This window comes from Pseudomonas sp. RGM2987, from assembly GCF_022952855.1.
Classification (GTDB): domain Bacteria; phylum Pseudomonadota; class Gammaproteobacteria; order Pseudomonadales; family Pseudomonadaceae; genus Aquipseudomonas.
This window is the reverse complement of sequence record NZ_JALJDX010000176.1, coordinates 1-42,145: the sequence shown is the minus strand read 5'-3', so window position 1 is coordinate 42,145 and position 42,145 is coordinate 1. Positions and strand designations below refer to the sequence as shown.

The window sequence follows — 42,145 nt, the reverse complement described above, 5'->3', positions numbered from 1 at the left end:
CGGTGTGTCAGGCAACATTGTCTGCGACTGTCACACCGCATTCGCGAGCAAGCCCGCTCCCACAGGGGTTCTGCGTGACTTTCTCAAACACGGCAATAAAAAACGCCCCGCGATCACAAGACCCGGGGCGTTTTTTGTCAGGCGCGAAGGTTACTTCGCTTTGACACCTTCAAAGGTCACGTACAGCTCGACCGCGTCGGAGGTCGGGCCCAGGTCCATCTGCTTGCCGAAATCGGAACGCTTGATGGTGGTGGTGCCTTCGAAGCCGGCACGGTAGCCGCCCCATGGATCCTTGCCTTCGCCCAGGAAGGTGGCCTTGACCACGACCGGCTTGGTCACGCCCAGCAGGGTCAGGTCGCCGGTCACATCGGCGGTGTCCTTGCCGTCGGCGTTCTTGCCGGTGGGCTTGACGCTGGTGGACACGAACTTGGCTTCGGCAAACTTGCCTACGTCCAGGAAGTCCTTGCTGGCGATGTGTTTGTCACGCTCTGCGTGGTTGGTGAAGACGCTGGCGGTCCGGACGTTGAACTCGATCTTGCTGTCTTGCGGCTTGGCGGCGTCGAAGTTGAACTTGCCGTCGATGTCCTTGAAGGTACCGGTGATGTAGCTGTAGCCCAGGTGACTGATCTTGAAATCAACGAAGGCGTGCTGGCCGGTCTTGTCGACGACGTAGTCGGCAGCCATGGCCTGGCCGGCCGACAACAGGGCGGAACCGATTGCCAGGGCGGCGAGAGTCTTTTTCAACATGCTTTCTATTCCTTTGGAGTCGAGGTTGAACATCAGGCTTGGCGTCCCAGCATTCGCTTGAGGGTCGCGTCACGGTCAATAAAGTGGTGTTTCAATGCTGCCAACGCATGGAGGCCGGAGAAAATTACCAGCGCCCAGGCCAGGTACAGATGAATCTCACCGGCGACGTCTGCCTGGTCAGGCAGTCCGGACACCAGCGCGGGTACTTCAAACAGGCCAAACACCGGGATCCCGACACCGTCTGCGGTGGAAATCAGGTAACCGGCAATCATCACGGCGAACAACCCGAGATACAGGGCACCATGGCCGAGCTTGGCGCTCACGCGGGTCAGGCGGCCATAGGTTTGCAGGGTCGGTGGCGGCGGGCTGACGAAGCGCCAGAGCACCCGCAGCAACATGACCGCCAGCAACACCAGGCCAATGCTCTTGTGCAGGTCCGGCGCGTCTTTGCGCCAGCTGCTGTAGTAGTCCAGGCCGACCATCCACAGGCCCAGCGCGAACAGCCCGTATACCACCAGCGCCACGCCCCAGTGCAGGACGAGGCTGACCCAGCCATAGCGAGAAGAAGAGTTGCGTAGCTGCATTGCTCATATCCTGTAAAGACTGCGACCAAGACTAGCGGCTTATCTATCGATTTAAAGCGGAAAATTTCGCTTTGAAATATCGAGAAATACGATCATCAGTTTGGTTGGGGTCGGTTAAGGAAAGATTAACGGGAATACGAGGCGTTATATCCGAGGTTGCCAGACCCAATTGAGCTGGCAAACACGGCCTCTTCGCGAGCAAGCCCACTCCCACAGGGGAACGCGGTCGACTGTGGGAGCGGGCTTGCTCGCGAAGGCGATACTTCAGGCAATAAAAAACGCGGCAGACTCGCCGCGTTTTTTCTATTTCCCCAGCCTTACTGAGCCTTGGTCTCAGTAGCCGCCGGTGTCGTTGCAGCCGGCTTGGCCGCTGGTTTTTTCGCCGGTTCAGGCTTTTTCACCGGCGCCTTGGCCGGGGCTTTTTTCGCCTCGGTCTTGGCAGCAGGTTTTTTAGCCGTAGGCTTAGCCGCTGCCTTCTTGGCCGGTTCAGCTTTCACCGGTACCGCAGGTTTCGGCGGCTCTACCGGCGCAGGAGCTGGGGCAGGAGCAGGTGCCGGTGCGGGTGCCGGCGTTGGAGCTACCGGTTCCGGGGCCTTGACCGGCTCCGGCTTCTTCTCGTCATCGGAGCCACCGAACAGGTTGGTGAAGAAGTTGCCCTTCTTCGCCGCCACTGCACCGGCAGCAGCTGCCGCGACCGGTGCCACCTTGGCCGGTTCGAACGACTTGCCTGCCGCCAGGTCTTCAACCTGGCTGGCTGCCCGTTGACCGCTGCGCAATGCGCCTTCCAGGGTGCCCGGATACAGGCTGTCGGTGTGTTCACCGGCAAAGGCTACGCGCTGCAAAGGCTTTTCCCACAGGCGCCAGTACTTGCTGATCTGGCCGGGGCCAAAGGCCAGGTACGAGCCACCCGTGGACGGATCGGTGCTGTAGCGACGGATCTCGTAGCCGGTGAACGCGCCACGGGCCTGTGGATAAAAGGCGTGCAGGCGGATGAGCACCTGGTCGACCATCTGCTTGTCGCCAAACGCCTGCATCACCCGGGCGTTGTCACCGGACAGGTTGATGACCACGTTGGCGCCGCCCTTCAGAGCCGGCTCGATCCACATCATGCCCAGCCCGGTGTTGCTGTAGATCTCGCCGGACATGCGCGCCTTGCTGTCCCAGACCGGAGTCTTGAACTTGAGCATGATCTGGTCGCGCCAACCGTAGTTGGTGCCCTTGATCGCACCTTGATGCTGGGCATCCAGGGCCGGGGTCAACTGGATCTTGTTCAGGGCGCGCAACGGCACCGCCAGCACCACGTAGTCCGCCTGGTAGCCGACGCTGCCGACCTTGACGGTCACGCCGTCCTTGTCCTGGGAAATCGCCGATACCGGTGAGTTGGTCTTGATGGTTTTCAGTTGCTTGACGAACGCCTGGGCCAGCACCGGGCTGCCGCCGAGCAGGCGCGAGGCCCGCAGGTCACGGTCGGACACGCCACGATAGACCCGACTCTGCTGGGCGAAATACAACAGCGACAGACGCGACGGCTCGTCGTAACGGGTACGAATCTCCTGGTTCACCAACTGCCGCGCCGTGGCCGGCAACTGCAAACGGTCGAGCCAGTTGGACACGGTGATCTGGTCCAGCGAATGCAAGGTGCTGGTGGCGGCCGGGTTCAGCGGATCGTCAATGGAGCGCGCCAGGTCGTCCAGGGTGGTTTCGTAGCGCTTGAGGGCTTCGGCCGTGGCAGGCTGTTTGGTCGTCAGGTCGGCGGCGGTGAAGTAGGTGCCGTCAATCAGGTAGCTGGGGGTGCGCACGAATTCCGGCGCCGGCGTGGTGCTCAGCTTGAAGGTCGAGACGTACTTGTTCAGCACCGGCTGGGTCTTTTCATTGCCGATCCACTCGCTGGTGGCCATGCCCGAGCGACCGCCCAGGTCGGGCTTGGCTTCCAGCAACGTCACTGCCCAGCCTTTGTTCTGCAACTCATAGGCCGCCGTGAGGCCCGCCAGGCCGCCACCGATGACAATCGCCGTCGGTTGTTTGTCCTTGGCCAGCGCCGAAACGCTGAACAGCCCTATCATCACCAGCGCACAGGCGCGCAGCCAACCAGCAGACATTCAGGGAACTCCGGTTTAGAACGTAGGAAATTTCAGTTTCGAGCCAGGCGGCCCGCGGTTTTTCGAGCCAGTCGGCCCAGGGAACGGCGAAGAATACGTCAGCCATCAAAACGCCGCCAGCGACGTCTATCGCCTGGCCCAAAGTAGCGTGATCGACACAATAGGTTGTCCCCCGGGCCGCCATTGCATAGGCTTGCGCGATTGTTTTGCCCGCGCCCGCCGCGAGCCGCCTCGAGGAGACTGTACATGGGCCTGAATAACCAGTGGATGCAACGTGACCTCGCGGTGCTGTGGCACCCCTGCACCCAGATGAAAGACCACGAACAACTGCCGCTGATCCCGATCAAGCGCGGCGAAGGCGTGTGGCTGGAAGACTTCGAAGGCAAGCGCTACCTCGACGCCGTCAGCTCCTGGTGGGTCAACGTGTTCGGCCACGCCAACCCGCGCATCAACCAGCGGATCAAGGACCAGGTCGATCAACTGGAGCACGTGATCCTCGCCGGGTTCAGCCACCAGCCGGTGATCGAACTGTCCGAACGCCTGGTACAGATGACGCCCGACGGCCTGACCCGGTGCTTCTACGCCGATAACGGCTCATCGTGCATCGAAGTGGCGATGAAGATGAGCTTCCATTACTGGGTCAATCGCGGGCGACCAGACAAGAAGCGCTTCGTCACCCTGAGCAACAGCTATCACGGTGAAACCATCGCGGCGATGTCGGTGGGCGATGTGCCGCTGTTTACCGAGACCTACAAGGCGCTGCTGCTGGACACCCTCAAGGTGCCAAGCCCCGACTGCTACCACCGTCCCGAGGGCATGGGCTGGGAAGAACACTCGCGCAATATGTTCGCGGCCATGGAGCAGACCCTCGCCGAGCACCACGACAGCGTCGCGGCGGTGATCGTCGAGCCGCTGATCCAGGGCGCCGGCGGCATGCGCATGTATCACCCGGTCTACTTGAAACTGCTGCGCGAGGCTTGCGATCGTTACGGGGTGCACTTGATCCATGACGAGATCGCGGTCGGCTTCGGTCGTACCGGGACGATGTTTGCCTGCGAGCAGGCCGGGATCACTCCGGACTTCCTGTGCCTGTCCAAGGCCCTGACCGGCGGCTACCTACCGTTGGCGGCGTGCCTGACCACCGACGAGGTCTACAGCGCGTTCTACGACGACTATCCGACCCTGCGCGCGTTCCTGCACTCTCACAGCTACACCGGCAACCCGCTGGCCTGCGCGGCAGCCCTGGCGACGCTGGATATCTTCGAAGAAGACAACGTCATCCTGAACAACCAGGCCCTGGCCCAGCGCATGGCGAGCGCCACCGCGCACCTGGCCGACCATCCGAACGTGGCTGAAGTGCGCCAGACCGGCATGGTGCTGGCGATCGAGATGGTCAAGGACAAGGCCAGCAAGACCGCTTATCCCTGGCAGGAACGACGCGGCCTGACGGTGTTCCAGCATGCGCTGGAGCGCGGTGCGCTGCTGCGGCCGCTGGGCAGCGTGGTGTATTTCCTGCCGCCGTATGTCATCACCCCGGAGCAGATCGATTTCCTGGCCGAAGTCGCCAGCGAAGGTATCGACATCGCGACGCGGGACAAGGTCAGCGTGGCGGTGCCGAAGGACTTTCATCCGGGTTATCGCGATCCGGGCTGAAGACAGATTCCCTGTGGCGAGGGAGCTTGCTCCCGCTGGGCTGCGACGCGGCCCTCTTTTTTGCGATTGCTGCGCAATCGAGCGGGAGCAAGCTCCCTCGCCACAACGCGTTCGATCAAAACAACAATGCCATCCCCGATTCAACAGAGAACCAACATGAGACTGTCCCGCTTCTTCATCGACACCCCCCTGAGCCTCGGCGAGCACGAGTTGCCCGAAGCCCAGGCCCACTACATCAGCCGGGTGCTGCGCATGGCCGAGGGTGACGCGGTGCAGGTGTTCGACGGTTCGGGCCAGGAGTTCCGGGGTGTGCTGGCCGAAGTCGGCAAGAAACACGTGCGGGTCCAACTGAACGAGCAGTTCGACGGACAGCCGCAATCGCCGCTGCACATTCACCTTGGCCAGGGCCTGTCCCGGGGCGAGCGGATGGACTGGGCGATCCAGAAGGCCACGGAGCTGGGGGTCAACGAGATCACACCGATCTTCAGCGAACGCTGCGAAGTGCGCCTCAAGGATGAACGGGCCGACAAGCGTCTGCTGCACTGGCGCCAAGTGGCGATCAGCGCTTGCGAGCAATGCGGGCGCTCGACCGTGCCGGTGATCCACCCGCCGCTGCTGCTGGCCGACTGGCTGAAGCACACCGAGGCCGGGCTGAAGCTGGTGCTGCACCCGGTGGCCGAGCCGCTGGTCAGCCATCCCCGGCCGCAGACATTAGCCTTCCTGATCGGCCCCGAGGGCGGTTTGTCGGATGCCGAAGTCGAACAGGCCAGGTCCGCCGGCTACCACGCCGCCCGCCTCGGCCCCCGCGTGCTGCGCACCGAAACCGCGCCAGTAGTGGCCCTGGCGGTGGCGCAGCAGTTGTGGGGGGATTTCTAGCTCACCACAGATACGGTGATCAATTGCAGGCCCATTGTGGGAGCGGGCTTGCTCGCGAAGGCGGCCGGTCAGCCAACATCAATGTCGCTGGTAGATTGCATTCGCGAGCAAGCCCGCTCCCACAGGGGTTCCAGGGTGCTTTCCAGTCAGAGTACATAAAGCGAAATCGCCACAAAGTGCAGCAGGCTGCCGGCGATCACGAACAGATGCCAGATGCCATGGGCATGGCGCAAGCGGTTGTCGAGGGCGAAGAAAATGATGCCCACGGTGTACAACACGCCACCCGAGGCCAGCCAGGCAAACCCGGCGCTGCCCAGGGCCGCCAGCAACGGCTTGACCGCCACCAGCACGATCCAGCCCATCACGGCGTAGATCACGATCGACAGGATCCGTGCTTCGGATCGCGGCTTGATCTCCTGCAGGATCCCGATCAGCGCCAGCCCCCAGACAATCCCGAACAGACTCCAGCCCCACGGCCCGCGCAAGGTCACCAGGCAGAACGGCGTGTAGCTACCGGCGATCAATAGGTAGATCGAAAAGTGATCGACCTTCTGCATGATCGCTTTGCGGCGCCCGCGCACGCTGTGGTAGACCGTCGAAGCGCTGTAAAGCACCAGCAAGGTGAACCCGTAGATCGCCACGCTGACGATCTTCCAGGGATCGCCGGTCAGCCCGGCAATCACCACCAGCCACACCCCACCGATAAACGCTGCGATTGCCCCGACCAGATGGGTCCAGGCGTTGAGTCGCTCCCCGTGATACATCGAATCCTTACCCCCTGTTTCCAGAAATGCGCCAAGGCTCGGGCTTGGCGCGACAAAGTGCAATGGTTTGCTTAAGTCCTCGAAGATACAAAACCTGTGGCGAGGGAGCTTGCTCCCGCTCGACCGGGCTGGCGCACCAGTGCGCAGCAATCGCAAAAAAAGGGGCCGCTTCGCAGCCAACGGGAGCAAGCTCCCTCGCCACAGATAAAACCTCTCAAACAAGTCGATTGGGGCACAATCAAGCGATACGAATAAGAGCCCGCCCCATGCTGATCGACGAAGAATTGACCCTGAAGAAACTCGAGGTGTTCCTGGCCTTCATGCGCACCGGAAACCTGGCGCGGGCGGCGGCCGAGTTGCAGACCAGCAACGTCAGCGTGCATCGGGCGATTCACTCGCTGGAGAGTGCCCTGCGTTGCCCGTTGTTCAAGCACGAAGGCCGCAACCTGACGCCGCTGGAAAGCGCTTATGTGCTCGAAGAACGGGCGCAGAAGCTGATCCAGGACGTGATCGAAAGCGTGCGCCTGACCCGCGAGGCCGCCGGGTTTTCCGCAGAGCGCTTCAAGCTTGGCTCGCTGTACTCGCTGACGGTCAAGACCGTGCCGCAGCTGATCATGGGCCTGAAGATCCGGCGCAGCGAACTCAATATCGACCTGATCATGGGCTCGAACATCGACCTGCTGTACAAGCTCAAGAACATGGAAGTCGACGCGATCCTGGTGTCCCTGGACGACAGCGTCAACGACCCGGACTGCGAGCACATCGCGCTGTTTTCCGATGACATCTTCCTCGCCACGCCGGCTGACTCACCCTTTGCCCAACGCAGCGAAGTCGACCTGGCCGAGGTCCGCGACGAAACGTTCATCACCTTGACCCAGGGCTTCGCCACGCATCAGGACGGGATCCGGGTGTTCAAGCAGGCGGGGTTCGAGCCGAAGGTGGCGATGCAGGTCAACGACATCTTCACCCTGCTGAGCATGGTCAGCTCCGGGGTGGGTTATGCGCTGCTGCCGGGCAGGATTGCGGCGGTTTATGAGAACCGGGTGAAACTGATCCCGTTGCAGGAAAAATACCGGTTGCAGCAGCACATCGGCGCGGTGTTCCTCAAGGCCAAGGAGCGCGATCCGAACCTGCTGGCGCTGCTGGCCGAGTGCCGGATGTATGCCAATCGCCAAGGCTGAAACCTTGTGGCGAGGGAGCTTGCTCCCGCTGGGCCGCGTAGCGGCCCCAAAAGAGCGGCTGCTGCGCACCCGAGCGGGAGCAAGCTCCCTCGCCACAAAAGCAGCGCTGCTTAGCCGACAATCCCCCGAACAATGAAGTACAGCAACGAAGGCCCAAGCAGACAGCCAAGCCCGGTATGGAACGTCGCGGTCAACGCGCCATAGGGCACCAGTCGCCGATCCGTCGCCGCCAGGCCGGCCGTCACACCGCTCACCGTGCCGGCCAACCCGCCGAACACCATGGCCGAGCGTGGGTTATCCAGGCCCATCCAGCGTGCCGCCATGGGCGTGCCGACCATTACGATGATCGCCTTGATGAGCCCGGTGGCAATCGACAGCGCCATCACATCGGACGTCGCGCCAATCGCCGCGCCGGTCACCGGCCCGACGATGTAGGTCACCGCGCCTGCGCCGATGGTGGTCATGCTCACCGCATCGCGATAGCCGAACAGCCAGGCAATGCTCGCCCCGACAATGAACGGCAGGATCGTACCCAGCAGCAGCGCGATCACGCCGATCATCCCGGCCTTCTTCGCTTCGGTGGCCTGCACTTCGAACGCGGTGGCAACGATGGCGAAGTCCCGCAGCATGGCGCCGCCCATCAGGCCGATGCCGGAAAACAGCGACAGATCCGCCAGGCCCTTCTGCCCACCGGTCATGGTGCCGCCGACCCAGGCGAGCACCAGGCCGATGACGATGGCAATCGCCGAGCCGTGGACCCGGCCGAACGTCAGGCGCCTGGACAGGATCACCGACACCCACATGATCACGCCCACAAAGGCGAACGCCGTGATCAAACCGTTATGTTCCAGGCCTTTCTCAATGAGATCCCACATGTCAGCGACCTCCTACCGGTGTGCCAAGGGGCGTGACTTCAGCCGGCTCGTCGGGCAAGGGTTCGCCTTTGTGGGTCCGGCTGATCAGCGCGATGGTGCAGCCGCAGAGCACCACCGAACCGATGGCCGCCAACACTGCCACCGGGCCGCCGTGCAAAGCCGTGACCACGTTTTGTTGCGCGGCCATCGCCACCACCACCGGAATGTACATGGCGCCCCAGAAGGCGACGCCCATCTCGCAGTCCTTGGTCATGCCGCCGCGTTTTTGCATCCATAACCGTGCGCAGATCAGCAGGATCATCGCAATGCCGACCCCGCCCACGTTGGATTTGACGCCCAGCAACACGCCGAGCAGGTCGCCCATGATCACCCCTGCCAGCGTACAGATCGCCAACAGCGCCACACCGTAAATAATCATTGTTGTAATCCTCAAAATGCATCGTCGAAATTGTTGTTCTTGTAGGTTCGCAGCCTGAGTCGGTGGTCTAGGGTTGGCGGCTTCCCTCCTCAGCAAGCAGCGCTTGCAGGGTATCGAGCCGGGCCCCGTCGAAGGCAATGACGGTGCCCTGCTCGAACACCCGGCGCGCCAGCCCGGTCAACACCGCACCGGGCGGCAGTTCGATCTGTAGCCGCACGCCTCGCTCAAAGGCGCTTTGCACCGTGCCGCGCCAATCGACGACGCGGCACATGTTGAAGGCCAGGTCGTCGCGCAGGGCCTCGGCCTTGATCACAGGCCTTGCCCGACTGCCGCTGAGATAGCCCACGACCGGGGTTTTCAATGGCACCTCGGCAAACGCTGCCGCCAGCGTCCGTGCCGGGGTTTCCAGCAACGGGCAATGGGACGGCACGCTCACGGCAAGGCGACAGGCCTTGGCGGCGCCCTGGCTTCTGGCCTTGGCGGCGACCAGACCCATGGCCTCGTCGCTGCCGGCGATGACCACCTGGTTATCGGCGTTGATATTGGCCAGGTAGACCGGTGTCGTGTCGCTGTGTACCTGAGCCAGCAGCGCTTCGACGGTCGCGAGGTCGAGGCCAATGAGAGCGGTCATGCCATAGCCTTGCGGATAGGCCCGCTGCATCAGCTCGCCCCGCAGGCTGACCAGCCGCAACGCGTCTTCGAATGCCAAGGCACCGGCCACGACCGCCGCCGGATACGCACCGATGGACAGCCCCGCCACGTAGTCCGGCGCAGGCGCCTGTTCCAGCAAGCGACGCGACGCCGCCACGCCGGCAACCAACAGGCACAACTGCACGGCACGAGTCGATTGCAGCGCTGTGGCGTTGTCCAGTTGCAGGACGTCTTCGCCGAGCACATCGCTCGCCTCGCCCAGAATCCTCGGCGACAGGCCATGGAGCATGCCGGGCCGTTGCGCCCCCTGGCCGGGGAACACCAAGAGGCTGCTCATGCGACGCACTCCAGCGACGGCTGCCACGGATCCGTCACCAGCCGGGCCTGGAGGTCATCCTTGAGCAAGACCCGCTGCGACACACCCGCCCACTCGCGCAGGGCCACGGCGCCGAATGGCGTCTGCAACTGCATGTCCACGGCGCATGCCGAATCGTCCAGCTGCGCCAGCAGCACCTTGGCCTGAGCGCGGTCCAAGGGCTGCGGCGTGCGCAGGATCAGGTCCAGGTCGCTGCGCTCATGCAACGCCTTGATGCCACTGGCGAGTTCGAAGCCGGCGCTGCCGCTGACGCCCCAGACCCAACCGCTGGCGTCGAGCAGCGGACGCAGGCGGGACAGCGCTTGCAGGGCCGGCAAGTCGCGACGGGGGGCGACGTGCCGCAGGTCTTCCGGGCGCACCCGCAGCTTGACGGCCGCCAGCGGCATCGACGTGGCGTAGCGTTGTTCCCGGGATTGCCCGCGCACGCCCACCGCCACCTGCCCTGGCTCCGCCAGCGCCCGCCGCACGACCACCGGTTGCCCGAGGCCAAGGGATTCTCTCACCCAGTGCGGCGCATCCGCCGGCAACCGCTGCGGGGTCATCCCCCAGAGCAGGTCATGGGCCAGGAAATGATTCACCACTGCGCTCTCAGCAATTGGCGAACGGTGCTGGAGGCGGCCCGGTGAGTCGCGCCCAGGCGACTGCTCAAGTCCCGCGGCGCTGCGGCGACCTCGTTGATCGCCTGTTGCAGGCAATCGATCACCCGCGCCAGGTCACTCGCCAACGGTTGCTCGATCTGCTCGACCGACAGGGTTTCCCACAACAAACCCAGACTGGCAAAACTGTCGATGTCATACGCCATCGGCGGCACGCTGGCGGCCAACGCCTCCAGCTCTTCGACGCTACGCAAGGTCACCCGCGCCGCCGACGCCTTGCCCATGGCGTGGACCATCACCCCTGGATCGCGCAGGGCAATCAACCGGTTGGCCTGATAGCCGTGGGCGAGAAAGGCGCCGGACATCGCCTTGCCTACCAGCAGGCCGATCACCGGATGTCCGGCCAATCGGGCGCGGGCGTAACTGTCCGCCGCGCCGGCCAGCGCCTGATGGATGCCCAGGGCTTCCTCGCGTCGGCCATACGCCTGGCTCGGTACATCGACAATGGCAATCAACGGCCGTTTGCTCGGCGCATCGCGGTCGGCGGCGATGACATCATCCACCGCTTTTGCCAGACCCCAGCCTTCCAGCAAGCCGACTTCGCCACTACGAGCCCGTGGAAAACGGTTGTCGGGATCAGCCACCACCGCCAGCAGCCGCACCTGTTGCTCGCCCAATCGGACGTCGGCGACCTTCAACGAAGCGGGCAATCCTTGGACCGGCAGGGCGTTGCCGCTCAGGGCTTCGAACCAGCGCAAGCCGCGCAATGAATAAGCACTCATGGGCGTTCTCCCTGATACAACTGGCGAACCGCTGCCGGTTCGATTTGCGCCTCGGTGTCCAATCGAGCCAGGCGTTGCAGGAACCACTCGGCCTGACCACTGCGGTGTGCGGATGGCACGCCCTGGTGCAGCAGTTGGCTCACTTCCTGGCGGATCCGCGCCACGTCATCGGCCACATAACGGTCCACCAGTGCGGTGGCGAAACGCTGCTCGCCGCCGGTCAGGCTCCAGATGAAGGGCCGGTCGCGGGAGTCGTACTCGTCGAGGCCGGCTTCCTGTTCGATCACTTGCGGGCCGTTCAGGCCCAGCCGTGCTTCCTGGGTCACCAGCAAGTAGCTGCACAGCCCGGCGGCGATGGACATGCCGCCGAAGCAGCCGACACTCCCGGCCACCACGCCGACCACCGGTTGATACTGGCGCAGGTCGACAATCGCTGAATGGATTTCGGCAATCGCTGCCAGCCCCAGGTTGGCTTCCTGCAAGCGCACGCCACCGGTTTCCAGCAGCAACACGGCCCGGGTCGGGATGCCGTTGCGGTTGTCTTCGGCGGCCAGCTCCAGGGCGCCGGCAATCTTCGCCCCACCGACCTCGCCAAGGCTGCCACCCTGGAACGCGCCTTCGATGGCGGCGATCACCACCGGCAAGCCGTCGAGGCGGCCCTTGGCGATCACCACGCCGTCATCGCTCTGCGGCACCACGCCTTGGCGCAACAGCCAGGGCGACATGATCCGCTGGAACGGGTCGAGCAATTCGCGGTAGGTACCGTCATCCAGCAAGGCCCTGGCCCGTTGGCGGGCGCCCAGCTCGACGAAGCTGTGCTTGTTCAAAAGCGTGGCGCTGTCAGTCATGGCCGATCTCCTCGAAGCCTTGCTCCAGGCGCAGGCGTACCACGCCAGGCGTGGCGCCGAAATCATGGATGTCGATGGACAGCGCCGGCGGCACCTGACCATCGAACATGCGCGAAAAGAGATGCTGCCAGCGCTGTTCGCTGCCATTGACCGAGGTCTGCACCTGAATGGTCAATTTGCCGGCCAGGCCTGGCTCGATCAGCACTTCCAGGTCGCCCGAACCGACACAGCCCACCAGCGCCCGGCCCCGTGGCGGCTGCCCGGCGGGAAATTCAAAGGATAAGGTTTGCATCAGCACACTCCTGGGCAGAGGCCATCGCCGCGCTCGATCCGGTCGAGCAGCAGGCAGGCGGCGAGCAGGTCGGCCGCACCGCCGGGCGAGGCGTTCAAGGCAATCAATTGTTGGTCCAGCGCGTGCAGTTGGCGACGACCGCCCAGGCTGGCACTGCCACCGGCGTCGAGCACGGCTCTGGCACCTTGTTGCATGGCTTGCAAACCCGCTTCGCCGGCGCGATACAGCACGCAGGTGTCGGCCAGGGTGGTCATGATCGCCAGCAACGCATCGAGCCGGGCGTTCTGCTCCCCTGCCCCCGCCGCACGGCTGCGCTTGAGTTGCGGCAGGCCCAGGCCCGTAACGGCCGGGAATGCCAGTTGGGCTTCTTCACGGGCGCCGCGCACGCCGTAGCGCTGGGCAACCTGGGCGCCGTGGCTCAAGGGTTTTGGCGCGTAGCGGTCATCGAGCAAGGCCAGGCGGGCGGCTCTGAGGGCAACGGCGCCGGGCGCATTGGACTCAGGCTCCAGCGCCGCGGCGGCGACCAGCAGGCCCAAGGCCCAGATCGCGCCACGGTGGGTGTTCACCCCACCGGTGGTGGCGAGCATCGCAGCTTCACCTTCACGGCCGATCCGTCCCAGGGCTTCGCGCAGCGGCAGGCCGATTTCAGCGTAATCGATGGCGGCCTCGGCCATTTCCTTGAACGCCGGCCACAGCGACAGCGCCGAGGCGTGCATCAGGCCCAGGTGCAGATCGGTATGGGCGCCGCTGCCGCGACGGTCCACCAGGGCCGGTTTGGGCGACAGGTCGGCTTCGTCGATCAGCGCATCTACGGCCAGATCCGCCAAGCGCTCGGACAGCGATAACGCTTTGGGTTGCCAGTTGAGTGCGTGCATTTACCAGCTCCTGAACTTGGCGGGCGGGTTGTAGAGGCCACCGGACCACTCCACCAGATCGGCCACGCTCTTGGCCGCGAGCAACTCGCGGGTGGCCTCGGTGCGACGGATGCCGAGGTCTTCGGGCAAGGCGATCAAGCCTTCGCGGCGCATCCGCGCGGTGTCCTTGGGGTTGTGCCGCAGGCCGATGGCAGTGACCCCGGCCACGGCCGCGATCATGGCCTGGCGCTCTTCCAGCGAGCGGGCCTTGTACAGGTAGGCGATGCCCTCTTCGGTGAGCAGGTGGGTGACGTCGTCGCCGTAGATCATGATCGGCGCCAGAGGCATGCCGGCTTTCTTCGCCACATCTACCGCGTCGAGAGTCTCGACGAAGGTTGGCTTGCCGCCCTCCTGGAAGGTCTCGACCATCTGCACCACCAGTTTCTTGCCACGCTCCAGCAAGGGCGCCTCGCCATCGCCGTGGCGCATGTCGAGCCAGGCCGGCGTGCCGTGGCGGCGACCGCGTGGATCATGGCCCATGTTCGGCGCGCCACCGAAGCCTGCCAACCGACCACGGGTCACCGTCGAGGAATGGCCGTCACCGTCTACCTGCAACGTGGCGCCGATGAACAGGTCCACTGCGTACTGCCCGGCCAATTGGCAGACCATCCGGTTGGAGCGTAACGAGCCGTCATGCCCGGTGAAGAACACGTCGGGGCGGGCGGCGATGTAGTTTTCCATGCCCAGTTCGGTGCCGAAGCAATGCACACTTTCGACCCAGCCGCTTTCAATGGCCGGGATCAACGTTGGGTGAGGATTGAGGGTCCAGTTGCGGCAGATCTTGCCCTTCAGGCCGAGGGATTCGCCATAGGTCGGCAGGATCAATTCGATGGCGGCGGTGTTGAAACCGATGCCGTGGTTGAGGGACTGAACGTTGTGTTTTTCGTAGATCCCGCGAATCGCCATCATCGCCATCAGCACGTGTACCGGCTTGATATGCCGTGGGTCGCGGGTGAACAGCGGCTCGATGTAGAACGGCTTGTCGGCCACCACCACGAAATCCACCCAGGAGGCCGGGATGTCCACTCGCGGCAGGTCGCTGACGTCGTCCACCAACTGGTTGACCTGAACGATGACGATGCCATCGCTGAAGGCCGCCGGCTCGATCAGCGCCGGGGTGTCTTCGGTGCTCGGGCCGGTGTAGATATTGCCGGCGCGGTCGGCCATGAACCCGGCCGAAAGCACCACGTTGGGGATCAGGTCCACCACCAGCCGTGCATAGAGTTCGATGTAAGTGTGGATCGCCCCGACTTCCAGCAGGCCATCTTCCAGCAACTGGCTGATGCGCAGGCTCTGGGTGCCGGCGAAGGAAAAATCCAGCTTGCGGGCAATGCCGCGTTCGAACAGGTCCAGGTGCTCGGAGCGGCCGACACTGGGCATGATCATGTGCAAGTCGTGCAGCTTCGACGGATCGGCTTTCACCAGGGAGCGCGAGAGAAAATCCGCCTGCTTCTGGTTATTGCCTTCCAACACCACGCGGTCACCCGGCAGGATCAACGCCTCCAGCGCCGCGACGATCTTGTCGGTGGGCAACACCACACCGTCGGCAAGCCCCTTCACCAGTTCGAGCCGCCGCTGCTTCTCGCTGCGCCGCCGCGTCCAGCGCGAGTCGGGGGATATTGTTGTTGTCATGACCACTCCACGGGTTCGCTGTCGTGGGGTCACCTTAGGAGTGTTGGGGCGAGGGCATCAATCAAGCTCGGCGCTGGATCGTTACGCTTGGAGTAATGGTCAAGCGCGGCTTTTGTGGGATCGGTTCGATTCCTTAAATAGAAATTCACGAACTGGCAACTGACTTGCGGGTATTTTTAGTCGGCGGGCCAGCTCAGTCGACCTGTTAGTTCTGACAGTAGCCCTCGCTGAATCCGATGTGCTTAATATTTTGGCGACGCTGTCCTTGCCCGACAAGGTGGAAAGGTCGATGCGGCTGTAATTCCATCAAGATTTTGGAGGACACCATGCGTTATGTGGATCACACGACTTTCGACGCTCAAGACCGTAACGGATGGGTCGACGGTAATGGCGCAATCGGCGCAAGGCTGGTAGCCGATGAACAAGGCCGGAACATTTTCTGGGCTGGCGAGATGATCGCCAGCGATAAAAACAGGTTCCTTCCAGGTCTTTACAAGCAGTTCAATTTCAAAGACCCCGAGCTGGCGCATGAGCATTTTCATCTGACTTTCCGTTATCGCATCAAAGAGCAGCCGGGGAAGCTCGGCTTCGCCTTCCTGATCACCGAGAGCACTCACAGCGGCTGGGTGAGCATGCGGGTAAACCCGCAAACTTGCGTCGGTGAGTGGGTAGAGGTGGACGGCCCGGTATCCAACTGGTTTGCTCGTTCCAATGAACTTCAGATAGGCGTTTGTGCCGCAGAGATGGGCAAGACCTTTGGACTGGAGTTCGCCGACATCCGGCTCGAGATGATTCCGGCGTAAGTGTCCCCCAAGAAAACCCTGTGGGCTGGGAAACGGCTCAGGGTCTTCGATGCTCAGCCAACCCGGCGGCCATCACCAGCTCCTCCAACGCCAGCAGGTCCGGCACTTTCGCCACATGCTCCCCCACCTGCACCGCCGCCTGTTCCAGCCCGCACAGCGGCACGTCGACGTAGCTCAGCTGGGGGTCGAGCTTGCAGGAGCGTGGGATGCCTTGCACCAGCAGGGCGATGAAGCGTAGCTCCGGGCGGCCGCCGAGGGCGTTGAGCACGACGATGCGGGCGCGCTCGCCGATCATGGTTTTCTGGCCGCAGGCCGACTCGAAGCTCAGCAGCGGGATCTGCCGTTCGCGCCAGCTCACCCAGCCCAGAAACCACGGCGGGGTGTCCAGGTCGAAGGCGCTGCTCTGGTAGTCGATCAGCTCGGCCACCGCCACGTTGGGCAGGATCAGGTGGCGGTCAGCCAGGGGCAGCAGCAACCCGGTGAGGTGGCTGGTGCGCGGATGAAGGTCATGCATGGGTCTTGCTCCAGTGAGCGATGCTGTCGAGCAGCACCGATTCCTGGTACGGCTTGCCCAGGTAGTCGTTGACGCCGATGGCCATGGCGCGGTCGCGGTGCTTCTGGCCGGTGCGCGAGGTGATCATGATGATCGGCAGGTGTGCAAGGCGTGGGTCGTTGCGTACCTGCGTCGCCACTTCGAAGCCGTCCATGCGCGGCATCTCGATGTCCAGCAGCATCAGGTCCGGGGAATGTTCGGCCAGCAGCGCCATGGCGTCCACGCCGTCCTTGGCGGTGAGTACGTGCATGCCATGGCGTTCCAGCAGGCGGCTGGTGACTTTGCGCACCGTCACCGAGTCGTCCACCACCAGTACCAGCAACGGCCGCTGATGCTCGCCCTCGCTTTGCGCCGAGACCGGGCGGCGCGGGACCTGGTGCGGCAAGGCGCGGATCGGCGCCAGCAGGTCGAGGATAAGCACCACCCGACCGTCGCCGAGGATGGTCGCTCCGGACAGGCCCTGTACCGCCGAAAACTGCGGGCCGAGGCTCTTGACCACGATCTCGCGGGTGCCGGCGGTGGCATCCACCTGCACCGCGATATGCCGCTCGTTGCACTGCATCAGCAACACCGGCAACGGCTGGCTCTGGCCGAGCAATTTTGGGCGAGCACCGGTTTTCAGCAGCTCGCCCAGATAACACAGTTCATAACGCTGCCCGGCGTAGGTATAGGTCGGCGGATCGAGCTGGTAATAGCCGTCCAGTTCGGCGGGCAGCACCCGGACGATGCTTTCAATGGTGTTGAGCGGGATCGCGTATTGGTCTTCATGACACTGCACCATCAACGCCCGGTTGACCGCTACGGTGAACGGCAGGCGAATGCGGAAATGCACGCCCTGCCCCGGCGTGGAATCGATGACCATGCTGCCGCCCAGTTGCCGCACTTCTTCGTGGACCACGTCCATGCCGACGCCACGCCCGGAAATCTGGGTAATTTTCTCGGCGGTGGAAAACCCCGGTTGCAGGATGAATTGCAGCACGTCGCGATCACTGATGTCGCTGTCCGGCGCCAGCAGGCCGCGCTTGATCGCCTTGCGCCGCACCGCCTCCAGCGGCACGCCGGCGCCGTCGTCGCGGATGTCGAAAATGATGTCGCCGCCTTCCCGGGACAAATCCAGGCTGATGCGCCCGCGCGCCGGCTTGCCTGCGGCGATGCGCACGTCGGCCGGCTCCAGGCCATGGTCCACGGCATTTCGCAGCATGTGCTCCAGAGGCGCGGCCATGCGCTCCAGTACGTTGCGATCCATCTCGCCTTCGGCATTGCCGACCACGAACTCGACGTCCTTGCCCAGTTCCTGCGCCACCTGTCGGACGATGCGCTTGAGGCGCGGCAGCATGCGCTCGAACGGCACCATGCGCGTGCGCATCAGGCCTTCCTGCAGTTCGGTGTTGATGCGCCCTTGCTGCTGCAACAGGCTTTCAGCGTCGTGATTGCTGCGGTCGAGGGTTTCCTTGAGATCGAGCAAATCCGAGGCGGATTCGAACAGCGCCCGGGACAACTGCTGCAACTGGGAATGACGGTCCATCTCCAGCGGGTCGAACTCTTCATAGCCCAGGCGTTCGGCCTCCACTTGCTGGCGGCTGAGAATCCGCCCCTGGGTCTCGGTATCCAGCCGACGCAATTGATCGCGCATGCGCTCGATGGTGGTTTCCATCTCGTGCAGGGCCACGCGGGCGTCGTTGACCTGCTGTTCGATACGACCCCGGAAGATCGAGGTTTCCCCGGCCAGGTTCACCAGGTCATCGAGCAGCTCAGCGGAGACCTTGACCATATCCGCGCCATCGCTCGACGGGCCCGGCTCCGGCTTGGCTGGCACAGGGATCGGAATCGGTTCCGGCGCGGGGACGGGGGCAGTGACCGCGTTGTCCTGCGGATGGTTGACCGCCTGGATCTGCGCGATCAGGCGGTCTGCCGGCGGACACGATAGCCCGGCCCGTACCGCATCGAGCATCTGCGCCAGGCGGTCATGGCTGCTTTGCACCAGGGTAAACAGCGCCGCCGTTGGTTGAAGCAGCCCCGCCGACAGGCCTTCGTAAAGGTTTTCCAGTTCATGGGCCAGGTCGCCGATGGGCGCGATTTCCACCATCCGCGCACCGCCCTTGAGCGTGTGCAGATCGCGCAACAGGGTTTCCACCGCCTGGCGGTTCGAAGGTTCGGCCTGCCAGCGCTGCAAGGCTGCGGCAGAACTGTCGAGAATATCGAAGCCTTCTTCGAGGAAGATCTCCAGCAGTTCGGGGTCATGGCCGGCCGCATCGCCCGGCTGGGCACCGGTGGTTTCGATGGCGTTCGGCTTGTCCTGGCGAAACCTGCGCAGGGCGTCGATCAGCGCAACCGGGTCACCCAGCGGCTGGCCCTGTTGCAACTGCCCGAGCAACAGGTCGAGGCGCTCGTGGCTGCCATTGAGCAGTTGTTCCAGCGCTTCGCTGTGGCTGTAGCGACGGTCCACCAAGCCTTCGTAGAGAGTTTCCAGCTCCTGGGCCAGATCGCTGATCGAGCGGATGTCCGCCATCCGCGCCCCGCCCTTGAGAGTATGCAGGTCACGTTGCAACGACGACAGCGGCGCGGCGTTTTCCGGGTCGGCCAGCCAGCGTTGCAGGGCCTGGGCGGCACTCTCGAGAATGTCCTGGGCTTCCTCGATGAAGATCGAGACGATGTCGTCGTCCACGGCGGCGTCAGCACGGGTGTTACGTTCCAGCTCAGCCGTCGCGCTACTGAGTTCGCGAATGCTCAGGGTGCGGCTGCCGTCGCTGCGGATCAGGCCGGTGGCCGAGGGGTCGAGGCCGGCCTCCAACAATCTGCGCAGGGCCTGCACCCGTTCCGGCTGAGAATGCACATGCTGCCCGGCCGCCAGTTCATCGAGCATGTCGATCAGTGCTTCATGGGCGCGCTGTGCCTCCTGGAAAAACGCATCGCTGACCGTCAGGCTGCTTTCTTCCACGGCGCCGTAGAGGTCGAGCAAGGCTTCGCAGAGCTCGTCCACCGGGTGCAGGTCGGCCAGGTGCGCGCCTTCACCGAGGGTGGTCAGTTCATCCAGCAACGCACTGAGCTCCTGACCCTCGCCCGGGTGCTGCTGCCAGCGCTGCAGCAGGCTCTCGGCGTCCAGCAGGATGTCCATGCCCTGGGCGAGGAAGTTGTTGATCAGTTGCGGATCACGCTTGGTTCGCGCGCCGTTGTCCGGCGCACCGGGGTTCGCTTGCAGGCGCTCGGCCAACAGCGCCTGGGTACGCCGGACCAGATCGGCGGCGCCGGCAATCGGCGCCAGCGGCTCGCCATGCAGCTGGCGCAGGCCCAGTCGCAGCAGGCCTTCAGCCTCCAGCAGCAGTTCGACCTCATCCAGGTCCAGGGCGATCAGGTGCGCGCGGTATTCCCGGGCCAGTTCGTCCATGGCGCCGGCCAGCTCGGCAATCGGCAGCACGCCGGCCATGGAGGCGCTGCCCTTGAGGGTGTGCAAGGCGCGCTGCAATTCGTCGCTGGCCTGCAACGGCAGCTGCTCGGCAGCCTGCTCGAGAAAGCGATTGAGGCTAGCGAGGTGGCCCTGGGCTTCGGTGTCGAAAATCTTCAGCAGCAGCGGATCGAGAGCGGCCACGTCCCGCTGGTCTTCCTCCTGCTCATCGTTGCCCTTGGCCAGGGCATGGGCGCGGGCGGCCAGGCGGTCGACGTCCTCACGCTGTCGCTGGCGATTGTCAGCGAACTCCGCCACCAGCGCCGGCAACAACTGCACCGTGTCCTCGATCAACTGAAGCACCTTGGGCCCTGGCTCGACGCTGTGCTCCAGCACCCGGTTGAGCAGGTTTTCCACGGCCCAGGCCAGCTCACCCAGCACCAGCGCCCGGACCATCCGGCCGCTGCCCTTGAGCGTGTGGAAAGCCCGGCGCACTTCACCCAGGGCAGCATGGTCATCGGGATGCCCACGCCAGCGCGGCAGGTACTCGTGCAGGACACTGAGCACCTCGTCGGTTTCCTCGAGGAAGACCTCGCGCAGCTCATCGTCCACCGGGTGCTCGTCCGTTGGCGGCGGCAGCAGGCTGCCCGGGGTGCTCCTGGCCGGGGGGTTGACCGCCGAGACCGGGTTGCCCAGCACTTGGGCCAGAGACTGCACGGTCTGCGGGTCATCCAGTTCCTGCAAGTCCTGCATGACCTGGGCCTCGTTGGGGCTCAACACCTCATCAAGCAACGGCACCCGCGCTTCGTCGGGAAAGTAACCAAGAGCCGCCAGGCTGCGCTCGACCACATCCAGCAAGGGTTCGCCGGGTGTCTGCGGGTCTTCGCTCAAACGCTCCAGGTAATATTCCAGGCCCGTGATCACGTCGGCCAGGTGGTCGAGTTCTTCCCAGCCGGGCTGGGCATGTTCAAGCAGCAGGTGCTCGCGAATGAAGCCATTGCAGGCCTCCACCAGGCCGGCGGCGCGGCTCAGGGGGATCATCGCCAGCGCGCCGCGCACCTGGGTCAGCAAGGCCGGCAGAGGTTGCAACTGCTCGCTGTTCCAGTCGGCGTCGATGTAGTCGACGATCATGTCCTTGGCCTGTTGCAGACAGGTGTGGGCCTCCTTGATGACGATCTGGTGGATCTGGGTCAGGTCCGTGGTGGGCAACCGGGCGTCTTCGCGGCTTTCCGGCTCGACGGTGCCGACCATGCCGGCCAGGGTCGCCTCGACATAGAGCAAGGCGCCGGCGACGTCCATGAGGGTCGCGTCATCGGGCTCGCGCTGGCCCTGGGCGAGGCTCAGCACCACCGCCAGTTGATCGATGATGACCTTGCGCGGCTGGCCGAACCCGAGCACCGCCAAGGTGTCGGCGATCTGTCGCAAAGGCGCTAGCAGGCTGTCCAGCTCTGAGGCGTGCTGGCGGTCGCTGCGCACGAACAGGTCCAGGCGTTCCTTGACCCGCACCAGCTCTTCGCAGAGCGCGGCGAGCACCGAGCGCATGGCATCGCGGTCGGGCCCGGCCAGGCGTGCGCGTTCTTCGTCGACCATGGCGCTGTCGGGCAGCGCGTCGTCCAGTGAGTAGCGTTCTTTCATGATCTGCATCTGCCCGCTGGGATGTTCGGCCTTGGCAATATAGAACAACAAGCTCTTGAGCAGGTGGGGCGGTGCCGGTTGATTGATACCGGGCATGCCTTGGTCCAACAGGCGCTTGAGCTCCTTGTCGGCCTCCTTGAACAGGCTGCGCAGCGCCGGGCTGTTGGCAATGCGCCCCTCGCGCATGCCCTCCACCAGCGCCGAGGCCACTTGCCACAACGCGTTGAGCGGCGCCCCGGCGCACAGCCCTTCGAGGCGATGGAAGACTTTGGCCAGGTAACCGAGGTGGGTGGCATCGTCCTGTTCGCGCAACAGGCCCACCAGGGCCACTTGCAGGGTCTGGCGCAGTTTGCGCAAGGTGCTGGGCAGGTCGGGGGGCGCCAGATGCTGCAAGGCTTCGCCACTCAGGGGGGCAATGTCCGGCAGCTCGGGGCTGAACAGGCTGGTCTCCGACAACAGGCCCTCGCCTCGGGCACTTCTTAGATCATTGATCAGCGGCAAGACCACCAGCGGCAGGTCGCGGCGAGCACCTTGTATGCGCTCAAGGTAGATCGGTAACTGGCCCAGGGCCTGGCTCAGCAGGCTGATGGCTTCGTCGCGGTGGCTGATGCGGTTGTCTTGCAGGGCGGCGCACAGCTGCTCCATTTCTTCGGCCAACAACGCCGCACCATAGAACTCGACCATTTGCAGGCCGCCGTGCACCTGGTGAATGCAGGCCAGGCATTGCCCAAGGGCGTCCGACGCCTGCGGATCGTCCACCAGGCGGTTGAGGGCCAGGTGGGCCTGCTTCAGCGTTTCGGCAATCTCGCCCTTGATCCACTCCAGGGCTACATAGTCGTGCCGATCACCCATAACTGCTCCAAATCATCGTCATACGCCTGAGGTACTGACGAGACTCCTTGTGGCGAGGGAGCTTGCTCCCGCTTGAGCGCGCAGCGCTCACAAAATCCGTGGGGGCCGCTGCACCCGAAACGTCGGACCGGCCCAGCGGGAGCAAGCTCCCTCGCCCCAAAAGCTTCCTCGCCACATAACCCTTCTCAATATGCATGTCCGCCCGTCACGTTTTTTCCTCATCCACCGGCCCCGCCGGCAAGGTGAACCCCGACACCGAACGGCGCAGTTGGCTGGCCATCTTCGCCAGGTTGCCGATGCTCTCGGCGGTGGCGGTGGAGCCCGACGAGGTTTGCGTGGTGATCTGCTGGATCACGTTCATGGTCAGGGAAATCTGCCCGGCCGAGCTGGTCTGTTGCTGCGCCGCGTTGGAAATGCTCTGGATCAGTGCCGCCAGGGTCTTGGACACGCCTTCGATTTCCTCCAGCGCCACCCCGGCATCCTGGGCCAGTCGCGCGCCGCGCACCACTTCGGTGGTGGTCTGCTCCATGGAGATCACCGCTTCGTTGGTGTCGGCCTGGATCGCCCGCACCAGGGTCTCGATCTGGCGGGTCGCCGCCGATGAACGCTCCGCCAGGCGTTGCACTTCATCGGCCACTACCGCGAAGCCGCGTCCGGCGTCGCCCGCCATGGACGCCTGGATCGCCGCGTTGAGCGCCAGGATGTTGGTCTGGTCGGCGATGTCGTCGATCAGGCTGACAATGTCGCCGATTTCCTGGGACGACTCACCCAGGCGCTTGATGCGTTTGGCGGTGTCCTGGATCTGTTCGCGAATGTTGTCCATGCCATGAATGGTGTTGTGCACCACCTCGTTGCCCTTGTTGGCGATTTCCACCGAACGCTCGGCCACCGCCGACGATTCGGCGGCATTGGCTGACACCTGGTCGATGGACTGGGCCATTTCATTGATTGAAGTCGAAGCTTCGGAGATTTGCTGGGCCTGATGCTCGGAAGCCTGGGCCAGGTGCATCGCCGTGGCCTGGGTTTCCTGCACGGCGGCGGCCACCTGGCCGGCGGTGAGGTTGATGGTTGCCACCAGGTCGCGCAGTTGGTCCACCGAGTAGTTGATGGAGTCGGCGATGGTGCCGGTGAAGTCCTCGGTGACCGAAGCAGTGACTGTCAGGTCGCCATCGGCGAGGTCGGCGATTTCGTCCAGCAGCCGCATGATCGCGTTCTGGTTGCGCTCGTTCTTTTCTGCCGTCTCGCGCAGTTGGCGATTGGTTTCGCGCACCATCACCAGGCCGATCAGGATGATCGACATCAGCGCCAGCAGGCCCAGCACATAACCGCCGATGGTATTGACGGAGCGCCCACCGGCCAGGTTCTCGAACGCGGTCGCCAGGTGCGAGGCTTCGTCCAGCAGGGTTTGCGAAAGATTGAAGATATTGCCCGCCGATTCACGGACCTTGAACAGTTCCGGAGAGGTTTCGAGGATTTCGTCCACCGAGCCCGAGACGAATTCGAACAGCTCGCTGATCTCGCTCAGGCGTGCCCGGGCATCGCGGTCCTGGACCTGGGATATTTTCAACGCCGGGTCACCTTGCAGCATGCCGTTGAGCACTTGGCCGAAACGCGCGGCGTCGCGGCCGAAGGTATCGGCGGCCTGGCTGGCATTTTCGTCCCCCGCCAGCACAGTGTTCACCGCACCGAGAATCCGCTCGGCCAGCAATGACTGACGCTGGGCCATGGCCACCTGGGCCGCCGGGGCGCCGCGTTGCAGCAGGATTTCGACGACCTTTTCGTACTCGACCTGTAGTTGCGGCACGGTTTCGGCCAGGGTCGCCGCCACCTGGTGCAGCGACAGGACGGTCTGCTCGCTGGTGAGGATCGCATCGGTGTTCTTGAGCAGGCGCTCCCAGTCCAATTGCACGGCGCGCATCTGTGGGCGCAACGTGGCCGGCGCTGGTGGCAGGCCGGTCACCGGGTCGCCCTGCTTCAAGTAGCTCCAGCGCTGGGCAAAATCATTGCGCGCATCGCTGAGCAACTTGAACGCCGCGGGCTTGCCGGCGGCCGCCTCGGTGGCGTTCTTGGCGATGCGCTGGGACAGCACTCGCAATTCCCCGGCATGGCCGATGTACTGCTTGTCGTAGGTGGACTGGGTATTGAGATAAGCGAAATTGGCGAACAGCAGCACGATGAAGACGATCAGCGCGACGAACAGCACGATGATCTGCGAACGACTGCGCGTCGCTTCCAGTGGCTTGCCTGTTTTTGCTTTGATCATCGGTTCTCGCCTTACTGCTTTATCAGTGGGGCCACTGCCTTGCTTACCTGTCAGACCGAGTCGCCACCTTCGCGAGCAAGCCCGCTCCCACATCGGGATCTACTGAGAACTCAAGCTTTGTGAGCACCATAGATCCAATGTGGGAGCGGGCTTGCTCGCGAAGGGGCCAGCCCATTCACTCGAGCTTTTTCGTCAAACAGCTACATCCATGAACCCTGGCGAACGCGTCAGGGCGAACGGGCTGAACACCTGCCACTCGCGCTCGCCGCGAAACCGCCCCTTGACGAAGACCGACTCCGGGCCGTCGAGATCATCCATCAAGGTCGGTTCGAGACTCTCCTGAGGGAAATGCTGCAACCCGAGGACCTCATCCACCAGCAACCCGGTGAACATTTCGTCGTGATCGACCACCAGCACCCGGCGCTGCTTGCGCAGGGTCGACAGCTCATGGCCGAAAAAACCGCACAGATCCATCAACGGCAACAGTCGCCCACGCAGGTTAGCCACGCCACGCACCCACGGCTTGACTCCGGGCAACTGGGTATAGCGCGGTTCGTGCAGCACTTCGCTGACTTCCCCCATGGGCGCCACATACCAGTGCTCGCCCAGGCGAAAGCCGATGCCGCTCCAACTGGCGCGATGGGCCGGCTGGGACGGCAGGTCCGCCCCCAGCAGCCGACAGCGCCGGTCGATCTGCAAGAGCAGTTCGAATGCGGTCAGGGACTGGCTCATGGCCGCGCGGTCAACCCACCAGTACTTTGTTCAGGGTCGCGATCAGGGTTTCTTCGTCCACCGGCTTGGTCAGGTAATCCTTGGCGCCCTGGCGCGTGCCCCAGACCTTGTCGGTGTCTTGGTCCTTGGTGGTGATGATGATCACCGGGATGTGGCCGGTGTCCGGGTCCTTGGTCAGTTGGCGCGTGGCCTGGAACCCGTTGAGGCCGGGCATGACGATATCCATCAGCACCGCGTCGGGTTTTTCCTGGCGGGCCAGGGCCACGCCATCGGCGCCATTTTCGGCCTTCAGGACCTGGTGGCCATGCTTTTCCAGCATACCGGTGAGTTTGTACATCTCAGTCGGCGAGTCATCGACGATCAGAATACGTGCCATGGTGTTCCCCATTTTTGTCGACCCCAGGCCCGTTGGCCGAGTGTCATTAATGTGCCTGGTGCGGCTGGACAGCGGCGAAGCCCGGGACATGGGCCTGTATCGCCCCCAGCAGTTCTTCCTTGCTGAACGGTTTGGTCAAAAACTGATCGGAGCCGACGATGCGTCCCTTGGCCTTGTCGAACAAGCCGTCACGGGACGACAACATGATCACCGGCGTGGCCTTGAACGCGCTGTTGTTCTTGATCAGGGCACAGGTCTGGTAACCGTCCAGGCGCGGCATCATGATGTCGACGAAGATAATGCCCGGATGATGGTCGGCGATCTTGGCCAGGGCATCGAAGCCGTCGATGGCCGTGATCACCTCGCAGCCGACGTTGCGCAACAGGGTTTCGGCGGTGCGGCGGATGGTCTTCGAGTCATCGATGACCATGACCTTCAAGGCATTGGGTTGCTGCTGCGAAAGATGCTCTGCCATTGTCACTGCGGACCGGTTTTTAACGCTTGAGAGTCAACGACCGCGCAAACCCTTGATGTTCAAGGCCCACGCGTCACATGGCAGCCTTTTTAGCACAGTCTCAATCGCCGATCCATGGCCGGTCGGTGCGGTGGTTTTTCCTTGACCGCCAATCGTCCGGGCGCCACTCTGACGCCACTTTTTCGCGGCAGTCGTGCCCATCAAATTTTCGAGGAACCAAGCCATGAGCGTACGCGTCGGCATTGTCATGGACCCTATCGCCAGCATTTCCTACAAAAAGGATAGCTCGCTGGCCATGCTGCTGGCCGCTCAGAAGCGCGGCTGGGAACTGTTCTACATGGAGCAGCGCGACCTCTACCAGGCCGAAGGCCAGGCTCGGGCGCGGATGAAGCCGCTGAAAGTCTTCGCCAACCCCGAGAAATGGTTCGAGCTGGGCGCCGAAAGCGACGCACTGCTGAGCGACCTGGACGTGATCCTGATGCGCAAGGATCCGCCGTTCGACATGGAATTCGTCTACTCCACCTACCTGCTGGAGCAGGCTGAAAGCGCCGGCGTACTGGTGGTCAACAAGCCCCAGAGCCTGCGCGACTGCAACGAAAAACTGTTCGCCACACTGTTCCCGCAGTGCACGCCGCCGACCATCGTCAGCCGACGCCCGGACGTGCTGCGCGAATTCGCCGACCACCACGGCGACGTGATCCTCAAGCCCCTGGATGGCATGGGCGGCTCCTCGATCTTCCGCCACACCGCCGGCCACCCGAACCTGTCGGTCATCCTCGAAACCCTGACCTTGCACGGCAAGCAGCAGATCATGATCCAGGGCTACCTGCCGGCCATCGTCGATGGCGACAAGCGCATCCTGATGATCGACGGCGAACCGGTGGATTATTGCCTGGCGCGCATTCCCGCGGCTGGCGAAACCCGCGGCAACCTGGCGGCAGGCGGTCGTGGCGAAGCGCGTCCACTGACCGAGAAAGACCGCTGGATCGCCGCCCAGGTCGGCCCGACCCTGCGGGAGAAGGGCCTGCTGTTCGTCGGCCTGGACGTGATCGGCGAGCACCTGACCGAGATCAACGTCACCAGCCCGACCTGCATCCGCGAGATCGACAACGCCTTCGGAACCGACATCGGCGGCCTGCTGATGGATGCCATCGATCAGAAGCTCAAGACGCGTTGATCCGGATCTGATGAAGGAAACCGACATTGCGTTATCATGCCCGGCCTGAAAAAAACGCGATGTTGGTTTCCTTGACATGACACTCCCGTCCGATCTGCCCCAAGAGCTCGCCCATCATGGCGTGCGCCCGGCCGATCGCCTCGGTTTTACCCTGTTCCTGGCGGCGCTGATCCACCTGGCCCTGCTGCTGGGCGTCGGTTTTGCCACGGTCGAGCCCAAGCAGATCAGCCGGACCCTGGAAATCACCCTGGCGACCTTCAAGAGCGAGACCAAGCCGGCCAAGGCGGATTTCCTCGCCCAGGAAAACCAGCAAGGCAGCGGCACTCTGGAGAAGAAAGCGATCCCCAAGACCACCGAGATCGCGCCGTTCCAGGACAATCAGGTGCAGAAAGCTACGCCTCCCCCGGCGGCCAAGCCCGAAGCCCAGGAAACCGCACCCAAGGCAGCCGTGACCACCGTGGCACCGAAGCCGAAAAAAGCCCCGGTCAAGGAAGAGGTCAAGCCTGATCCCAAGCCCAAGGCCCCCGCCCCGACGTTCGACAGCTCCCAGTTGTCCAGCGACATCGCCAGCCTGGAAGCCGAACTGGCCCAGGAGCAGCAGTTGTATGCCAAACGTCCGCGGATCCACCGCCTGAGCGCCGCCTCGACCATGCGCGACAAGGGCGCCTGGTACAAGGACGAGTGGCGCAAGAAGGTCGAGCGCATCGGCAACCTCAACTATCCCGACGAAGCCCGGCGCAAGCAGATCTACGGTAATTTGCGGCTGATGGTCTCGATCAACCGCGACGGTTCGCTGTATGAAGTGCTGGTGCTGGAATCCTCCGGCCAGCCGCTGCTGGACCAGGCCGCCCAGCGCATCGTGCGCCTGGCCGCGCCGTTCGCGCCGTTTACCGGCGACCTGTCGGACATCGACCGACTGGAAATCATCCGCACCTGGAAGTTCGCCCGGGGCGACCGGCTCTCAAGCAACTGACCCGCCCCCAACTTTGTGGGAGCGGGCTTGCTCGCGAAGGCGGTGGCCCTGGCCCAAGAGATCCATTGGATGTACCGGCCCCTTCGCGAGCAAGCCCGCTCCCACAGGGTTTTGTATGGCTCAGGCATTTGTGCCCATCACAGGGATTTGGGGCGGCCGCTACATTTGCTGCGCATCCCCAGCTTGTCAGTTCGCCCCCGCGCCGCCACACTAGCGCCTATGAAAAACGTCAGCCCCACCTACCTCAAGCACCACTTCCTGATCGCCATGCCGCACATGGCCGATCCGAACTTTGCCCACACCTTGACCTACATCGTCGAGCACACGGCCAATGGGGCCATGGGGCTGGTGGTCAATCGCCCGCAGGAGCTGAACCTGGCGGACATTCTTGAGCAGTTGCGCCCCGACGTAGAACCGCCGGCCCTGTGCCAGCACGTGCCGATTTTCATCGGCGGCCCGGTGCAGACCGACCGCGGCTTCGTGCTCCATCCGTCGGGGCCGACCTACCAGGCCACCGTGGACCTCAACGGCGTGTCGTTGTCCACCTCCCAGGACGTGCTGTTCGCCATTGCCGACGGTGTCGGCCCGCAGAAAAGCCTGATCGCCCTCGGCTACGCCGGCTGGGAGCCCGGGCAACTGGAAGCCGAGCTGGCCGACAACGCCTGGCTGACCTGCCCGTTCGACGCCGATATCCTGTTCAACACCAGCAGTGAACTGCGCCTGGAAGCGGCGGCCAGCCGACTGGGGGTCAACCTCAGCCTGCTCACCAGCCAGGCGGGACACGCCTGATGGCCCTGCGCTTGCTGCTGGGCTTCGATTACGGCACCAAACAGATCGGCGTAGCGGTCGGCCAGGTCGTGACCGGCCAGGCCCGGGAGCTGTGCACCTTGAAGGCACAGAACGGCGTTCCGGACTGGAACCAGGTCGAAGCGCTGATCAAGGAATGGAAACCCGACGCCGTGGTGGTCGGCCTGCCGTTGAACATGGACGGCACTCCAAGCGACATGTGCGTGCGCGCCGAAAAATTCGCCCGCCGGCTCAATGGCCGTTTCAACCTGCCCTTCTATACCCACGACGAACGCCTCACCACCTTCGAGGCCAAGGGCGAGCGCCTGGCGCGCGGCGGGCAGAAAGGCAGTTACCGCGACAACCCGGTGGACGCCATCGCCGCCGCCCTGCTGTTGCAAGGCTGGCTGGACGAGAACAGCGCCCTGTTCGAAAGCTGATTTTCTACAAAGCGCCGCAAGGCGCTTTCTTTTAGCGACAAACCGCGCCATCGATCACCGGCGCGGACACCTGAAGGAGCCAGCATGAGCCTGCCCAATCCTGCCGAACTGATCAGCCAGATGGCGATCCGTCTCACGGCACACCTGGAACACCGTGGCATCAGCGAACCCCGCTACATCGGTATTCGCACCGGTGGCGTCTGGGTCGCCCAGGCCTTGCTCGACGCCCTGGGCAGCCAGGCGCCGCTGGGCACCCTGGACGTGTCGTTCTACCGCGACGACTTCAGCCAGAACGGCCTGCACCCGCAAGTGCGGCCCTCGGCCCTGCCCTTCGAGATCGAAGGCCAGCACCTGGTGCTGATCGACGACGTACTGATGAGCGGCCGGACCATCCGCGCCGCCATGAACGAGTTGTTCGACTACGGCCGCCCGGCCAGCGTGACGCTGGTGTGCCTGCTGGACCTGGACGCCGCCGAGTTGCCGATCCGACCGAACGTGGTCGGCGCGACGCTGACGCTGGCCGCCCACGAGCGGGTCAAGCTCTCGGGCCCTGCGCCGCTGCAACTCGAACTGCAAGACCTAGCCCTTTAACTGCCCTTGTAAGAGTCCATCGCGATGACGCCTCTCGAAACCAAGCGCCCGCTGCAGCTCAACGATCAGGGCCAGCTGCGGCACTTCCTGTCGCTCGACGGCCTGCGCCGCGAGCTGCTGACGGAAATCCTCGACACTGCCGACTCGTTCCTCGAAGTCGGTGCCCGGGCGGTGAAGAAGGTCCCGTTGCTGCGCGGCAAGACCGTGTGCAACGTGTTCTTCGAAAACTCCACCCGCACCCGCACCACCTTCGAACTGGCGGCCCAGCGACTGTCGGCGGACGTGATCACCCTCAACGTGTCCACATCCTCGGCGAGCAAGGGTGAAACCCTGCTCGATACCCTGCGCAACCTCGAAGCCATGGCCGCCGACATGTTCGTCGTGCGCCACGGTGATTCCGGCGCGGCACACTTCATTGCCGAACACGTCTGCCCGCAGGTAGCGATCATCAACGGTGGCGACGGCCGTCACGCCCACCCGACCCAGGGCATGCTGGACATGCTGACCATCCGCCGGCACAAGGGCAGCTTCGAGAACCTGTCGGTGGCGATCGTCGGCGATATCCTGCACTCGCGGGTAGCCCGCTCGAACATGCTGGCCCTCAAGACCCTCGGCTGCCCGGACATTCGCGTGATCGCGCCGAAGACCCTGCTGCCCATCGGCGTCGAGCAATACGGCGTGAAGGTCTACACCGACATGACCGAAGGCCTCAAGGATGTGGACGTGGTGATCATGCTGCGCCTGCAACGCGAGCGCATGACCGGCGGCCTGCTGCCCAGCGAAGGCGAGTTCTATCGGCTCTATGGCCTGACCACCGCCCGCCTGGCCGGGGCCAAGCCGGACGCCATCGTCATGCACCCGGGGCCGATCAACCGTGGCGTGGAGATCGAGTCGGCGGTGGCCGACGGGCCGCATTCGGTGATCCTCAACCAGGTGACCTACGGCATCGCCATCCGCATGGCCGTGCTGTCCATGGCCATGAGTGGGCAAACGGCCCAGCGCCAACTCGACCAGGAGAACGCCCAGTGAAGCTCAGCATTCTCGGCGCCCGCGTGATCGATCCAGCCAGTGGCCTGGATCAAGTGACCGATATCCACATCGATGCCTGTAAGATCGTCGCCCTCGGCGCCGCCCCAAGCGGCTTCGTGGCGATCGAGACCCTCGATGCCCAAGGCCTGGTGGCTGCTCCAGGCCTGGTGGACCTGAACGTCGCCCTGCGCGAGCCGGGCTACAGCCGTAAAGGCAGCATCGTCAGCGAAACCCGCGCCGCTGCCACCGGAGGCGTGACCAGCCTGTGCTGCCCGCCGCAGACCAGACCGGTGCTGGACACCTCGGCCGTGGCCGAACTGATCCTCGACCGCGCCCGCGAGGCTGGCAACACCAAGGTCTTCCCGATTGGCGCACTTAGCAAAGGCCTGGAGGGTGAGCAACTGGCCGAACTCATCGCCCTGCGCGACGCCGGCTGCGTGGCGTTCGGCAACGGCCTGAACAGCTTCCGCAACAGCCGCACCCTGTGCCGCGCCCTGGAATACGCGGCGACTTTCGGCCTGACGGTGATTTTCAACTCCCAGGACCACGACCTGGCCGAAGGAGGCCTGGCCCACGAAGGCCCGACCGCCAGCTTCCTCGGCCTGCCGGGCATTCCGGAAACCGCCGAGACCGTGGCATTGGCCCGGGACCTGCTGCTGGTGGAGCAGAGCGGTGTGCGCGCGCACTTCAGCCAGTTGACCAGCGCCCGTGGCGCGGCGTTGATCGCCCAGGCCCAGGCCCGTGGCCTGCCGGTCACCGCCGATGTGGCGCTGTACCAACTGCTGCTGACCGACGAGGCGCTGATCGACTTCAACAGCGTCTATCACGTCCAGCCACCACTGCGCACCCGTGCCGACCGCGACGGCTTGCGCGATGCGGTGAAGTCCGGGGTCATCTCGGCCATCTCCAGCCATCACCAACCTCACGAACGCGATGCCAAGTTGGCCCCGTTCGGCGCCACCGAGCCGGGCATCAGCAGCGTCGAACTGCTGCTGCCGCTGGCGATGACACTGGTGGAAGACGGCTTGCTCGACCTGCCCACCTTGCTGGCACGCCTGAGCAGCGGCCCGGCCACCGCGCTGCAACTGCCTGTTGGCAAACTGGCGGTGGGCGCCGCGGCAGACCTGGTGCTGTTTGATCCGGCGGCTTCGACCGTGGCCGGCGAAGCCTGGCGCTCCAAGGGCGACAACTGCCCGTTCCTGGGCCAGCGTTTGCCGGGTGCGGTGCGTTACACCTTGATGGATGGCCGGGTGACTCACCAGGCCTGATACCGCGTCGCCTGATTCGCGAGCAAGCCCGCTCCCACATTGGTTCGAGGTGTTCACAAGCTATGTGAACACAGGAGATCCAGTGTGGGAGCGGGCTTGCTCGCGAATACAGGCGACGCGGTCTCCCTGACTTACTGAAAAGCCCCCCGCTTCTGCGCATTACGAATCGAAACCTGGTCATTCAGCGTCCAGAAGTCATACAGCACCCCCAGGAAAAACACCCCTCCGGTCAGCAGGTAGATGATGCCGCTGAGCCATTTGCCCTGGTACATGCGGTGCACGCCAAGAACCCCGAGAAACGTCAGCAGGATCCACGCCACGGTGTATTCGATGGGCCCTGGGGTAAAGCGCAGGTCCGCCTCACGATCCATGGCCGGGATCAGGAACAGGTCGATCAGCCAGCCGATGCCCAGCAGGCCGAAGGTGAAGAACCAGATCGTGCCCGTCACCGGCTTACCGTAATAGAAGCGATGGGCCCCGGTGAAGCCGAAAATCCATAGCAGGTACCCGATCACTTTGCTGTGCGTGTCGTGGGTTGTGCCCGGTTGATAGCTGTTCATGAATGGCCTCTTTTGCCTCGATAGATAAATTTGTTCGGACTTTTTGTGACTTTTACGTGTCTCGCCGACAAGCGGTCCTCGACCGCACGAATCGGCGAAAGCCCCGTCCCATAGGGGTTGTGTCGGACAATCGGGCTGATATGCAGCGATTTTGCGGCTTTTACCCTGGGTTTCGAATCGACAAACGGCCTCGGAACCACAAAAAAAGCTGTTATAAAGTTGCGCGCTAACCTCTATGAGCCCTGCCTAATGCGTCCATTTTTCAAGACATGGCTAACCATTTGCCTATTATTGCCACTGGCCGCCCACGCCACCAATCGTGAGCAACGTCTTCCCAACGTCAACGGCTATACCCCTAAATCCCATGTTTCTGCTCCTTCGAGCAAGAACAGGCAAAGCGTCCTACCCGTGAGCACCGGCAACAGCAAGCTGGTCCCGCCGATGGCGACCAAAGCGAGCAGCAACGTGTTGAGTCGCGCCGTGAATGTACTCGGCACACCTTATCGTTGGGGCGGTAGCAGCCCAACTAAAGGCTTCGATTGCAGTGGGCTGGTGAAATACGCTTTCAACGACGCCACGTTCGACCTGCCGCGCACCTCCAATGCCATGGCGGCCGGGCACGGCGAGAAAGTCGAGCGCAAGGATCTCAAGCCTGGCGACCTGATTTTCTTCAAGCTCAAGAGCCGTCGGGTCAATCATGTGGCCATCTACCTGGGCAACGACCGCTTCATCCACGCCCCACGCCGTGGCAAGTCGGTGACCATCGACACCTTGAACAAACCGTACTGGGACAGCCACTACGTGGTTGCCAAGCGGGTGCTGCCGAAAGAACCGGCTGGGTTGCGGGTCGTCCAGCGCTGATCCCCCTGTGGCGAGGGAGCTTGCTCCCGCTGGGTGGCGCAGCCGCCCAATAAGATTTGAAACTCGCGCGACCCCATCACTTTTCTGGGCCGCTTCGCGGCCCAGCGGGAGCAAGCTCCCTCGCCACAGGGGGGCGCGCCGACTTCCCTTAGAAATTATCCGGCGTACGCGCCCGCTCCCGTGCATGTTCGCGGCTGATCAAGCCCTTGGTCACCAAATCCTTCAGGCACATGTCCAGGGTCTGCATCCCCAGCGAACCACCGGTCTGGATCGACGAGTACATCTGCGCGATCTTGTCTTCGCGGATCAGGTTACGAATCGCCGAGGTGCCCAGCATGATCTCGTGGGCGGCAACGCGTCCGCCGCCGATCTTCTTGATCAACGTCTGGGAAACCACCGCCTGCAACGACTCGGACAGCATCGAACGGACCATGGATTTCTCGTCACCCGGGAACACGTCCACCACCCGGTCGATGGTCTTGGCCGCCGAGGTGGTGTGCAGGGTGCCGAACACCAGGTGCCCGGTTTCCGCGGCGGTCAGTGCCAGGCGGATGGTTTCCAGGTCGCGCATCTCCCCCACCAGGATTACGTCCGGGTCTTCGCGCAGGGCCGAGCGCAGGGCGGTGGAAAAGCCCTGGGTGTCGCGATGCACTTCGCGCTGGTTGATCAGGCACTTGCGCGGTTCGTGGACGAATTCGATGGGGTCTTCGATGGTGAGGATGTGGTGGTGCTTGTGGCTGTTGAGGTAGTCGATCATCGCCGCCAGGGTGGTGGACTTGCCTGAACCGGTCGGCCCGGTCACCAGCACCAGCCCGCGAGGCGCCTCGGTGATTTTGCGAAACACCTCGCCCATGCCCAGGTCTTCCATAGTCAGGACTTTCGACGGAATGGTCCGGAACACCGCACCTGCGCCGCGATTCTGATTGAACGCGTTGACCCGAAACCGTGCCAGGCCCGGCACCTCGAAGGAAAAGTCGGTTTCCAGAAACTTTTCGTAATCTACTCGTTGCCGGTCGTTCATGATGTCGTAGATCAACTCATGCACCTGCTTGTGATCCAGCGCCGGCAGGTTGATCCGCCGTACATCGCCATCCACGCGGATCATCGGCGGCAGCCCGGCGGACAAATGCAGGTCCGAGGCCCCCTGTTTGGCGCTGAACGCCAGCAGTTCAGTGATATCCATAGCGCTCCCCAATTCCAGTAGAATGCCGCGAACCTCAGACCCGCTGGCGCTTCTTTATGTCCACGATAGCAGACAACATTGCTCAGGTTAGTTCGCGTATCCACGCCGCAGAGCAGGCCGCCCGACGTCCCGCCAATAGCGTGCAGTTGCTGGCCGTGAGCAAGACCAAGCCCGCCGACGCCGTGCGCGAAGCCTATGCCGCCGGCCTGCGGGACTTCGGCGAGAACTACCTGCAAGAAGCGCTGGGCAAGCAGGCCGAGCTGACCGACCTGCCCTTGATCTGGCACTTCATCGGCCCCATTCAATCGAACAAGACACGCGCTATCGCCGAACATTTCGACTGGGTGCACTCCGTGGATCGCCTGAAAATTGCCCAACGCCTGTCCGAGCAACGCCCGGACGGCTTGCCGCCGCTGAACATCTGCATCCAGGTCAACGTCAGCGGCGAAGCCAGCAAATCCGGCTGCACCCCGGCGGACCTCCCGGCCCTCGCCGACGCCATCAGCGCCTTGCCACGCCTGAAGCTGCGCGGGTTGATGGCGATTCCCGAGCCGACCGACGAGCGAGCCGCCCAGGACGCGGCTTTCGCGACGGTCCAGCGCCTGCAAGCCAGCCTGGCGCTGCCCCTGGACACGCTGTCCATGGGCATGAGCCACGACCTCGAATCCGCCATCGCCCAGGGCGCAACCTGGGTGCGCATCGGTACGGCGCTGTTCGGTGCCCGCGACTACAGCAACCAGCCTTAAGCCATGCCGACTCATCTCTCTAATCAAGGACCTGTCATGAGCAACACGCGTATTGCCTTCATCGGCGCCGGCAACATGGCCGCTAGCCTGATCGGTGGCCTGCGGGCCAAGGGCCTGGACGCTGCGCAGATCCGCGCCAGCGATCCGGGTGACGAGACCCGCGCCCGAGTGAGCGCCGAGCACGGCATCGAAACCTTCGCCGACAACGCCCAGGCTATCGACGGCGCCGACGTCATCGTGCTGGCGGTCAAGCCACAAGCGATGAAGTCGGTGTGCCAAGCCCTGCGCCCGAGCCTCAAGCCCGGGCAACTGGTAGTCTCGATTGCCGCCGGGATCACCTGCGCCAGCATGAACAACTGGCTCGGCGAGCAACCGATCGTGCGCTGCATGCCCAACACCCCGGCGTTGTTGCGCCAGGGCGTCAGTGGTCTGTTCGCGACGGCGCAGGTCAGTGCCGAACAGCGCCAACAGGCAGAAGAGCTGCTGTCGGCCGTAGGCCTGGCGCTGTGGCTGGAGACCGAGCAGCAACTGGACGCCGTCACCGCCGTATCCGGTTCAGGCCCGGCGTACTTCTTCCTGCTGGTCGAAGCCATGACCGCCGCCGGCGAAAAACTCGGCCTGCCACGGGAAATTGCTGCCCAGCTGACTGCGCAAACCGCCCTCGGCGCGGCGCACATGGTGGTCTCCAGTGACGTCGATGCCGCCGAGTTACGCCGCCGGGTGACTTCACCGGCCGGCACCACCGAAGCCGCCATCAAATCGTTCCAGGCCGGGGGCTTCGAAGCCCTGGTGGAAAAAGCACTCGGCGCCGCCGCGCACCGCTCGGCCGAAATGGCCGAACAACTGGGCCAATAAGGAGCCATTCATGATTGGATTGAACACTGCAGCGGTCTACGTCCTGCAAACCCTGGGCAGCCTGTACCTGCTGATCGTGCTGCTGCGCTTCGTGCTGCAACTGGTGCGCGCCAACTTCTACAACCCGCTATGCCAGTTCATCGTCAAGGCCACCCAGCCCCTGCTCAAGCCGCTGCGCCGGATCATCCCGAGCCTGTTCGGCCTGGACATGTCGTCGCTAATCCTGGCGATCCTGGTGCAAATGGCGCTGATGGCCCTGACGCTGCTGCTGACCTACGGCACCACCGGCAACCCGCTGCAATTGCTGATCTGGTCGATCATCGGCGTGACGGCGCTGTTCCTGAAGATTTTCTTCTTCGCCCTGATCATCAGTGTGATCCTGTCGTGGGTCGCCCCGGGCAGCCACAATCCGGGCGCCGAGCTGGTGAACCAGATCTGCGAGCCGGCCCTGGCGCCGTTCCGCCGCATCGTGCCGAACCTCGGCGGCCTGGATATCTCACCGATCCTGGCGTTCATGGTGCTCAAGCTGCTCGACATGCTGGTGATCAACAACCTGGCGGCGTTGACCATGATGCCGGAGATCCTGCGCCTGCTGATTTAAAGCACCCCGCAGGACTCTCTGTGGCGAGGGGATTACCTGTGGCGAGGGGATTTATCCCCGCTGGGCCGCGAAGCGGCCCCAAAGCAGGCAACTCGGTCAGCCTGATATACAGCATGTTCAGGTTTCAGGGCTGCTTCGCAGCCCAGCGGGGATAAATCCCCTCGCCACAGATAAATCCCCTCGCCATCGTTGGATTCCCCGGTTGCGCCTTCGCTTGCCGCTAACCCCAGCGGTCTTTAGACTTACGCCTCATTTCAACGAGAGCAGGGTCGATGCCAGCTGCCTTTCCCCCCGATTCCGTTGGTCTGGTTACGCCGCAAGTGGCGCATTTCAGCGAGCCCCTGGCCCTGGCCTGCGGTCGTTCGTTACCAGCCTATGACCTGATCTACGAAACCTACGGCACGCTGAACGCCAGCGCGAGCAATGCCGTGCTGATTTGCCACGCCCTGTCGGGACACCATCATGCCGCCGGTTACCACAGCGTCGACGAGCGCAAGCCCGGCTGGTGGGACAGTTGCATCGGCCCCGGCAAGCCCATCGATACCAACCGGTTCTTCGTGGTCAGCCTGAACAACCTCGGCGGCTGCAACGGCTCCACCGGCCCCAGCAGCCTCAACCCGGACACCGGCAAGCCCTACGGTGCCGATTTCCCGGTGCTCACCGTGGAAGACTGGGTCCACAGCCAGGCGCGCCTGGCCGACCGTCTCGGCATCCACCAATGGGCCGCCGTCATCGGCGGCAGCCTGGGCGGCATGCAGGCCCTCCAATGGACCATCACCTACCCGGACCGCGTGCGTCACTGTCTGGCAATCGCCTCGGCCCCCAAGCTGTCGGCGCAGAACATCGCCTTCAACGAAGTGGCGCGCCAGGCGATCCTCACCGACCCGGAGTTCCATGGCGGTTCGTTCCAGGAGCATGGTGTGATCCCCAAGCGCGGGCTGATGCTGGCGCGGATGGTCGGGCACATCACCTACCTGTCCGACGACTCCATGGGCGAGAAATTCGGCCGCGGGCTCAAGAGTGAAAAGCTCAACTACGACTTCCACAGCGTCGAGTTCCAGGTGGAGAGCTACCTGCGCTACCAGGGCGAGGAGTTTTCCGGGCGCTTCGACGCCAACACCTACCTGCTGATGACCAAGGCCCTGGACTACTTCGACCCGGCGGCGAACTTCGACGATGACCTGGCGAAAACCTTCGCCAGTGCCACGGCCAGGTTTTGCGTGATGTCATTCACCACCGACTGGCGTTTCTCCCCGGCCCGTTCCCGGGAACTGGTGGACGCGCTGATGGCCGCGCGCAAGGACGTCTGCTATTTGGAAATCGATGCGCCCCAGGGCCACGACGCCTTTTTGATGCCGATCCCGCGCTATTTGCAGGCGTTCGGCAACTACATGAACCGTATTACGCTGTGAGGACGCCATGAGAGCCGATCTGGACATCATCCAGGAATGGATCCCCGCCGGCAGCCGCGTGCTCGACCTGGGCTGCGGCAACGGCGAACTGCTGACCTGGCTGCGCGACAACAAGCAAGTCAGCGGCTACGGCCTGGAAAACGACCCGGACAACATCGCCGAATGCGTCGCCAAGGGTATCAACGTCATCGAGCAGGACCTGGACAAGGGCCTGGGCAACTTTGCCAGCAACAGCTTCGACGTCGTGGTCATGACCCAGGCCCTGCAAGCGGTGCATTACCCGGACAGGATCCTCGACGAAATGCTGCGGGTCGGACGGCAATGCATCATCACCTTCCCCAACTTCGGCCATTGGCGCTGCCGCTGGTACCTGGCGAGCAAGGGGCGGATGCCGGTGTCGGATTTCTTGCCGTACACCTGGTACAACACCCCGAACATCCACTTCTGCACCTTCGAGGATTTCGAGGCGTTGTGCCGCGAACGCGAAGCCAAGGTCATCGATCGCCTGGCCGTGGACCAGCAGCACCGCCACGGGTGGGCCAGCAAGCTATGGCCTAATCTGTTAGGTGAGATAGGCATCTATCGGGTCAGTAGCCCGAGCCTCTCCGATTACCAGGTCGCGGTGTAAACCCGGCCCTGACAGGAGCGCCACATGAAACGTCTAGCGTTGTTCCTCATTTCAGCCTGCCTCTGCGCCGGCGCCATGGCCGCGGACGTCATCAAGGCCGAGCGCAAGGAAGTGTTCGGCGACGTCACCGTGCACTACAACACGTTCAACTCCACCTTCCTGACGCCGGACATCGCCAAGGCCGCCGAGCTGGTGCGCAGCAAGAACCAGGGGGTGATCAATGTATCGCTGATCAAGGACGGCAAGCCCTTGATGGCCCAAGTCAGCGGCACGATCAAGGACCTGACCAGCAAGACGGTCCCGCTGACGTTCCGCCAGGTCATCGAGCAAGGCGCGATCTATTACATCGCCCAGTATCCGGTGGACCAGCAGGAGACCCGCACCTTTGAAATCAAGGTGCAGACCGGCGACAAGATCAACACCCTCAACTTCAACCAGGAACTGTTCCCCGGCGAATGATGAACCTCACCCAACTCGTACTCGCCAGCCACAACGCCGGCAAACTCAAGGAGCTCCAGGCCATGCTCGGCGGGTCGGTGCAGTTGCGCTCGATCGGCGAGTTCAGCCAGGTGGAGCCTGAAGAAACCGGCCTGTCGTTCGTCGAGAACGCGATCCTCAAGGCGCGTAACGCCGCGCGCATCTCCGGCCTGCCGGCGCTGGCCGACGACTCCGGGCTGGCAGTGGATTTTCTCGGCGGTGCGCCGGGCATCTATTCGGCCCGCTACGCCGACGGCAGAGGCGACGCGGCGAACAACGCCAAGCTGCTTGAAGCCCTCAAGGACGTGCCTGAAGCCCAACGCGGCGCGCAGTTCGTCTGCGTGCTGGCCCTGGTGCGGCATGCCGATGACCCGTTGCCGATCCTCTGCGAAGGCCTCTGGCACGGGCGCATCCTCACCGAGGCCAGTGGCGAACACGGCTTTGGCTACGACCCGCTGTTCTGGGTGCCGGAGCGCAACTGCTCCAGCGCAGAACTTGGCCCGGTGGAGAAAAACCAGTTGAGCCACCGCGCCCGCGCCATGGCCCTGCTGCGTCAGCGCCTGGATCTTCCATGAGCAATGACGCTCCCGCGCCGCTGATTCATGGCGGCGCACAGACGCCTCGGGCGCCGTTGCCGGTGCTGCCGCCCCTGGCGTTGTACATCCACATCCCGTGGTGCGTACGTAAATGCCCGTATTGCGACTTCAATTCCCACACCGCCAGCCCCCAGCTGCCGGAAGAGGAATACGTCGACGCCTTGCTGGCCGACCTCGACCAGGACCTGCACGGGGTGCATGGCCGGGTACTGAGTTCGATCTTTTTCGGTGGCGGCACTCCCAGCCTGTTCAGCGCCCGGGCGCTGGGCCGATTGCTCAAGGGCGTCGAAGCACGCATACCGTTCGCCCCGGACATTGAAATCACCTTGGAAGCAAACCCCGGTACGTTCGAGCAAGAGAAATTCGTCGCTTACCGGGCGTTGGGCATCAATCGCCTGTCTATCGGCATCCAGAGCTTCCAGCAGGCCAAGCTTGAGGCCTTGGGCCGGATCCACAACGGCGACGAAGCCGTGCGCGCCGCGGGTATGGCCCGTCAGGCCGGGTTCGACAACTTCAACCTGGACCTGATGCACGGCCTGCCCGATCAATCCCTGGATGATGCCTTGAGCGACTTGCGCCAAGCCATCGCCCTGAAGCCGACGCACCTGTCCTGGTACCAGCTGACACTGGAGCCAAACACGGTGTTCTGGAACCAGCCGCCGACGCTGCCGGAAGACGACACGCTGTGGGATATCCAGGAGGCCGGGCAAGCACTGCTGGCCGAACACGGCTACGCCCAATACGAAGTCTCGGCGTACGCGCAACCCGGCCGGGCGGCGCGGCATAATCTCAATTATTGGAGCTTCGGCGACTTCATCGGCATCGGCGCCGGTGCCCACGGCAAGCTCAGCCATCCGGACGGGCGCATCGTGCGCACCTGGAAGACCCGTCTGCCCAAGGACTACCTCAACCCAGCCAAACGCTTCCTGGCCGGCGAGAAAACCCTGGCCAACGAAGAGCTGCCGTTCGAATTCCTGATGAACGCCCTGCGCCTGACCCAGGGCGTGGAAGCGCGGCTGTATCCGCAGCGTACCGGCTTGCCCCTGCAAAGCCTGGCCGAAGGCCGGCGCGAGGCCGAACAAAGCGGCTTGTTGCAGGTCGAACCGTCACGTCTGGCGGCCACCGAGCGCGGACAGCTGTTTCTCAACGACCTGCTGCAGAAATTTTTGAGCTAATCACACAAGGAAACCCCATGGATCTGGTACTCGACCTGCTCGCCACCGTGTCCCGCTGGAGCCGCAGCAACCTGTCGGAAATCTCCCTGGCGCTGGTCGGTTGCCTGCTGGTGCTGTTTGGCGCCGACATCAAGGGTTGGGTCGAACAACGCCTGGGCAGCATCGCTGGCGCCCTGCGCGTGCCGCTGATCGCCCTGCTGTGCATGATCGGCAGCGGCGCGGCTTTGATCTATGCCACGCCGTGGGTGGTCAAGGGATTGAGCCAGTTCAACAACTACAGCCTGGCGCCGGTGCTGCTGGTGGTGTTGGTGCTGATTGGGGTGGTGGCGGATCGCCGCTGATCCCAGCTACACCATAGAACAAATGTGGGAGCGGGCTTGCTCGCGAATGCGGTGTATCAGTGGCAATTTCATTGCCTGACACTACGC

General features: G+C 63.6%; 42 protein-coding genes. 21 read left to right on the top strand and 21 right to left on the bottom strand.

The features are described 5' to 3' along the window. Positions 1-150: 150 nt before the first annotated feature. The 3 genes from RGM2987_RS10120 to RGM2987_RS10110 form a co-directional block, all read right to left on the bottom strand. Positions 151-747, bottom strand: coding sequence for a YceI family protein (locus RGM2987_RS10120; RefSeq protein WP_245140382.1), 597 nt, complete (start codon positions 745-747; stop codon positions 151-153). A gap of 32 nt (positions 748-779) precedes the next feature. Beyond that, positions 780-1,331 (bottom strand): cytochrome b, encoded by a 552-nt coding sequence (locus RGM2987_RS10115; protein WP_245140380.1) that lies wholly within the window; start codon positions 1,329-1,331, stop codon positions 780-782. 317 nt (positions 1,332-1,648) lie between these two features. After that, positions 1,649-3,430, bottom strand: coding sequence for a flavin monoamine oxidase family protein (locus RGM2987_RS10110; RefSeq protein ID WP_245140378.1), 1,782 nt, complete (start codon positions 3,428-3,430; stop codon positions 1,649-1,651). A 246-nt stretch (positions 3,431-3,676) separates the two neighbouring features. On the opposite strand from RGM2987_RS10110, the gene RGM2987_RS10105 reads away from it, so the two are divergent. Together RGM2987_RS10105 and RGM2987_RS10100 are read left to right on the top strand one after the other, a co-directional pair. Next, positions 3,677-5,083 (top strand): adenosylmethionine--8-amino-7-oxononanoate transaminase, encoded by a 1,407-nt coding sequence (locus RGM2987_RS10105; protein WP_245140376.1) that lies wholly within the window; start codon positions 3,677-3,679, stop codon positions 5,081-5,083. Positions 5,084-5,239: 156 nt separating this feature from the next. After that, positions 5,240-5,959, top strand: a complete 720-nt coding sequence (locus tag RGM2987_RS10100) for a 16S rRNA (uracil(1498)-N(3))-methyltransferase (protein ID WP_245140374.1) — start codon at positions 5,240-5,242, stop codon at positions 5,957-5,959. A gap of 146 nt (positions 5,960-6,105) precedes the next feature. Here the strand turns inward: RGM2987_RS10100 and RGM2987_RS10095 are convergent, their stop codons facing one another. Next, complete coding sequence (locus RGM2987_RS10095) at positions 6,106-6,723, bottom strand: hemolysin III family protein (protein ID WP_245140373.1); 618 nt, start codon at positions 6,721-6,723, stop codon at positions 6,106-6,108. A gap of 266 nt (positions 6,724-6,989) precedes the next feature. Here RGM2987_RS10095 and RGM2987_RS10090 point away from each other — a divergent pair, with 266 nt between their 5' ends. Then, a complete protein-coding gene (locus RGM2987_RS10090; protein ID WP_245140370.1) occupies positions 6,990-7,904 on the top strand; it encodes a LysR substrate-binding domain-containing protein in 915 nt (304 codons plus the stop codon). A 110-nt stretch (positions 7,905-8,014) separates the two neighbouring features. Here RGM2987_RS10090 and madM read toward each other — a convergent pair whose 3' ends face one another. The 9 genes from madM to mdcA all read right to left on the bottom strand — a co-directional run bounded on the left by madM (position 8,015) and on the right by mdcA (position 15,288). Then, positions 8,015-8,779, bottom strand: coding sequence for a malonate transporter subunit MadM (gene madM, locus RGM2987_RS10085; RefSeq protein WP_245140367.1), 765 nt, complete (start codon positions 8,777-8,779; stop codon positions 8,015-8,017). Between the two features lies 1 nt (position 8,780). Beyond that, positions 8,781-9,197 carry a malonate transporter subunit MadL gene (madL, locus tag RGM2987_RS10080; RefSeq protein WP_245140365.1) on the bottom strand — a complete coding sequence of 139 codons (417 nt, stop codon included), beginning with the start codon at positions 9,195-9,197 and terminating at the stop codon, positions 8,781-8,783. A gap of 67 nt (positions 9,198-9,264) precedes the next feature. Further along, complete coding sequence (gene mdcH / locus RGM2987_RS10075) at positions 9,265-10,185, bottom strand: malonate decarboxylase subunit epsilon (RefSeq protein WP_245140363.1); 921 nt, start codon at positions 10,183-10,185, stop codon at positions 9,265-9,267. Then, positions 10,182-10,805: a malonate decarboxylase holo-ACP synthase gene (locus tag RGM2987_RS10070; protein WP_245140361.1), complete on the bottom strand. Its 624-nt coding sequence runs from the start codon at positions 10,803-10,805 to the stop codon at positions 10,182-10,184. The genes mdcH and RGM2987_RS10070 overlap by 4 nt, the downstream gene beginning before the upstream one ends. After that, the gene (gene mdcE, locus RGM2987_RS10065; RefSeq protein ID WP_245140358.1) at positions 10,799-11,602 is read right to left on the bottom strand and encodes a biotin-independent malonate decarboxylase subunit gamma; all 804 of its coding nucleotides are present in this window, start codon (positions 11,600-11,602) and stop codon (positions 10,799-10,801) included. Before mdcE ends, RGM2987_RS10070 begins: the two co-directional genes overlap by 7 nt. Beyond that, complete coding sequence (locus tag RGM2987_RS10060) at positions 11,599-12,450, bottom strand: biotin-independent malonate decarboxylase subunit beta (protein ID WP_245140355.1); 852 nt, start codon at positions 12,448-12,450, stop codon at positions 11,599-11,601. Before RGM2987_RS10060 ends, mdcE begins: the two co-directional genes overlap by 4 nt. Beyond that, complete coding sequence (locus RGM2987_RS10055) at positions 12,443-12,742, bottom strand: malonate decarboxylase subunit delta (protein ID WP_245140353.1); 300 nt, start codon at positions 12,740-12,742, stop codon at positions 12,443-12,445. The genes RGM2987_RS10060 and RGM2987_RS10055 overlap by 8 nt, the downstream gene beginning before the upstream one ends. Beyond that, positions 12,742-13,617: a triphosphoribosyl-dephospho-CoA synthase gene (locus tag RGM2987_RS10050; RefSeq protein ID WP_245140350.1), complete on the bottom strand. Its 876-nt coding sequence runs from the start codon at positions 13,615-13,617 to the stop codon at positions 12,742-12,744. The genes RGM2987_RS10055 and RGM2987_RS10050 overlap by 1 nt, the downstream gene beginning before the upstream one ends. Then, positions 13,618-15,288, bottom strand: a complete 1,671-nt coding sequence (gene mdcA / locus RGM2987_RS10045; protein WP_245140348.1) for a malonate decarboxylase subunit alpha — start codon at positions 15,286-15,288, stop codon at positions 13,618-13,620. Positions 15,289-15,614: 326 nt separating this feature from the next. Between mdcA and RGM2987_RS10040 the strand changes: the two genes are divergently transcribed. Further along, on the top strand, positions 15,615-16,091 hold the full coding sequence (locus RGM2987_RS10040; protein ID WP_245140346.1) for a hypothetical protein: 477 nt from the start codon (positions 15,615-15,617) through the stop codon (positions 16,089-16,091). Positions 16,092-16,128: 37 nt separating this feature from the next. Here the strand turns inward: RGM2987_RS10040 and RGM2987_RS10035 are convergent, their stop codons facing one another. The 6 genes from RGM2987_RS10035 to RGM2987_RS10010 form a co-directional block, all read right to left on the bottom strand. Beyond that, positions 16,129-16,605, bottom strand: coding sequence for a chemotaxis protein CheW (locus RGM2987_RS10035; protein WP_245140344.1), 477 nt, complete (start codon positions 16,603-16,605; stop codon positions 16,129-16,131). Next, entirely contained in the window at positions 16,598-22,513 is a 5,916-nt protein-coding gene (locus RGM2987_RS10030) for an Hpt domain-containing protein (protein ID WP_245140342.1), read from the bottom strand. The genes RGM2987_RS10035 and RGM2987_RS10030 overlap by 8 nt, the downstream gene beginning before the upstream one ends. Before the next feature lie 205 nt (positions 22,514-22,718). Beyond that, the gene (locus RGM2987_RS10025; protein ID WP_245140340.1) at positions 22,719-24,776 is read right to left on the bottom strand and encodes a methyl-accepting chemotaxis protein; all 2,058 of its coding nucleotides are present in this window, start codon (positions 24,774-24,776) and stop codon (positions 22,719-22,721) included. Between the two features lie 192 nt (positions 24,777-24,968). Beyond that, a complete protein-coding gene (locus tag RGM2987_RS10020; RefSeq protein ID WP_245140338.1) occupies positions 24,969-25,508 on the bottom strand; it encodes a chemotaxis protein CheW in 540 nt (179 codons plus the stop codon). Between the two features lie 10 nt (positions 25,509-25,518). Then, positions 25,519-25,884: a twitching motility response regulator PilH gene (gene pilH, locus RGM2987_RS10015; RefSeq protein WP_245140335.1), complete on the bottom strand. Its 366-nt coding sequence runs from the start codon at positions 25,882-25,884 to the stop codon at positions 25,519-25,521. A gap of 46 nt (positions 25,885-25,930) precedes the next feature. After that, complete coding sequence (locus RGM2987_RS10010; protein WP_245140332.1) at positions 25,931-26,359, bottom strand: response regulator; 429 nt, start codon at positions 26,357-26,359, stop codon at positions 25,931-25,933. A 223-nt stretch (positions 26,360-26,582) separates the two neighbouring features. Between RGM2987_RS10010 and gshB the strand changes: the two genes are divergently transcribed. The 7 genes from gshB to RGM2987_RS09975 all read left to right on the top strand — a co-directional run bounded on the left by gshB (position 26,583) and on the right by RGM2987_RS09975 (position 32,623). Beyond that, positions 26,583-27,536, top strand: a complete 954-nt coding sequence (gene gshB / locus RGM2987_RS10005) for a glutathione synthase (RefSeq protein ID WP_245140329.1) — start codon at positions 26,583-26,585, stop codon at positions 27,534-27,536. A gap of 76 nt (positions 27,537-27,612) precedes the next feature. Continuing rightward, a complete protein-coding gene (locus RGM2987_RS10000) occupies positions 27,613-28,509 on the top strand; it encodes an energy transducer TonB (RefSeq protein WP_245140325.1) in 897 nt (298 codons plus the stop codon). Between the two features lie 219 nt (positions 28,510-28,728). Further along, complete coding sequence (locus tag RGM2987_RS09995; RefSeq protein ID WP_245140323.1) at positions 28,729-29,298, top strand: YqgE/AlgH family protein; 570 nt, start codon at positions 28,729-28,731, stop codon at positions 29,296-29,298. After that, positions 29,298-29,735, top strand: coding sequence for a Holliday junction resolvase RuvX (ruvX, locus tag RGM2987_RS09990; RefSeq protein WP_245140320.1), 438 nt, complete (start codon positions 29,298-29,300; stop codon positions 29,733-29,735). The genes RGM2987_RS09995 and ruvX overlap by 1 nt, the downstream gene beginning before the upstream one ends. 84 nt (positions 29,736-29,819) lie before the next feature. Then, the gene (gene pyrR / locus RGM2987_RS09985) at positions 29,820-30,326 is read left to right on the top strand and encodes a bifunctional pyr operon transcriptional regulator/uracil phosphoribosyltransferase PyrR (RefSeq protein ID WP_245140318.1); all 507 of its coding nucleotides are present in this window, start codon (positions 29,820-29,822) and stop codon (positions 30,324-30,326) included. Between the two features lie 24 nt (positions 30,327-30,350). Then, on the top strand, positions 30,351-31,355 hold the full coding sequence (locus tag RGM2987_RS09980) for an aspartate carbamoyltransferase catalytic subunit (protein WP_245140315.1): 1,005 nt from the start codon (positions 30,351-30,353) through the stop codon (positions 31,353-31,355). Next, complete coding sequence (locus RGM2987_RS09975; RefSeq protein ID WP_245140313.1) at positions 31,352-32,623, top strand: dihydroorotase; 1,272 nt, start codon at positions 31,352-31,354, stop codon at positions 32,621-32,623. The genes RGM2987_RS09980 and RGM2987_RS09975 overlap by 4 nt, the downstream gene beginning before the upstream one ends. A 131-nt stretch (positions 32,624-32,754) precedes the next feature. Here the strand turns inward: RGM2987_RS09975 and RGM2987_RS09970 are convergent, their stop codons facing one another. Further along, entirely contained in the window at positions 32,755-33,183 is a 429-nt protein-coding gene (locus RGM2987_RS09970; RefSeq protein ID WP_245140311.1) for an NINE protein, read from the bottom strand. Between the two features lie 249 nt (positions 33,184-33,432). Between RGM2987_RS09970 and RGM2987_RS09965 the strand changes: the two genes are divergently transcribed. Then, positions 33,433-34,044: a C40 family peptidase gene (locus RGM2987_RS09965; RefSeq protein WP_245140309.1), complete on the top strand. Its 612-nt coding sequence runs from the start codon at positions 33,433-33,435 to the stop codon at positions 34,042-34,044. Positions 34,045-34,192: 148 nt separating this feature from the next. On the opposite strand, the gene RGM2987_RS09960 is transcribed toward RGM2987_RS09965, so the two are convergent. Further along, positions 34,193-35,227: a type IV pilus twitching motility protein PilT gene (locus RGM2987_RS09960; RefSeq protein WP_245140306.1), complete on the bottom strand. Its 1,035-nt coding sequence runs from the start codon at positions 35,225-35,227 to the stop codon at positions 34,193-34,195. A 56-nt stretch (positions 35,228-35,283) separates the two neighbouring features. On the opposite strand from RGM2987_RS09960, the gene RGM2987_RS09955 reads away from it, so the two are divergent. From RGM2987_RS09955 to RGM2987_RS09915, 9 genes are all read left to right on the top strand, one after another. Then, positions 35,284-35,973 (top strand): YggS family pyridoxal phosphate-dependent enzyme, encoded by a 690-nt coding sequence (locus RGM2987_RS09955; protein ID WP_245140304.1) that lies wholly within the window; start codon positions 35,284-35,286, stop codon positions 35,971-35,973. Positions 35,974-36,009: 36 nt separating this feature from the next. After that, entirely contained in the window at positions 36,010-36,828 is an 819-nt protein-coding gene (proC, locus tag RGM2987_RS09950; RefSeq protein WP_245140301.1) for a pyrroline-5-carboxylate reductase, read from the top strand. A gap of 10 nt (positions 36,829-36,838) precedes the next feature. Beyond that, positions 36,839-37,429 (top strand): YggT family protein, encoded by a 591-nt coding sequence (locus RGM2987_RS09945; protein WP_245140298.1) that lies wholly within the window; start codon positions 36,839-36,841, stop codon positions 37,427-37,429. Between the two features lie 272 nt (positions 37,430-37,701). Beyond that, entirely contained in the window at positions 37,702-38,841 is a 1,140-nt protein-coding gene (locus tag RGM2987_RS09940; protein ID WP_245140296.1) for a homoserine O-acetyltransferase, read from the top strand. Positions 38,842-38,848: 7 nt separating this feature from the next. Continuing rightward, the gene (gene metW, locus RGM2987_RS09935) at positions 38,849-39,469 is read left to right on the top strand and encodes a methionine biosynthesis protein MetW (RefSeq protein WP_245140294.1); all 621 of its coding nucleotides are present in this window, start codon (positions 38,849-38,851) and stop codon (positions 39,467-39,469) included. Between the two features lie 24 nt (positions 39,470-39,493). Next, positions 39,494-39,928 carry a DUF4426 domain-containing protein gene (locus tag RGM2987_RS09930; RefSeq protein ID WP_245140292.1) on the top strand — a complete coding sequence of 145 codons (435 nt, stop codon included), beginning with the start codon at positions 39,494-39,496 and terminating at the stop codon, positions 39,926-39,928. Further along, a complete protein-coding gene (rdgB, locus tag RGM2987_RS09925; RefSeq protein ID WP_245140289.1) occupies positions 39,925-40,521 on the top strand; it encodes an RdgB/HAM1 family non-canonical purine NTP pyrophosphatase in 597 nt (198 codons plus the stop codon). The genes RGM2987_RS09930 and rdgB overlap by 4 nt, the downstream gene beginning before the upstream one ends. Then, positions 40,518-41,717: a radical SAM family heme chaperone HemW gene (gene hemW, locus RGM2987_RS09920; RefSeq protein ID WP_245140287.1), complete on the top strand. Its 1,200-nt coding sequence runs from the start codon at positions 40,518-40,520 to the stop codon at positions 41,715-41,717. The genes rdgB and hemW overlap by 4 nt, the downstream gene beginning before the upstream one ends. Positions 41,718-41,734: 17 nt before the next feature. Beyond that, positions 41,735-42,058, top strand: coding sequence for a DUF3392 domain-containing protein (locus RGM2987_RS09915; protein ID WP_245140285.1), 324 nt, complete (start codon positions 41,735-41,737; stop codon positions 42,056-42,058). The last annotated feature ends 87 nt before the right edge of the window (positions 42,059-42,145 follow it).

Bases quoted from the DNA above. Each gene is read 5' to 3' on its own strand.
- RGM2987_RS10115 (WP_245140380.1), bottom strand. From the start codon at position 1,331: ATGCAGCTACGCAACTCTTCTTCTCGCTATGGCTGGGTCAGCCTCGTC.
- ruvX (WP_245140320.1), top strand. From the start codon at position 29,298: ATGGCCCTGCGCTTGCTGCTGGGCTTCGATTACGGCACCAAACAGATC.
- RGM2987_RS09995 (WP_245140323.1), top strand. From the start codon at position 28,729: ATGAAAAACGTCAGCCCCACCTACCTCAAGCACCACTTCCTGATCGCC.
- RGM2987_RS09930 (WP_245140292.1), top strand. From the start codon at position 39,494: ATGAAACGTCTAGCGTTGTTCCTCATTTCAGCCTGCCTCTGCGCCGGC.
- pyrR (WP_245140318.1), top strand. From the start codon at position 29,820: ATGAGCCTGCCCAATCCTGCCGAACTGATCAGCCAGATGGCGATCCGT.
- mdcH (WP_245140363.1), bottom strand. From the start codon at position 10,185: ATGAGCAGCCTCTTGGTGTTCCCCGGCCAGGGGGCGCAACGGCCCGGC.
- mdcE (WP_245140358.1), bottom strand. From the start codon at position 11,602: ATGAGTGCTTATTCATTGCGCGGCTTGCGCTGGTTCGAAGCCCTGAGC.
- RGM2987_RS09940 (WP_245140296.1), top strand. From the start codon at position 37,702: ATGCCAGCTGCCTTTCCCCCCGATTCCGTTGGTCTGGTTACGCCGCAA.
- RGM2987_RS09945 (WP_245140298.1), top strand. From the start codon at position 36,839: ATGATTGGATTGAACACTGCAGCGGTCTACGTCCTGCAAACCCTGGGC.
- proC (WP_245140301.1), top strand. From the start codon at position 36,010: ATGAGCAACACGCGTATTGCCTTCATCGGCGCCGGCAACATGGCCGCT.
- pilH (WP_245140335.1), bottom strand. From the start codon at position 25,884: ATGGCACGTATTCTGATCGTCGATGACTCGCCGACTGAGATGTACAAA.
- rdgB (WP_245140289.1), top strand. From the start codon at position 39,925: ATGATGAACCTCACCCAACTCGTACTCGCCAGCCACAACGCCGGCAAA.
- RGM2987_RS10050 (WP_245140350.1), bottom strand. From the start codon at position 13,617: ATGCACGCACTCAACTGGCAACCCAAAGCGTTATCGCTGTCCGAGCGC.
- RGM2987_RS10095 (WP_245140373.1), bottom strand. From the start codon at position 6,723: ATGTATCACGGGGAGCGACTCAACGCCTGGACCCATCTGGTCGGGGCA.
- RGM2987_RS09960 (WP_245140306.1), bottom strand. From the start codon at position 35,227: ATGGATATCACTGAACTGCTGGCGTTCAGCGCCAAACAGGGGGCCTCG.
- RGM2987_RS10025 (WP_245140340.1), bottom strand. From the start codon at position 24,776: ATGATCAAAGCAAAAACAGGCAAGCCACTGGAAGCGACGCGCAGTCGT.
- RGM2987_RS10100 (WP_245140374.1), top strand. From the start codon at position 5,240: ATGAGACTGTCCCGCTTCTTCATCGACACCCCCCTGAGCCTCGGCGAG.
- RGM2987_RS10060 (WP_245140355.1), bottom strand. From the start codon at position 12,450: ATGACTGACAGCGCCACGCTTTTGAACAAGCACAGCTTCGTCGAGCTG.
- hemW (WP_245140287.1), top strand. From the start codon at position 40,518: ATGAGCAATGACGCTCCCGCGCCGCTGATTCATGGCGGCGCACAGACG.
- madM (WP_245140367.1), bottom strand. From the start codon at position 8,779: ATGTGGGATCTCATTGAGAAAGGCCTGGAACATAACGGTTTGATCACG.
- RGM2987_RS10040 (WP_245140346.1), top strand. From the start codon at position 15,615: ATGCGTTATGTGGATCACACGACTTTCGACGCTCAAGACCGTAACGGA.
- RGM2987_RS10120 (WP_245140382.1), bottom strand. From the start codon at position 747: ATGTTGAAAAAGACTCTCGCCGCCCTGGCAATCGGTTCCGCCCTGTTG.
- RGM2987_RS10030 (WP_245140342.1), bottom strand. From the start codon at position 22,513: ATGGGTGATCGGCACGACTATGTAGCCCTGGAGTGGATCAAGGGCGAG.
- RGM2987_RS10105 (WP_245140376.1), top strand. From the start codon at position 3,677: ATGGGCCTGAATAACCAGTGGATGCAACGTGACCTCGCGGTGCTGTGG.
- madL (WP_245140365.1), bottom strand. From the start codon at position 9,197: ATGATTATTTACGGTGTGGCGCTGTTGGCGATCTGTACGCTGGCAGGG.
- RGM2987_RS10000 (WP_245140325.1), top strand. From the start codon at position 27,613: ATGACACTCCCGTCCGATCTGCCCCAAGAGCTCGCCCATCATGGCGTG.
- mdcA (WP_245140348.1), bottom strand. From the start codon at position 15,288: ATGACAACAACAATATCCCCCGACTCGCGCTGGACGCGGCGGCGCAGC.
- RGM2987_RS10035 (WP_245140344.1), bottom strand. From the start codon at position 16,605: ATGCATGACCTTCATCCGCGCACCAGCCACCTCACCGGGTTGCTGCTG.
- RGM2987_RS09965 (WP_245140309.1), top strand. From the start codon at position 33,433: ATGCGTCCATTTTTCAAGACATGGCTAACCATTTGCCTATTATTGCCA.
- RGM2987_RS10090 (WP_245140370.1), top strand. From the start codon at position 6,990: ATGCTGATCGACGAAGAATTGACCCTGAAGAAACTCGAGGTGTTCCTG.
- RGM2987_RS10020 (WP_245140338.1), bottom strand. From the start codon at position 25,508: ATGAGCCAGTCCCTGACCGCATTCGAACTGCTCTTGCAGATCGACCGG.
- RGM2987_RS09970 (WP_245140311.1), bottom strand. From the start codon at position 33,183: ATGAACAGCTATCAACCGGGCACAACCCACGACACGCACAGCAAAGTG.
- RGM2987_RS10055 (WP_245140353.1), bottom strand. From the start codon at position 12,742: ATGCAAACCTTATCCTTTGAATTTCCCGCCGGGCAGCCGCCACGGGGC.
- RGM2987_RS10010 (WP_245140332.1), bottom strand. From the start codon at position 26,359: ATGGCAGAGCATCTTTCGCAGCAGCAACCCAATGCCTTGAAGGTCATG.
- RGM2987_RS09915 (WP_245140285.1), top strand. From the start codon at position 41,735: ATGGATCTGGTACTCGACCTGCTCGCCACCGTGTCCCGCTGGAGCCGC.
- RGM2987_RS10110 (WP_245140378.1), bottom strand. From the start codon at position 3,430: ATGTCTGCTGGTTGGCTGCGCGCCTGTGCGCTGGTGATGATAGGGCTG.
- metW (WP_245140294.1), top strand. From the start codon at position 38,849: ATGAGAGCCGATCTGGACATCATCCAGGAATGGATCCCCGCCGGCAGC.
- RGM2987_RS09955 (WP_245140304.1), top strand. From the start codon at position 35,284: ATGTCCACGATAGCAGACAACATTGCTCAGGTTAGTTCGCGTATCCAC.
- gshB (WP_245140329.1), top strand. From the start codon at position 26,583: ATGAGCGTACGCGTCGGCATTGTCATGGACCCTATCGCCAGCATTTCC.
- RGM2987_RS09980 (WP_245140315.1), top strand. From the start codon at position 30,351: ATGACGCCTCTCGAAACCAAGCGCCCGCTGCAGCTCAACGATCAGGGC.